This window comes from Mesorhizobium sp. P2_A12 (genome assembly GCF_056405075.1).
In genome coordinates, this window is the sequence record NZ_JBFUCU010000011.1 from 114,404 (window position 1) to 163,563 (window position 49,160).

44 protein-coding genes and 1 pseudogene (1 of these 45 cut by a window edge) are annotated in these 49,160 nt (G+C 60.7%); 16 read left to right on the forward strand and 29 right to left on the reverse strand.

Annotation, left to right across the window (positions count from 1 at the left end; genetic code table 11):
* The 7 genes from AC1DZU_RS22285 to ccoN all read right to left on the reverse strand — a co-directional run.
* Positions 1-702: the 5' end (the start) of a cation-translocating P-type ATPase gene (locus AC1DZU_RS22285; protein ID WP_477288382.1), read on the reverse strand. The gene continues 1,587 nt to the left of window position 1, outside the view; 702 of the gene's 2,289 nt are visible here — the first part of the coding sequence; it begins with the start codon at positions 700-702; its stop codon lies off the left edge, out of view.
* On the reverse strand, positions 699-1,196 hold the full coding sequence (locus tag AC1DZU_RS22290) for a FixH family protein (RefSeq protein ID WP_477288384.1): 498 nt from the start codon (positions 1,194-1,196) through the stop codon (positions 699-701). The genes AC1DZU_RS22285 and AC1DZU_RS22290 overlap by 4 nt, the downstream gene beginning before the upstream one ends.
* Positions 1,193-2,788 carry a cytochrome c oxidase accessory protein CcoG gene (gene ccoG / locus AC1DZU_RS22295; protein ID WP_477288386.1) on the reverse strand — a complete coding sequence of 532 codons (1,596 nt, stop codon included), beginning with the start codon at positions 2,786-2,788 and terminating at the stop codon, positions 1,193-1,195. The genes AC1DZU_RS22290 and ccoG overlap by 4 nt, the downstream gene beginning before the upstream one ends.
* 149 nt (positions 2,789-2,937) lie before the next feature.
* Positions 2,938-3,801: a cytochrome-c oxidase, cbb3-type subunit III gene (gene ccoP / locus AC1DZU_RS22300; RefSeq protein WP_477288388.1), complete on the reverse strand. Its 864-nt coding sequence runs from the start codon at positions 3,799-3,801 to the stop codon at positions 2,938-2,940.
* Between the two features lie 2 nt (positions 3,802-3,803).
* A complete protein-coding gene (locus AC1DZU_RS22305) occupies positions 3,804-3,953 on the reverse strand; it encodes a CcoQ/FixQ family Cbb3-type cytochrome c oxidase assembly chaperone (protein WP_023759205.1) in 150 nt (49 codons plus the stop codon).
* Between the two features lie 12 nt (positions 3,954-3,965).
* A complete protein-coding gene (ccoO, locus tag AC1DZU_RS22310; RefSeq protein WP_477288390.1) occupies positions 3,966-4,697 on the reverse strand; it encodes a cytochrome-c oxidase, cbb3-type subunit II in 732 nt (243 codons plus the stop codon).
* An 11-nt stretch (positions 4,698-4,708) separates the two neighbouring features.
* Entirely contained in the window at positions 4,709-6,319 is a 1,611-nt protein-coding gene (ccoN, locus tag AC1DZU_RS22315) for a cytochrome-c oxidase, cbb3-type subunit I (protein ID WP_477225703.1), read from the reverse strand.
* 254 nt (positions 6,320-6,573) lie between these two features.
* On the opposite strand from ccoN, the gene AC1DZU_RS22320 reads away from it, so the two are divergent.
* Positions 6,574-6,990 carry a hemerythrin domain-containing protein gene (locus AC1DZU_RS22320; RefSeq protein WP_477288469.1) on the forward strand — a complete coding sequence of 139 codons (417 nt, stop codon included), beginning with the start codon at positions 6,574-6,576 and terminating at the stop codon, positions 6,988-6,990.
* Between the two features lie 110 nt (positions 6,991-7,100).
* On the opposite strand, the gene AC1DZU_RS22325 is transcribed toward AC1DZU_RS22320, so the two are convergent.
* Positions 7,101-7,829, reverse strand: coding sequence for a Crp/Fnr family transcriptional regulator (locus tag AC1DZU_RS22325; RefSeq protein ID WP_477288392.1), 729 nt, complete (start codon positions 7,827-7,829; stop codon positions 7,101-7,103).
* Between the two features lie 158 nt (positions 7,830-7,987).
* On the opposite strand from AC1DZU_RS22325, the gene hemN reads away from it, so the two are divergent.
* The gene (gene hemN / locus AC1DZU_RS22330) at positions 7,988-9,337 is read left to right on the forward strand and encodes an oxygen-independent coproporphyrinogen III oxidase (protein ID WP_477288394.1); all 1,350 of its coding nucleotides are present in this window, start codon (positions 7,988-7,990) and stop codon (positions 9,335-9,337) included.
* 12 nt (positions 9,338-9,349) lie between these two features.
* Here hemN and AC1DZU_RS22335 read toward each other — a convergent pair whose 3' ends face one another.
* From AC1DZU_RS22335 to AC1DZU_RS22355, 5 genes are all read right to left on the reverse strand, one after another.
* Complete coding sequence (locus AC1DZU_RS22335) at positions 9,350-9,781, reverse strand: potassium channel family protein (RefSeq protein WP_477288396.1); 432 nt, start codon at positions 9,779-9,781, stop codon at positions 9,350-9,352.
* A 95-nt stretch (positions 9,782-9,876) separates the two neighbouring features.
* A complete protein-coding gene (locus AC1DZU_RS22340; RefSeq protein ID WP_477288398.1) occupies positions 9,877-10,326 on the reverse strand; it encodes a group III truncated hemoglobin in 450 nt (149 codons plus the stop codon).
* A 25-nt stretch (positions 10,327-10,351) separates the two neighbouring features.
* Positions 10,352-11,224, reverse strand: a complete 873-nt coding sequence (locus tag AC1DZU_RS22345; protein WP_477288400.1) for an SUMF1/EgtB/PvdO family nonheme iron enzyme — start codon at positions 11,222-11,224, stop codon at positions 10,352-10,354.
* A gap of 72 nt (positions 11,225-11,296) precedes the next feature.
* Entirely contained in the window at positions 11,297-12,400 is a 1,104-nt protein-coding gene (nirK, locus tag AC1DZU_RS22350) for a copper-containing nitrite reductase (RefSeq protein ID WP_477288402.1), read from the reverse strand.
* Between the two features lie 321 nt (positions 12,401-12,721).
* Positions 12,722-13,168: a pseudoazurin gene (locus AC1DZU_RS22355; RefSeq protein ID WP_477288404.1), complete on the reverse strand. Its 447-nt coding sequence runs from the start codon at positions 13,166-13,168 to the stop codon at positions 12,722-12,724.
* A gap of 246 nt (positions 13,169-13,414) precedes the next feature.
* Here AC1DZU_RS22355 and AC1DZU_RS22360 point away from each other — a divergent pair, with 246 nt between their 5' ends.
* A complete protein-coding gene (locus AC1DZU_RS22360; protein WP_477288406.1) occupies positions 13,415-14,119 on the forward strand; it encodes a Crp/Fnr family transcriptional regulator in 705 nt (234 codons plus the stop codon).
* On the opposite strand, the gene AC1DZU_RS22365 is transcribed toward AC1DZU_RS22360, so the two are convergent.
* From AC1DZU_RS22365 to AC1DZU_RS22385, 5 genes are all read right to left on the reverse strand, one after another.
* Positions 14,116-14,367 (reverse strand): DUF1858 domain-containing protein, encoded by a 252-nt coding sequence (locus tag AC1DZU_RS22365; protein WP_477288408.1) that lies wholly within the window; start codon positions 14,365-14,367, stop codon positions 14,116-14,118. The genes AC1DZU_RS22360 and AC1DZU_RS22365 overlap by 4 nt on opposite strands.
* A gap of 59 nt (positions 14,368-14,426) precedes the next feature.
* Positions 14,427-14,765, reverse strand: coding sequence for a DUF779 domain-containing protein (locus tag AC1DZU_RS22370; RefSeq protein WP_477288410.1), 339 nt, complete (start codon positions 14,763-14,765; stop codon positions 14,427-14,429).
* 68 nt (positions 14,766-14,833) lie between these two features.
* Positions 14,834-16,351, reverse strand: coding sequence for an aldehyde dehydrogenase (gene adh / locus AC1DZU_RS22375; RefSeq protein WP_477288412.1), 1,518 nt, complete (start codon positions 16,349-16,351; stop codon positions 14,834-14,836).
* 146 nt (positions 16,352-16,497) lie between these two features.
* On the reverse strand, positions 16,498-17,466 hold the full coding sequence (locus AC1DZU_RS22380) for a helix-turn-helix domain-containing protein (protein ID WP_477288414.1): 969 nt from the start codon (positions 17,464-17,466) through the stop codon (positions 16,498-16,500).
* 435 nt (positions 17,467-17,901) lie between these two features.
* Entirely contained in the window at positions 17,902-18,870 is a 969-nt protein-coding gene (locus AC1DZU_RS22385) for an alpha/beta fold hydrolase (protein ID WP_477288416.1), read from the reverse strand.
* A gap of 175 nt (positions 18,871-19,045) precedes the next feature.
* On the opposite strand from AC1DZU_RS22385, the gene AC1DZU_RS22390 reads away from it, so the two are divergent.
* The gene (locus tag AC1DZU_RS22390; protein ID WP_477288418.1) at positions 19,046-20,104 is read left to right on the forward strand and encodes a PdxA family dehydrogenase; all 1,059 of its coding nucleotides are present in this window, start codon (positions 19,046-19,048) and stop codon (positions 20,102-20,104) included.
* A 30-nt stretch (positions 20,105-20,134) separates the two neighbouring features.
* The gene (locus AC1DZU_RS22395) at positions 20,135-21,208 is read left to right on the forward strand and encodes a tartrate dehydrogenase (protein ID WP_477288420.1); all 1,074 of its coding nucleotides are present in this window, start codon (positions 20,135-20,137) and stop codon (positions 21,206-21,208) included.
* Positions 21,209-21,272: 64 nt separating this feature from the next.
* On the opposite strand, the gene AC1DZU_RS22400 is transcribed toward AC1DZU_RS22395, so the two are convergent.
* The 3 genes from AC1DZU_RS22400 to AC1DZU_RS22410 form a co-directional block, all read right to left on the reverse strand.
* The gene (locus tag AC1DZU_RS22400) at positions 21,273-22,616 is read right to left on the reverse strand and encodes an MmgE/PrpD family protein (RefSeq protein WP_477288422.1); all 1,344 of its coding nucleotides are present in this window, start codon (positions 22,614-22,616) and stop codon (positions 21,273-21,275) included.
* Between the two features lie 65 nt (positions 22,617-22,681).
* Positions 22,682-23,431 carry an SDR family NAD(P)-dependent oxidoreductase gene (locus AC1DZU_RS22405; RefSeq protein WP_477288424.1) on the reverse strand — a complete coding sequence of 250 codons (750 nt, stop codon included), beginning with the start codon at positions 23,429-23,431 and terminating at the stop codon, positions 22,682-22,684.
* Positions 23,428-24,138 (reverse strand): FCD domain-containing protein, encoded by a 711-nt coding sequence (locus tag AC1DZU_RS22410; RefSeq protein ID WP_457154483.1) that lies wholly within the window; start codon positions 24,136-24,138, stop codon positions 23,428-23,430. The genes AC1DZU_RS22405 and AC1DZU_RS22410 overlap by 4 nt, the downstream gene beginning before the upstream one ends.
* A 106-nt stretch (positions 24,139-24,244) precedes the next feature.
* On the opposite strand from AC1DZU_RS22410, the gene AC1DZU_RS22415 reads away from it, so the two are divergent.
* The 9 genes from AC1DZU_RS22415 to AC1DZU_RS22455 all read left to right on the forward strand — a co-directional run bounded on the left by AC1DZU_RS22415 (position 24,245) and on the right by AC1DZU_RS22455 (position 34,287).
* A complete protein-coding gene (locus tag AC1DZU_RS22415) occupies positions 24,245-24,829 on the forward strand; it encodes a chromate transporter (RefSeq protein ID WP_477288426.1) in 585 nt (194 codons plus the stop codon).
* Positions 24,801-25,355, forward strand: a complete 555-nt coding sequence (locus AC1DZU_RS22420) for a chromate transporter (RefSeq protein ID WP_477288428.1) — start codon at positions 24,801-24,803, stop codon at positions 25,353-25,355. The genes AC1DZU_RS22415 and AC1DZU_RS22420 overlap by 29 nt, the downstream gene beginning before the upstream one ends.
* A gap of 157 nt (positions 25,356-25,512) precedes the next feature.
* Positions 25,513-26,580: an ABC transporter ATP-binding protein gene (locus tag AC1DZU_RS22425; RefSeq protein WP_477288430.1), complete on the forward strand. Its 1,068-nt coding sequence runs from the start codon at positions 25,513-25,515 to the stop codon at positions 26,578-26,580.
* Between the two features lie 11 nt (positions 26,581-26,591).
* Complete coding sequence (locus AC1DZU_RS22430; protein ID WP_477288432.1) at positions 26,592-27,638, forward strand: ABC transporter substrate-binding protein; 1,047 nt, start codon at positions 26,592-26,594, stop codon at positions 27,636-27,638.
* A 128-nt stretch (positions 27,639-27,766) separates the two neighbouring features.
* On the forward strand, positions 27,767-29,497 hold the full coding sequence (locus tag AC1DZU_RS22435; RefSeq protein WP_477288434.1) for an ABC transporter permease: 1,731 nt from the start codon (positions 27,767-27,769) through the stop codon (positions 29,495-29,497).
* Between the two features lie 209 nt (positions 29,498-29,706).
* On the forward strand, positions 29,707-30,414 hold the full coding sequence (locus AC1DZU_RS22440; RefSeq protein WP_477225726.1) for an FCD domain-containing protein: 708 nt from the start codon (positions 29,707-29,709) through the stop codon (positions 30,412-30,414).
* A gap of 250 nt (positions 30,415-30,664) precedes the next feature.
* Positions 30,665-32,074, forward strand: coding sequence for an MmgE/PrpD family protein (locus AC1DZU_RS22445; RefSeq protein ID WP_477288436.1), 1,410 nt, complete (start codon positions 30,665-30,667; stop codon positions 32,072-32,074).
* A gap of 49 nt (positions 32,075-32,123) precedes the next feature.
* Positions 32,124-33,215 carry an isocitrate/isopropylmalate dehydrogenase family protein gene (locus tag AC1DZU_RS22450; protein ID WP_477288438.1) on the forward strand — a complete coding sequence of 364 codons (1,092 nt, stop codon included), beginning with the start codon at positions 32,124-32,126 and terminating at the stop codon, positions 33,213-33,215.
* Positions 33,202-34,287, forward strand: coding sequence for a tartrate dehydrogenase (locus AC1DZU_RS22455; protein ID WP_477288440.1), 1,086 nt, complete (start codon positions 33,202-33,204; stop codon positions 34,285-34,287). The genes AC1DZU_RS22450 and AC1DZU_RS22455 overlap by 14 nt, the downstream gene beginning before the upstream one ends.
* Positions 34,288-34,318: 31 nt before the next feature.
* Here the strand turns inward: AC1DZU_RS22455 and AC1DZU_RS22460 are convergent.
* The 8 genes and pseudogenes from AC1DZU_RS22460 to AC1DZU_RS22495 all read right to left on the reverse strand — a co-directional run.
* Positions 34,319-34,483: pseudogene (locus AC1DZU_RS22460) on the reverse strand (four-carbon acid sugar kinase family protein); the annotation flags it as partial.
* A 7-nt stretch (positions 34,484-34,490) separates the two neighbouring features.
* Positions 34,491-35,315, reverse strand: coding sequence for a hypothetical protein (locus AC1DZU_RS22465; protein ID WP_477288442.1), 825 nt, complete (start codon positions 35,313-35,315; stop codon positions 34,491-34,493).
* Between the two features lie 355 nt (positions 35,316-35,670).
* Positions 35,671-36,780, reverse strand: coding sequence for a hypothetical protein (locus AC1DZU_RS22470; protein WP_477288444.1), 1,110 nt, complete (start codon positions 36,778-36,780; stop codon positions 35,671-35,673).
* A gap of 11 nt (positions 36,781-36,791) precedes the next feature.
* The gene (locus AC1DZU_RS22475; RefSeq protein ID WP_477288446.1) at positions 36,792-38,417 is read right to left on the reverse strand and encodes a discoidin domain-containing protein; all 1,626 of its coding nucleotides are present in this window, start codon (positions 38,415-38,417) and stop codon (positions 36,792-36,794) included.
* A gap of 24 nt (positions 38,418-38,441) precedes the next feature.
* Positions 38,442-39,344, reverse strand: a complete 903-nt coding sequence (locus tag AC1DZU_RS22480; RefSeq protein WP_477288448.1) for a glycosyltransferase — start codon at positions 39,342-39,344, stop codon at positions 38,442-38,444.
* A gap of 140 nt (positions 39,345-39,484) precedes the next feature.
* Positions 39,485-40,573, reverse strand: coding sequence for a tetratricopeptide repeat-containing glycosyltransferase (locus AC1DZU_RS22485; RefSeq protein WP_477288450.1), 1,089 nt, complete (start codon positions 40,571-40,573; stop codon positions 39,485-39,487).
* Positions 40,574-40,592: 19 nt separating this feature from the next.
* Positions 40,593-41,369 carry a DUF707 domain-containing protein gene (locus AC1DZU_RS22490; protein WP_477288452.1) on the reverse strand — a complete coding sequence of 259 codons (777 nt, stop codon included), beginning with the start codon at positions 41,367-41,369 and terminating at the stop codon, positions 40,593-40,595.
* 40 nt (positions 41,370-41,409) lie between these two features.
* Positions 41,410-45,186: a glycosyltransferase gene (locus AC1DZU_RS22495; protein ID WP_477288454.1), complete on the reverse strand. Its 3,777-nt coding sequence runs from the start codon at positions 45,184-45,186 to the stop codon at positions 41,410-41,412.
* A gap of 1,117 nt (positions 45,187-46,303) precedes the next feature.
* Here AC1DZU_RS22495 and AC1DZU_RS22500 point away from each other — a divergent pair.
* Together AC1DZU_RS22500 and AC1DZU_RS22505 are read left to right on the forward strand one after the other, a co-directional pair.
* Entirely contained in the window at positions 46,304-46,618 is a 315-nt protein-coding gene (locus AC1DZU_RS22500) for a hypothetical protein (protein ID WP_143748632.1), read from the forward strand.
* A gap of 94 nt (positions 46,619-46,712) precedes the next feature.
* Positions 46,713-49,160 (forward strand): DUF4347 domain-containing protein (locus AC1DZU_RS22505; RefSeq protein WP_477288456.1); only part of this gene is annotated, 2,448 nt, incomplete at its 3' end.

A 49,160-nucleotide genomic window follows, 5' to 3' on the forward strand; every position in this document is an offset into this window, starting at 1 on the left:
CATGACATGATCCAGCGTACGGCCGATCAACAGGAAGAACAGCAGCGACACCGCCGCATCGAAATAGGCGTGATCGCCATGGTTGATCGTCTCATAGAGGCTCATGGCGTAGGCGAGCGACACCCCGACCGCGATAGGCACGTCCATGTTCATGCGGCCGTGGCGCAACGCATTCCAGGCCGAGCGGAAGAAGATGCCGCCGGCGAAGGCGAGGGCAGGGATGGCGATAAGCGCCGAAACCCAGTGGAAAAGGTCGCGGGTTGCACCTTCAGCACCTGACCAGACAGAGACCGAAAGCAGCATGATGTTGCCCGCCGCGAACCCGGCAACCGCGACGGCGCGGATCAACTCCGAAAGCGTCCTGTCCTTGGCGTCGGCCTCGGGAGCGAAGAGATGCGCCTGGTAGCCGAGCCGTCCAATCGCGGCGACGAACGGTGGAACCTCGTCCCCACGCCACCGGACCGAGACCCGTTTCGTCGACAGGTTGACACGAGCGCCCTCGACGCGCTCGAGTTTTCCCAACGCCGTCTCGATCATCTGGATGCAGGCTGCGCAATGAACCGTCGGCACGGAAAGATCGGTCTGGCGAAGGTCATCGCCAAGCGATCGGCTCGCCAGCCTGATCTCCTCGCTAGATGGTAGGACCGATGTGGTGATCGAGACATCCAGCGCCATTTCAGCGCCCGCCGCACAACAGCTCATTGCAGCGCTCCATGGGAAATCATGATCCTGCGGACGTCGCGATAGGGTTTCGCCAGTCCGGCATCGGCGTCGATCTCGACGATCCAGACGCCGTCCTTCGGCATGTGCTGCGCGGCAAACTCCTGGCCGGAGGCGAGCGTGAGCGTGACGGCCTTGTCCTCTTTCTCGTAGGCGGGATGGCGAAACAGCACCTTGACGCCATGCAAGGGAACAGGCTTGCCGGCGGAGTCGGTGAGCCCGTAGCGAACTTCGCCCCATGCGATGGTCAGCTTGCCGGTCCAGCCGAGCGCTGCCTGCGCGCGACCCTCCTCGGCCTGCTTGTTGAATTGCTGGCTCGCCACATAAGTGTTTTCGACGACAAGGCCGGTCCAGCTCGTGTTGGCGAGCGTCGCCATGGTCAGATTGACCGCGATCACCACTCCGAAAAAGGCAAGGATGATGGCCAACATGTGCCTGCCGGTGAATTCGCGGGATTTCTGCGTATTCGCGCTCATCTGGCGGTCTCCGGCGCGTTGAAAGTGGCGGTGTATTCGTCCGCCTCGAAACTCGCCTTGTCCTCGACACGGAACTTGAAGGTCTGCGCTATGCCGCGGATCTGATCGACCGGCTGGCGCACGAAGACTTTCAGCATCTTCAGGCGGTCGGGTTCGACCGGAATGGCGAAGGAACGGCCTGCCGGGATGTCGTCGCCGACCACGCTCATTTCAGCCCCTGGCAAGCCTTGCATGGTGACGACGATCGTCCGTGGCTCGGGGATCATGTTGAGCAGCTTGACCGTGTAGCCGTTGCGGATCGAACCGTCGGACAGCGTGACGAATTGCGGATTGCGGTCATGCAGCACGTTGACTTCGAGCCTGTCGCGCGTCAGCAGCGAATAGAGCAGGCCCAGGCCGATCAGCGACCACAAACCCATGTAGACATAGGTGCGTGGGCGAAAGATCTTGCGAATATGGAAATGGGCCACCTTGTCGGAGAACAGGCCATCAGCGGTCCTGACCAGCGACGGATTGACTGAACCGGAGCCGCCCGCGGTCGCCAGCATCATGTTGGCGTTGTAGTCGGAGAGCGTTGCGTAAGAGATCAGCCCGCGCTCCTTGCCGAGCTTGTCCATGACGCCGTCGCAGGCGTCGATGCAAAGCGCGCAGGTGATGCATTCGAGCTGCTGGCCGTCGCGAATGTCGATCCCCATCGGGCAGACCGCGACGCACGCATTGCAGTCGACGCAGTCGCCAACGGGCTGCCCTGCTGCTTGCACCTTCTTGGCGTGACGCGAGCGCGGTTCGCCGCGCCAGTCATTGTAGGTGACGGTGAGCGAACTTTCGTCCAGCATGGCTGCCTGGATGCGCGGCCATGGGCACATATAGGTGCAAACCTGCTCGCGCATCAGCCCGCCGAACGTATAGGTCGTCGCCGTCAGCACGGCGACGGTGATGTAGGCGACGGGTGCCGCAGTGCCGGTGAAAAGCTCGCCGACCAGCGTCGGCGCATCGGCGAAATAGAAGATCCAGGCGCCGCCGGTCGCCGCACCGATGACCAGCCAGATGGCGTGCTTCGATACCCGCAGCACGAGCTTGCGGGCGGTCCACGGCCCGGCATCGAGCTTCATGCGCGCGTTGCGGTCGCCCTCGATGGCCCGCTCGACGACCAGAAACAGATCGACCCATACGGTCTGCGGGCATGTATATCCGCACCAGGCACGGCCAACCGTGGATGTGACCAGGAAAAGACCGACGCCGGCCATGACCAGCAGGCCGGCCACATAGTAGAATTCCTGCGGCCAGATCTCGATGAAGAAGAAGTAGAAGCGGCGGTTGGCGAGATCGAGCAGCACGGCCTGGTCCGGAGCAAACGGACCACGATCCCATCGCAACCACGGTGTCAAATAGTAGATGCCGAGCGTGATCGCCATCACCAGCCATTTGAACTGGCGAAAGCTGCCCGAGGCCCGCTTGGGGAAGATCTTCTTGCGCGCGGCATACATCGGCTGGCGCACTTTGGCGGAGTTGACCGCCTCGGCTTCGAGCCGTTCTACCTGCGTATTGTCCAGCACCGGTATCTCCAGTCGCGCGGGCGGCAATCTGCCCATGCCTGGGCGCCTGCGTAGGGAAGTCTTGCCGCAGGGCAGCGCCACGCGCGTTGATGCAAGTCAAACCGGGTTGCCGAAACAAACCGAGGCCCGGACATGCCGGGCCTCGTCGCTCGGGCGGTGAAGGGATGAGAATAGGCCCCCGCTTCCTATTCTCCGCCGCCAAGCGAGTGAACGTAGACCGCCAGTTCCTTGACCTTGGTTTCGCCCAGGCGTGCGCCCCAGGCTGGCATTACCCCCTGCTTCGGCGCGCGAACCTGAGCGGCGATGGCTGTTTCGCCGGAGCCATAGAGCCATATTGCGTCGGTCAGATCTGGAGCCCCGAGTTCCTTGTTGCCTTTTGCGTTGTCGCCGTGACAGGACACGCAATTTTCGGCAAAGACCTTGGCGCCGGGCGCGATCAGGCTTGCGTCCTGGACTTTGCCGGAAAGGCTGGCCACGTAGGCGCTCACCTGAGCGATCTGGTCGGGCGTGACGATGTCGCCAAAGGCAGGCATTTCCGACAGGCGCGTATCCGGATCGGACGCGAAGCGGATGCCGTGCGTGATCGTCTGCTGGATCTGCTCGGCCTTGCCGCCCCAGAGCCAATCGTCGTCGTTGAGATTGGGAAAGCCTCTGGAGCCCTGGGCGCCGGAGCCATGACACTGCACGCAATTGACCTTGAATGCGGCGCCACCGGCAGCGACCGCGAACTCGCGCAAGGTGTCGTCCGCGGCAATCTCAGAAACGCTCTTGGACTCCACCGCCGCAACATACTTGCCCTTGGCGGCTTCAGCAGCGGTCAGTTCGTTCTTGACCTCGTTGCGGCTGGAATAGCCAAGCACGCCCTTGGTTGCCGAGTGCAGCAGAGGCCATGCCGGATAGGCGATGGTGTAGCCGATCGCCCAGACGATGGTGACGTAAAACGTGACTACCCACCAGCGCGGAAGCGGGTTGTTCAGTTCCCGGATGCCATCCCACTCGTGGCCGGTGGTCGAGACGCCAGAGATTTCGTCGATGTGCTCGTCGCTCATGATCACTCGTCCTCAAGGGGAATCCGGGCGGCTTCGTCGGCCAGCTTGCGGCTGCCGGGGCGGAGCGCGAAGGCGATTGCGCCGACAAAGAACAGCGCCATGGCGACCAGACCCCAGCTGTCGGCAAACTCTCGCATCAAATTGTAATCCATGGATAAGACTCCTCAGCGGTAGCCGGCGGCTTCGTCATAGTTCTTGAAATCGACCAGCGTGCCGAGCATCTGCAGATAGGCAACGAGAGCATCCATTTCGGTCACCTGTTGCGGGTTGCCGTCGAAGTCGCCGATCTTGGCTTTGGGATAGCGGGCTTCGAGTCCGGATGTGTCGGCGTTGGGATCGGCCTGCGCCATCAGATCGGCATTGGCGTGAGCGATCATGTCATCGCTGTACGGGACGCCGACCCGCCTGTTGGCGACCAGATGCGTCGAGAAGTCCTTCACGTTTATCGGCGCGTCTTTGAGGAACGCGTAGCTCGGCATGATCGATTCCGGGACGACCGAACGTGGATCGGCAAGGTGCTCGACGTGCCATAAATTCGAGTAACGGTCGCCAACCCGGGCGAGGTCCGGTCCGGTGCGCTTCGATCCCCATTGGAAAGGATGATCGTACATCGACTCTGCCGCCAGGCTGTAATGGCCGTAGCGCTCGACCTCGTCACGGAAAGGTCTGATCATCTGGCTATGGCAGAGGTAGCAGCCCTCGCGCACATAGATGTTGCGTCCCGCAAGTTCGAGCGGCGAGTAAGGCCTCATGCCCTCCACCTTCTCGATCGTGTTGTCGAGATAGAAGAGCGGCGCGATCTCGACGATGCCGCCTACGGTCACCACAAGAAGGGAGCCAACGAGAAGAAGCGTGGCGTTCTTCTCGATGACTGCATGTCTGTCCATCAGGCTCATTCGCTGGCTCCTTATTCGGCAGGCTGCAGGGAGGGTGCGGAGCCCGGCATCGGCTCTTCCGCGCGCTGGTATCCGAGGATGGTCATGGTGATGTTCCAGGCCATGATCAGGGCACCGGAGAGGTACATGGCCCCGCCGATGGCGCGCATGACGTAATAGGGGTGCATGGCTGCGACGGTTTCGGCGAAGGAGTAGACCAGGAAGCCTTGCTCGTCGTATTCGCGCCACATCAGGCCCTGCATGATGCCGGACACCCACATCACCGCCGCGTAGACGACGATGCCGAGCGTCGCCAGCCAGAAGTGCCAGGTGACCAGCCGCAGCGAATAGAGACGTTCACGGTTCCAGAGCTTCGGCACCATGTAGTAGATCGCGCCGAACGAGATCATGCCGACCCAGCCGAGCGCACCGGAATGGACGTGGCCGATGGTCCAGTCGGTATAGTGCGACAGCGAGTTGACCGTCTTGATCGACATCATCGGCCCCTCGAAGGTCGACATGCCGTAGAAGGCGATGGCCATCACCATCATGCGGATGATCGGATCGGTGCGGAGCTTGTCCCAGGCGCCCGACAGCGTCATCAGCCCGTTGATCATGCCGCCCCATGACGGCATCCACAGCATGATCGAGAACACCATGCCGAGCGTCTGCGCCCAGTCGGGCAGGGCGGTATAGTGCAGATGATGCGGACCGGCCCAGATGTAGAGGAAGATGATCGCCCAGAAATGGATGATCGACAGCCGGTAGGAGTAGACCGGCCGGTTCGCCTGCTTGGGCACGAAGTAATACATCATGCCGAGGAACCCGGCGGTCAGGAAGAAGCCAACGGCGTTGTGGCCGTACCACCACTGCGTCAGCGCGTCCTGCACCCCGGAAAAGGCGGAATAGCTCTTGGAGCCCAGGAAGGAGGCCGGCATCGACAGGTTGTTGACCACATGCAGCATCGCGATGGTCACGATGAAGGACAGGTAAAACCAGTTGGCGACGTAGATATGCGGTTCCTTGCGCTTCAGGATCGTGCCGAGGAACAGGACGAGATAGGCGACCCAGACGATGGTCAGCCAGATGTCCACATACCATTCGGGTTCGGCGTATTCGCGGCTCTCGGTGATGCCGAGCAGATAGCCGGTCGCGGCCATGACGATGAAGAGTTGGTAGCCCCAGAACACGAACCAGGCGAGATCGCCGCCGAATAGCCTCGCGCGGCAGGTGCGCTGTACGACATACAGAGACGTGCAAAGCAGCGCGTTGCCGCCGAAAGCGAAGACCACGCCCGACGTATGCAGCGGCCGCAAACGGCCGAAATTGAACCAGGGCTGGATGTTGAGATCGGGGTACGCGAGCTGCAGCGCGATGACCACGCCGACCAGCATGCCGACGACGCCCCAGAACATAGTGGCGATGGCGCCGTAACGGACTGGCCCATCCATGTAAGCGGATGCGTCGATGGGAGCGGCAGCTTCAAAGCTCGTGTTGCGGATGAGGACGGCGACAAAACCGAGCAGCACAAAAAACAGCACCCACATGTGCTGCCGGAAGGGCTCGTCCACACCGAAGCCAGCGGCCACCAGAGCCGCAAATGTAAAAAGGGCCAAAGCGAAGATTTGTGTGCCGAATTTCATGACATGTCCCCGACCTCGGATTCCGATGCGCGGACGCCAATCCGCCTGGACACCAATTCCTCAGCCGCGTTGTCACCGCCTTGATCCATGTCAAAGCTCAGCGCTTTCGGATTGGGCAGCGTGGTCTTGCAAACCAACCCGGGGGGCTGCCGTTGAGCCAGACGAAAGGATCGGGAACGTCGCTGTTCGGAGCAGGCGATGAAAATCCCGCACCAGCCGATCGATCCTGCAGAGAAGCGGTCCCGGCCGCGGTGATGAAGCGCGCGCACAGGGAAAAGCTGCAGCTCTGCGATGCCCTGGAGAGAATTGCAGACGCCTTGCCCAGCGTCGATCGTCTGAAATGTCTCGGCACGGCCAACGCGATCGTTCCGTTGCTGCGCAACATTCATCGATACGAAGAGACGGTCATCTTTCCCGCCTACGATGCCGCTTTGACCGGCGGCGGTGCGAACCTTGCATCAACGCGGCGATTGCGGGCCGAACATGTGGAAGACGAATGCTTTGCCGGTGAGGTGACCGAAATATTATTGGCCATCGGTCATGGTGAGACAGTCGAGAACCCCGAAACCATCGGCTTCATGTTGCGCGGCCTGTTCGAGAACTTGCGCCGGCACATCGCGTTTGAACGTGAGCACGTCCTGCCGATGATCGGGATCGTCGACCGGGACTAGAGCATGATGCCGAAAAGTGTGAGGCGGATTTCGGTCGAAACCATGCTCTATCGCTTTGATTTAGGAGCGGATTCAGATTTCAGGTCGATTCGACCTGAAATCATCCGGCTCTAGGCGCCAGAGCGGCTCGCCAACCGTGTGAGGCTGTCCACCGTCACATGCCGGTTGTTGTCGATCCGGATCACGCCGTCTGTCCGCAGCCGGGTCAATTGGCGGCTCACCGTTTCGATTGTCAGGCCGAGGAAGTCGGCGATGTCGGCGCGCGTGAGCGGCAGGTCGAAGCTCGTCGCGTTGGTGGCTGGATCGAGCGTGGGATCGATGTTTCTGGCAATCATCAGCAGAAAGCTCGCCACTTTTTCCGCAGCGGTCTTGCGTCCCAGCGTCACCATCCAGTCGCGCGCCTCGTCGAGTTCGTTCAGTGTTTGCTTGAGCAGGCGACGCTCGAGCTCCGGCGACTCCTTCATCATCCGTTCGATCGCCGTCTTCGGAAACGAGCAAAGGGAGACAGCGGTCGCCGCTTCCGCGTTGATCTCGCTTTCCACCTTGAAAGGTCGTCCCAGAAAGTCCGGCGCGAACTGGAGGCCGACGATCTGCTGGCGTCCGTCCGAAAGGCTCTTCGTCAGCTTCACCACCCCGGAAAGCACGTTCGAATAGCTGTTGACGGTTTCGGCGTCGCCGATCAGTTCGCTGTCCGGCTCGACACTGTGCCTTGACGAGGTCTTGGCGAGCCCAACCAATTGGTCGGGGTCGAGGGCACCGCAAACGCCGCGATGCCTTGCCTCGCATGATTGGCAAAGCACAGGAATGCCGGCGCTATGAATATCCTCACGCACTGTCATCACGATCGTCCGAGGATCCAGAGTATCGGCAAAATAGCATCGGCCCATCGAAAAGGCCTTGTGGCAGTTTGTCCGGTGCAAGGGCTTTGACCGAAATCAAGGCATTGGCGTCCCGTCGCGGCCATTTTCCTAGCCATGCAAACACAAGGGATGGCGACGTGCGACCGGAACTAGCTGCCAGGCTTGGCGAGAACGTGCCGCGCTACACGAGCTACCCGACCGCGCCGCATTTCCATCCGGGGGTCGATGCCACTGTCTGTCGAGGCTGGCTGGAGGCGCTCGGGAATGGCGATGAGATTTCGCTCTATCTGCATATTCCCTACTGCGACAGGCTCTGCTGGTTCTGCGCCTGCCACACCAAGCAGACACGTCACTATGACCCCGTAGCGGCCTATCTCCGCTCTTTGCATGCCGAGATCGCCACTATCGCCCGCATTGTCGGTGGCAAGGCCGGCGTGCGCGCCGTCCACTTCGGTGGCGGCTCTCCGACGATGCTGAAGCCCGAGGACATGGTGGAACTGGGGAAAGCATTGCGGGCCGGCTTCGATTTTCTTCCGGACGCCAAGATCAGCGTCGAAATCGATCCCAATGATATGGATGACGCCCGCCTCGATGCGCTTGCCGAGATCGGCATGACCCGGGCGAGCCTCGGCGTCCAGGATTTTGACCCGAAGGTGCAAAAGGCAATTAACCGCGAGCAGAGCTTTTTGCAGACCAAAGCGGTCGTCGACGGCGTTCGCACACGCGGTGTCGAATCGGTCAATCTGGACCTGCTCTACGGCCTGCCGCACCAGACCAGAGAGAGCGTGTCCTCCACCGTCGCGCAGGCGTTGACCCTGGAACCGGACCGGATGGCATTGTTCGGCTACGCGCATGTGCCCTGGTTCAAGAAGCATCAGACGATGATCGACGAGGCATGGTTGCCGGGTCCGGCGGAGCGGTTTGCTCAATCACAACTGGCCGCTTGTCTTATACTGAACGCGGGATATGAAGCCGTCGGCTTCGACCATTTCGCCAAGCCCAACGATGCGTTGGCCGTAGCGGCCCGAACCGGCTGCTTGCGCCGCAATTTCCAAGGCTACACGGAGGATCGCTGCGAAACACTGATCGGCCTCGGCCCATCATCCATCAGTCAATTTCGCCAAGGCTATGCGCAGAACATGCCGTCGACCGCCGAGTATGGGCGCTTGGTCTCAGACGGTGGGCTGGCGGCTGTCCGCGGTATCGCACTTTCCGACGACGACCGCGTTCGCGGCTGGATCATCGAGAGGCTGATGTGCGACTTCGCCTTCTCGGCGATCGAGCTGGTGGAGCGCTTTGGCGATGCTGGCCAAAGGCTTCTGCTCAAGGCAAGTTCCACTGCTCTTGATGGTCCTGCGCGGTTGCTTGAACTCGATGGCGACAGCTTCGTCGTGCCGGCGGAAAGTCGCCCCTTTGTGAGAAGCATTGCGGCGAAGTTCGACAAATATCTTGAAGCCGGCAAGGCCAGGCATTCGGTAGCGGTCTGAGCGTCCACCCGGTCAAAAGTGCTCGCCAGCCCTGAACGGGCCGATGCGCGTTCCGGCCGCGATCAGGTAGGCGGTCGACCAGCCGAGCAGAAGAAAGCCGTTCACGCCTTCCAGCGCCGCCAGCACGCGCCAGTCATGGGCCGGCACCACGTCGCCATAGCCGACGGTCGAAAAGGTAATGGTTGAAAAGTACAGCGCGGTCTCGAAGTCGGGCAGGACGCCGAGCAGGCGGTACACGCCTGCCCACAACCAGACCTCGGCCGTCATGACGGCAAAAAGGCCCATCACCACGCTGATCATTGCAACGACCCGGCTTCGACGACCATGCATGCGAAATCGCGCCACCAGATGTCCCATCGTACGGGTGACGGCAATGAGGCCAAAGGTGTGAATGGCGACCGTCAGGCTTATGACGATCGTGCCGACGAAGAGGTTGAGAGCCATTCGAGGAAACTAGGAGCCCCGAGGGACGCTTTCCTTGCGTAAAATCAAACCTGGCGCTGGCCTTGAAGCAATCGGTCGGGTTTCGCCAAGTTCGCCTATTGGCGTGCGCCTGGCGCGGCGGGACCAAGGCGAAAGAACATCGCCAGTTTCAGGCTTGCCGCGATCCGCTCGGCTCTGTCGACAAACACCGCCGCCGTTTCCGGGGCGAAGAGTTCGGCCGACGTCTGGCCGAAGAGGGCCTGCCAGATATCGAAATCGGCCTCGGTGACATCCTTGAGTTTGAGGTGCGCCGGCACCGGGCGTCCGTGATAGTCGCCGCTCTTGAGGATGACAGAACACCAGAAGTCCGTCATTTTCTCGAGATGGGGCTCCCAATCCTCGGTGATTTCGCGCGCGAAAATCGGACCGAGACGCTCGTCCTGTCTGACCTTTGCATAGAATTCGCGGACCAGTTTCCCGATCGAAGTTCGATCAACGCCGCTATGGTTCAGAGCCTGTTCCGCGACAGGACGTGCCCGGTCAACCGGAGCGGGTTTTGAAGTCATTCGTGCACTCTTGATTCTGCTGCAGTCAGGTCAATCCCAAGCTGCGAATGGTGGTTTGAAAGAAACCTGTCCGGTCGCGCACAAGCCGGAAACCCAGATTGTCGGGCGGCGTTCCTACGGCGCAGCCGCCGCTCTTACCGTCCCGAATGAAGTTCGACATATAGGTGCGGTGGAAGCCCTCCACGGCGTGCACTCCACAATTGTCGATCGAACTCGCGGTGCGCTTTCCGTCGCTGCCTATCGTGGCGTGCGAATAACATGTCGCGGTCCATTCCCAGACGTTGCCTGCAAGGTCTGACAATCCCTTTGAATTGGTGCCGAAGGCCCCTTGAACCCTCGGTTCGGGATCAGGTTTGCGTCCGAGCGCAACCTCCTGGCGATACTGTGTCAGCCACCGTCGCGCCGGGTTGTTCGGGTCGCTTTCGCCACCCTCGATGTCACCTTTGAATCGCTCGCCGGCGGCGTAAGCCCACTCCACATCCGTGGGCAGCCGCCATGCCTCACCTGTGCGGGCTGACAGCCAGGTCGCATAGGCTTCAGCATCGATGTAGCTAACGCCGGTGACCGGCACGTTGCCGATCTTGCGCGAGTCGGCGGGCTTGCAGGCACCGTCCGCCACGCAAAGTCCATAGTCCGACACGCTTACCTGGTATTTCATGATTTCCAGCGGCGCATCGATGGTTTCCTGCACTACAGGCGCTGCGACGGGATGGTTCTGCTTGAGGAATTCCCCGGGCTGTGGGTGATCGAACGAGCCGGGTCCCAGGACCACAAGTTCGCTCACGGCGACCGGTGTCGGCAAATCCAAAGGAGCCCTGTCGAGCACATGGGTTATGCCCAAGCCGATCAGGGCGGCAGCCGCAGTTGTTCCGAATGCGAAGAGAGGATCGAAGGGCATGGCACCAAGTCCGGCCGCACGTGCAACCTTTTGGCTCAGCCGCAAGGTTGCACTGAAGATCGGATCTCCCGTTTACGAGGCGATCGGCTTGGGTGCTTCGACCTGCATCATCAGATCGTCGTCCCAGGTTCCGTCGACGACAAAGTGCGCGGTTGCACCAAGTTCCACGGCCTCGATCAAATTGTGGTTCACATACGCGTAGATGCCTGGCTGCCGGAACGTGTAGAGCGCCGACCCAGCCGACCCGCCGCGGATGAACCAGGTCTCCAGGTCCTTGGCCGGAGGGTTGGCGAACTTGCCCTGTTCCCAGACAAAGTCGCCATGGCCGCCGATCAGGTGCGGGCGTGTGTCACGATTGGCCTGCGAATGAACGATCAATATCGTTTCGCCGACCTTCGCCTTCATCGCGTTGTCGCCAGTCAGCGATCCCGCCTTGCCGTTGAACACGACATGGGTGGGGATCAACCCGCGCATGACCTTGACCGTATCATCGTAATTGTCGCCGGCTGTTTCGTATTTCTTAAATTTCCCCTGCTCGTCGCGGGGGACGTAGAAATCGTTCTCGCCGATGTAGAAAATGCGGTCATAGCGAACGGGCTTGCCCTTGTCGTCCTTGAGGCCGTCGCGCGGCAGTATCATCACTGCTCCGCTCATCCCCGACACGACATGCCACGGGATCATCGCGCCGCCAGGCGCACAGTGGTAGACGAAGGTCCCCGTGCGCGTGGCCTTGAAGCGCAGCGTGACCTGCTCGCCGGGATTGACCAGGGTCAGGCCGCCGCCGCCAAGCGCGCCGGTGGCGGCGTGGAAATCGATATTATGGGCAAGCGTATTGGTCTCGGGATTGATCAGCGTCAGTTCGATATAGTCGTCTTGATGCACGACCATCAGAGGGCCCGGAATCGAGCCGTTGTAGGTCATTGCATTGAGCTGCGTGCCGTCGGCATCGATGATCATCGGCTTCTCCTCGATCGTCATGGTGAATTCGACGACCTTTGGACCGCCCTTGGCCACTTGGTCATGGGCGTGGACGAACGGCGGCGCGACGAGGGTGATCTTTTCGCGCGGTAGACTTGCAACTTCCGTTGCGCTTGCCGCAGCCGGCATTGCAACAACGGCCGCGGCTGCGGCCGCGGTAAGGACAGAACCTAACAAAGCTTCTCGTCTCGTAAGCATTTCCATCTCCTTTGTTCACCGATCTGATGCGCTAAGAATAGTCTGCTCGCGGGCCACGTCTTTGCGCTGGCGCAAATCCAATTTCATTTGTTGCGTTGCTCGATTGACGGGGCGAGTAGCCGAGCCCGGCCGGCCGAGGTTCACTGACTGCCAGCTCCAGATCAGCAACCTTGGATAAGGCAAGCGCCGGGGATGAGAAAGATCGTGTCGCGGACTGCCAATCGAGACCCATACGAAATAGGCCGGACCAGACCGCTCCCCTCGGTCTGTCCGGCCTCTGCCTCCGGAAGATCCCCAACCGGAGGGCATCCTGGAAAAGGCTCAGTTGGAAGCAGTCTTGGTCGCTTCGGCAAACAGTTCGGCAAATACGGTTTTGGCTTTGCCGACCTGCTTGACGGCCTGCGCCGCTTCCAGGTTGGCGGGCTTGCCGACCACGATCAGCGCAACCATGCCCATGCCGTAATGTGGAGCACACTTGACGCCATAGAGGCCCTCCTTGGTGAGTGTCACGATTACTTCTTCGCTGGGCTTCCCTCTGAAAGCTTCAGCACCGTCCGGGATCATTCCTTTGATGCTCTCGGCATTGTGGGATTTGTCGGTCGGCACAAATTTGATCGTGTCTCCGGGCACTGCCCGAACAAAGGCGGGCTGGAAGACCATCGAACCTTTCTCGCCCTTGTTCAGCATCTGCACGACGTGGTCTTCGGCATTCGCGGCACCGGCGACGGAGAGCAGGGCGATGGCCGCGGCGATCAGTGGCAGTTTCATTTGGAAATCCTTTTCTTGAGTTCGTCACGGCTTCAACCGTCGCCTTCTTCTACGCCGCCAGGCGGCTTGGCGATTTGCGCTGGCGCAAACTCGTGAGCAAAAACATCCTTGGAGCTTCTCGTTTGGCGTGACGCGTGGACGAGAGCCAAAGCATGCGCCCCTTGCCCCGCATCAGTCGCCGTGAGAACACTCTTCGGCAGACCGGCTTGGATGTATTGGCCGCGGTCAAATTCGGGAGGGACAGAGTTGGCTAGCCTCGATCGCTCGCTGATTGCAGGGCTTTCTGTCTTTGAGGGCGTCGCCGCCACGGATCTCGACCGCATCGTCGGCCAGGCCAGGTCGCTCCGGATCGCCAAGGACCAGCCGGTGTTCGAGCAGGAGCAGGATGCACATTCCTTTTTCCTGCTGCTCGACGGACACGTGCGCGTCGTGAAATCAACTCCGGACGGTCACGAGGTGACTGTGCGGTACATAAGTCCAGGCGAGTTGATGGGCATCGCCCACGCGCTTGGCCGCACCACCTATCCGGCAAATGCGATCGCAGCCGTCGATTGCGTGGTTCTTGCCTGGGCAAGCCATCTATGGCCGACCTTCGCAGCAAATTTCCCGAGCTTCAGTGCCAACACCTACAAGGCCGTGGGCACCAGGCTGCAGGACGCTCATACGCGCGTCATCGAGATGGCCACAGAACAGGTGGAACAGCGCGTCGCCCATGCGATGCTCAAGCTGGTCAAGCAGGCTGGCAGGAAGACAGAGGAAGGAATCCTGATCGACTTCCCGATCTCTCGTCAGGACATTGCCGAGATGACGGGAACAACGCTCCATACGGTGAGCCGGTTGCTCTCGGCCTGGGAAGACCAGGGATTGGTCAAAAGTGGACGCCAGAGGGTGACCGTGGTCGAACCTCACCGGCTCCTTCTGATCGCGGAAGGCCGCGCCGAGAAAAGTTAGTCAGGGTTGGTGCTTTCGATCGCGGCCCGCAAATCGGAGCCGAGTTGTTCCTCGTTCAGATCGTGCTCGCGTGCCGCGTCGGAAACGGTATGGAACGAAGCAATCGGGCAGCCGACACAAAGCATGCCGTGCTGGAGCACCACCCGGATGGCCGCCGGCGACCGGTGCATGATTTCGTCCATCGTCGCATCGTCGCTGAATTTGTGTTTCATGCCGCTTGCCCACGCTTGGAAGCGGACATGCTGCATCTGATTTCCGGGATGCTCGTTGCGCTGGGACAAAGAGGAACCAGCCGATTGCACCCTCATCACCTACGAACGGCGCAGATCGTCGACCGCGTCAGGAACCGCTTCTCCCGTCCGTTGTCCAGCGAGAACATGCCGCCGCGACCAGGCACTACGTCGATAATGAGATCGGTATGCTTCCAGGCCTCGAATTGCGAAGCCCCGATGTAGAAGGGCGCGTCTTCGATGTGGCCGAGCAGCACATCACGGTCGCCGACGATGAAACCGGCACGCGGATAACACATAGGCGAAGAACCGTCGCAGCAGCCGCCGGATTGGTGGAACAGCACCGGTCCATGCTCGGCAACGATCTCCGCGATCAGTTCAAGGGCTGCCGGCGTCGCCGTGACCTTCGCATGCATGGTCTTTTTCCGGATTCAGAATGGGGGCGCGGCCCCTCGCGGAGCCGCGCTGTGAGCCAAACAGAGGATCAGAAGAAGCCGAGCTTCTTTGGGCTATAGCTGACCAGCATGTTCTTGGTCTGCTGGTAGTGGTCGAGCATCATCTTATGGGTCTCGCGGCCGATGCCGGACTGCTTGTAGCCGCCGAAGGCGGCATGCGCGGGATAGGCGTGGTAACAGTTGGTCCAGACGCGGCCGGCCTGGATCGCACGGCCGAAGCGATAGGCGCGGTTGCCGTCACGCGTCCAGACGCCGGCGCCGAGGCCATAGAGCGTATCGTTGGCTATCGCCAGCGCTTCATCGTCGTCCTTGAAGGTCGTGACCGAAACCACCGGTCCGAAAATCTCCTCCTGGAAGATGCGCATCTTGTTATGGCCCTTGAACACCGTCGGTTTGACGTAATAGCCACCCGCCAGATCGCCGGGCAGGACGTTACGCGACCCGCCGGTCAGCACGTCGGCGCCTTCCTGGCGGCCTATGTCGATATAGGACAGGATTTTTTCCAGCTGCTCGGACGAGGCTTGGGCACCGATCATCGTCGCCGGATCAAGTGGATCGCCCTGCACGATCGCCTCGACGCGCTTGAGGGCGCGTTCCATGAAGGTGTCGTAGATCGATTCATGGATGAGCGCACGGCTTGGGCAGGTGCAGACCTCGCCCTGGTTCAGCGCGAACATGACGAAGCCTTCGATCGCCTTGTCGAAGAAGTCATCGTCCTCGGCGACAACATCCTTGAAGAAGATGTTGGGCGACTTGCCGCCCAGTTCCAGCGTGACGGGGATCAGGTTCTGGCTGGCATATTGCATGATCAGCCGGCCCGTCGTGGTCTCGCCGGTAAAGGCTATCTTGGCAATGCGCGGCGAGGATGCGAGCGGCTTGCCGGCCTCGAGGCCGAAACCGTTGACGATGTTGAGCACGCCTGGCGGCAGCAGATCGCCGACAAGATCGGCCCAGAGCAGGATGGCAGCCGGTGTCTGCTCGGCAGGCTTCAGCACGACGCAGTTTCCAGCTGCAAGCGCGGGAGCAAGTTTCCAGCACGCCATCAGCAGCGGGAAGTTCCACGGGATGATCTGGCCGACCACGCCGAGCGGCTCGTGGAAATGATAGGCGACGGTATCGTCGTCGATCTGGGAAAGGCTGCCTTCCTGGCCGCGCACGGCGCCCGCGAAATAGCGGAAATGGTCGATGGCGAGCGGCAGGTCGGCGGCGGTCGTTTCACGGATCGGCTTGCCGTTGTCCCAGGTTTCGGCGCATGCGAGGAGATCGAGGTTTTCCTCCATGCGATCAGCGATGCGGTTGAGGATAAGCGAGCGCTCGGCGACGCTGGTGCGCCCCCAGGCGTCCTTGGCGGCGTGCGCGGCGTCCAGCGCGGCCTCGATGTCCTGCGCATCCGAGCGCGCCACCTCGCACAGCAGCTGGCCGTTCACGGGCGAGTGGTTTTCGAAGTAGCGGCCGGAGCGCGGCTCGGCCCATTTGCCGCCGATGAAATTGCCGTAACGCTTGTCGAAGGGCGCCTTGACCGTGCGTGAGAATTCTACCTTGTTCATGTGTCTTCCTCCCAGAGCTGACGCCGCGGAATGCGACGCTTGGGAACGGAGACTTGCGATTTCCGCCGCTATTGTCACCGTGCCGAGGACAGCGGGCGGGCGGCATGTGTCGCAGAATTGCGACAGTCATTTGAGGATTCGGAAGGTCAGTGAGGCCTATGGACATCCAGGCGGTTGAGCTTGCGGTGCAGCGTCGCCCGGCTGATACCCAGCGCCTGGGCCGCAGCCGTGATATTTCCGTCTGCTCGCGCCAGCGCCCGCTGCAGCACGCCGCGCTCAGCCTCGGCGAGGACTTCGGGCCCGCTCTCGCCCCAACCAAGCAGATCTGCGGCGGGCATCGGCCTGTCGAGACACTGTTGCGTAATTCCAAGCGCCAGGCGAGCCGAACGGGTCGCGCCGACCACAAGGTCGTCCGCATCAACCGCGATCAGCGCGCCCGAACCTCTGTCGGTCACCGGCGCCAGCAGAATTCGGGCCTTTGGGAATGCCATCCTGAAGTTCTCCGCCTCGATCCGACGCACCGCGTCGACCACGGCCACCGAGATAAGGTTGGCGAAGGCTTCGGTCAGATCGGCCCGGCAGGAAGACACGTCGAGCGCAGCCACAAGATCCCCCTGGTGATCGTAGATGGGAGCGGTGGTACAACTGAGCCCCGTGTTGCGCGTATGAAAATGCTGGTCGCGATGGATTGTTAGTGCGCGCTGTTCTACCAGGCAGGTGCCGATCCCATTGGTACCCTGGCACTGTTCGTTCCAGACGGAGCCAGTCCACAAGCCCCAGGAATGAAACGTGTCGTCATCCACTGGGGCGCCGCGCCGTTCGACCGGCACGCCGTCGCGGTCGGCGAGAAGGACGCAACACCCGACGCCACCCACGGCAAGATAGAGCCGGTCCAGACTCGATTGGGCAGCACGGACGAGCGGCTCGCTGCGTTGCCGGGCCTCTCCGAATTCCGCCTCTGTAAGATACCGTGGGGGACTGCAATCGGTCGGATCGAGCCGATGCAAATTGGAAGACCGTCGCCAGGAGGCAACCAGAGCGGACCTCGCTGCGGCGTCCGAAGCGATCGCGGCCTGAATGCGGTCGGCATGATGACTGGATAGATCCTCGCCCATGCTTATCCTCCCAAACCTCAACTCTCCCTTTCAGGCCCTGGATCAGGTCAACTGCAAGACAGGGTTAAGCTGTCATTGCGCCCGCTTTTCCGCTTTCAATCGTCACACTGTCAATTCGTCGGAAGAACTAGAAGGGCTCCCCACTTCGCTTGGCCGAACCGATGGTCATTCTCGCCCCGAACGTTCGAACATTCTTGTCGAAGCGAACCGTTCAATTGACGTCCTGACAGCATAACCAAACCAGATTGGGCATTCATTGATCGAGAGCAAAGTCTCACACAGCACGCCGCCTGGCGACATGGGATGGATTTTCTTGATGCTCCGGATCACAAGCCGGACTTGCGAAGATTGGGACGTGGAATCGCGTGGAGGAGAAACGCCCTTCAGAAGGGCGTCAGAGCAGAAGCTCTGACGCAAGAAGGCCAAGGTGCCGTATCAGGAGCGATATGGGGTCGGCTCAACGCCGTTGAAGAAGGTCCAGAAACTCTCATAGACCAGATCAGGCCGGTGCTCGGCTGGATAGTGACCTGTCGGAATGGCCCAGCCCCTGAGGTCCGGCGCCCAGGGCGTCCAAGCTTCAATAGGCGTCAGGTGACGGCCAACATGGCTGTTGCTGCCCCAGATCACCATGACCGGGCACTGGATCGTCTTCTTGCCGAAATCGGCTGTGTCCATGGCGAGGTCGAGCGTCACGGTCGCGCGGTAGTCCTCGCACACGGCGTGGATCTGCTCAGGCGTGGTGCAGCGGGCATACTCCTTGAAGGCTTCCGGCGTGAATATCTCCAGGCCCACGCCTTTCTTGTTGAGCTTGTAGTTGATGTAGTAGTCGAGGTCGGCACAGATCAGCTTCTCCGGGAAGGGCGCCTTCTGCGCCATGAAGAACCAATGATAGCTCTCCAGCCCCCATCCAAGGGTGACGTTGGTCAGGAGATGGTAGGTCGGGATGATATCCAGTGCGCAGAAACGGGTGATCCTGTCGGGCTGATCAAGCACCATCCGAAACCCGACGCGGGCACCGCGGTCATGGCCAGCAAGCGCGAACTTTTCAAAGCCAAGCGCGCTCATCACATCAAAGGCGTCTTCGCCCATGGCGCGGAAGCTGTAGGCGGCATGGTCCGCACCGCCGTCGGGTTTCGAACTGTCTCCATAGCCGCGCAGGTCGATGGCGACCACCGTGAAGGATTTTGACAGGGAAGGTGCGATGCGATGCCAGCTGACATGCGTCAACGGGTTGCCGTGAACAAGCAGCAATGGTGGGCCTGATCCCGCGACGGCGACATTGATCTCGGCGCCCCTGGTCTTGATCCTCCTGTAGGAGAACCCCTCCATCAGGCTTCCATGCTTGCTTTCCAAGGGCGGCATAGAGGATGCGGCGGCGGCTTCCGAGGCGTGTTGGCTGTCCATGGTGCTCTCCAGATAAGGTCATCCTTAGCCTCGCCCTCAAATTGAATACTGTCAACAATTTTCAGTTGACTTTTCTTGGATGCGGCGCAACATGGCTTGAAAGCGGTCACGAAGCCAGCCTTGCGCGGCCGATATCGGGTGGCCTCACCACCGTCGAGCCGAAGGGGGCATGTCCATGGAAAATCCAGATAAATCCTCGCGCAGGACCGCTTCACCCCTGCCTCGCCTGGCCTTGCTGCTTGGTGATATGACCGGTATCGGCCCTGAGCTCGTTGCTCGCGTGCTGTCGGACGGTAGGCTCTCCGACGTGGCGCGCATTGTCGTTCTTGGCGACCGGCGTGTCCTGGAGATGGGCGCCGGCGACGCCGGCGTAGCGCTTTCGCTCAAGACCGTCCCGGATGTTGCATCCATCGACTGGAATGCAGCCGAAATACCTCTTATCGACCTCGGCAACATCGACCCCGCGGCCTTGCCGCGCGGCGTGGTCTCACCGGAGTCGGGCAAGCTGACGGGGGACACCTTGGCCGAGGCGGTGCGGCTGGCGATGAAAGGCGATGTCGATGGCATCACCTTCGCGCCGCTGAACAAGGCAGCGCTCCATGCCGGCGGATGGAAATTTCCCGACGAGCACAAGATGTTTGCTCATCTGTTGGGACACAAAGGCTATTTCTCCGAGATGAACGTGCTCGACGGCCAATGGATGTCGCGCGTCACCTCGCATGTGTCGCTTCGCACGGCTCTCGATCAGATCACCCATGACAGCATCATCGAGGCGATCGAACTGGTTAACCGCACCATGCAGCGTGCCGGTATGGACAAACCGCGCATCGCCGTTGCGGCCCTTAACCCTCATGCCGGCGAAAACGGGCTGTTTGGCCGTGAGGAAATCGACCTGATCGGACCGGCGGTCAAGGCCGCGGCGGCAACCGGCATCGATTGCAAGGGGCCTTTCCCCGCCGACACCATCTACATCAAGGCCTTCGCGGGCGAGTATGACAGCGTCGTCGCCATGTACCACGACCAGGGGCAGATCGCGACCAAGCTGCGCGGGTTCAACCGCGGCGTGACCGTCACGGCCGGGCTGGAGACCGTGTTCACCACGCCGGCGCACGGAACCGCCTTCGACATCGTTGGCAAGGGAAGTGCATCGACAGGTGCACTGGAAAACGCAGTCCGCCTCGCGGCTCAGCTTGCGCGCCGCAAGGACGCGCAGCGCGAAGAGGCCGCGGCCTGAGCAATTCCCGTCGATCAGCTGGAAAGCAAAATGATACAATCCAACAGTTTTCGCATCGCGGTCATCCCAGGCGACGGGATCGGCAAGGAGGTCGTACCCGAAGGCGTGCGCGTTCTGGAAAAGGTCGCGTCGCGCTTCGGCATCGGGCTGTCGTTCGACTGGTTCGATTTCGCCTCTTACGACTACTATGCCCGTCACGGCCGGATGCTGCCGGAAGACTGGAAGGACAAGATCGGATCGCATGACGCGATCTTCTTTGGCGCCGTCGGTTGGCCGGCCGGCGTGCCCGATCACGTGTCGCTGTGGGGGTCGCTTCTCCAGTTCAGGCGCGAGTTCGATCAGTACGTCAATCTGCGGCCGGTGCGCCTGATGCCCGGAGTGCCGAGCCCGCTCGTTGGCCGTGGTCCCGGCGATATCGATTTCTGGGTCGTGCGCGAGAACACCGAAGGCGAGTATTCATCGATCGGCGGCCGTATCTTCCCGGGCACCGAGCGCGAAGTGGTTATGCAGGAAACGGTCATGACGCGCATCGGCGTCGATCGCGTGCTGAAATTCGCATTCGAGCTTGCCGCCAAGGGCAAGCGCAAACACCTCACCTCGGCGACCAAGTCGAACGGCATCTCGATCAGCATGCCCTATTGGGACGAGCGCGTTGAGGAAATGGCGAAAGCCTTCCCCGACGTACGCTGGGACAAGTATCACATCGACATCCTGACGGCTCAGTTCGTGCTTCACCCCGATTGGTTCGATGTGGTCGTCGCATCGAACCTTTTCGGCGACATTCTTTCCGATCTCGGTCCGGCCTGCACAGGAACGATCGGCATCGCGCCGAGCGCCAACATCAATCCGGATCGCAATTTTCCATCTCTGTTCGAACCGGTCCATGGCTCGGCACCGGATATTGCCGGGCAGGGGGTCGCAAATCCGGTCGGGCAGATCTGGTCGGCGGCGATGATGCTCGATCATCTCGGGCATGCGGAAGCGGCTGCCGGGATTGTATCGGCCATCGAGACCGTTTTGGCCGAGCCCTCGCTGCGCACGCGCGATCTTGGCGGCGCGGCCAATACCGTCGAATGCGGCAAGGCGATCGCCGCAGCGCTCTGACCTGCAAGAAATCAATTGCCTCAGGGCCGGCTCACGGCCGGCCGTTGCACTCGCCGAAATACGACTAGGCTTGTGGGGTTGCGGCCTGCGCGATCGCCGCGGTGTCTTCGAGGCTCTCGATATCCCAGCACAGGTCGCGCAGACGCGCCGTTGCCTTTGCACCCAGAACCGGTTCGGCCAGTCCGCCGAACTTTGCGTTGAGGTCGTCGTCGGTCATCGGCCGCGCCAGGCTGCCGATCGCATGCTCGACATGCCTCTTGAGCACGCGACCATCCCTGAGCTTGATCGTGACGTGACATTCGTCTTCAGCGACGCTTTGCGACGCCACCGCGCTGACGCGATCGCGCAGCGCAATGACCTGCTTATCGCGCACGTTTGCATCGCTATATTCTGCCTCGCCGGCGCGGCCTTCGATGATGGCGACCGCCGCCGAATGGTAGACACTGAATTTGCCTTCGAGGCCGACCTGTGGGGTCTTCTTGCCGGTCAATTCCAACACCAACGGGTCGACTTCCAACTCAATGCTTTCGATCTCGTCGGCCTTCAGGCCGAATTCATTGCGCAATTGCACACAGCCGTCGATGATCGGATGGATGACGATGCCGCAAGCGAACGGCTTGTAGGTGTTCAGCGCGATCTCGAAACTCTCGCCCAGGCCTTTGGTGATCTCATCGAAATTCCGCTCGGTGGACATGACATGGGCAAAACCGCGCGGCGCCTCGAGCACGCGGTTTGACGAGGTGAAGTCGCGTTGCGCCAGTACGGCAGAGAGCAGTCCGTTTTGCGCGGCGCGGCCGGGATGGAAGCTTTTGCACATGGTTCCGAACATCTCACGAAAACCCGAAGACTGTGTGCCGGCGATGCCGAGCGCCCAGATCATCTGCAGTTCGCTGAGGCCGAGCAGGCGGCCTGCCGCGGCGGCGGCTCCGAAAACGCCGGCGGTTCCGGTGATGTGCCAGCCGATGTCGTAGTGCGCGGGATAGACGGCGTTGCCGATGCGGCATTCGACCTCGACGCCGAGGATGAAGGCATGCAGGAGATCACGCCCGCTCACCGTCTGCATCTGAGCCAGGCTGAGGATTGCGGAGGCGACCGGCCCGGCCGGATGGATGATGGTCCTCAGATGCGTGTCGTCGAAATCGAAGACGTGGCTGGCGATGCCGTTGATGAGCGCGGCGTTCAGGGCGTCCAGCCGTTCGCTGCGGCCGAGGATCGCAGCCTGATCCTTGCCGGCGAACGGTGACACCGCGGACAAGGCAATGTCCACGCTTGGATGTTGCGAGCCGCCTACCGCGCAGCCGGTCCAGTTGAGGAAGGAGCGCACCGCTTCGCGCCGGACGTTTGCCGGTACGCTGTCCGCGGATGCCGACACGACATAGCGCGCCAGAATGGCTGTAACGTCCATCATTTGATCTCCCTGGATCGCCGTCGGGCACCGCCCGGTGCATCGGCGTGCTTGCTGATTGGCGTGCATCACGCCATGAAGGCACCGCCATTGACGTGGACGGTCTGGCCGGTGATGTAGCGAGCCGCCGGTCCGCAGAGATAGCGCACGAGCAGTGCAACTTCCTCTGGTGTTCCACGCCGCCCGACAGGCGGCAGTTTCCCGGCATGATGAGAAGGCTCTTCGCCGGCACGCCGAGTGTCGATCATGCCAGGCGAAACGCAATTGACCGTGATGCCTTCACCGGCAAGGTCATGGGCGAGCGCCCGGGTGAATCCGGCCAGGCCCGCCTTGGCCGCGATGACATGGGCGCGACCGCTGGCGCCGGTATGAGCCGACAGACCGCCGATGTTGATCAGCACGCCTTGTCCTGATTTCTTGAGATGCGGGAGCGCCGCATGGGCGGTGAGGAATGCACCATCGAGGATGATCGAAAGCACTTCGCGCCATTCGGTGAAACTCAGATCCGCGAACGCGGTTTCGCGTCGCACGGCGGCGCTGTTGACGAGAATGTCTATGCCGCCGAACTGCCGGACAGCCGCGCCAACCAGCGCGTCGACGGCATTCGGATCGACGACGTCTGCCAGGACGGCCGTGGCCCTGCCGCCGGCAGCCATGATCTCGTTGACGACAGCTTCGGCTTCGGCGCGAGATGTGCGTGCGTTCACCACCACCGCGGCCCCGGCTCGAGCCAGTTCCAGCGCCATCACGCGGCCGATGTTGCGCCCTGCACCGGTCACGATGGCGACGCGCCCCTCAAGTTCCCGAGCGCCGTTCATGCGATGTCCGTGGTTTTGGCAGCACCGCCGATCGAATGTTCCGTGTCGGCTGCCGCCGGCAGGGTCATGCGGCTCTTGCCGCTCAGCACATGCGCAAACGCTGCATCCATGGCTGCCGTGGCGTCGCCCGCTCCCAGCGCTGCCACGATGCGGCGATGCTCGATATTGGATACGGTCAGGCCGCCGCCTTGCAGCAGCGCGCGCTCCCGAAACAGATGCAGTTCCTTGACGAGCTCGGAATAGGCTTTGTGCAGCCGGCTGTTCCCGGCAAAGCGCAGGATGGAATCGTGGAATTCCAGATTGAGCGGATAGTAGTTGTCGAGCGAATTCGCGAGAACCGCTTCTTCCATGCGATCAAGTAAACTCTGGAGTTCTGAAATCTGCTCCGGCGTCACCTTGGTCGCCAGCAGCCGCGCCGCCGATGCAAACAGGCCTGCTCGCACGTCGTAGAGTTCGGCCGCCTGTTCCTCGCCAATCCTGCGCATGAACACGCCTCGATTGGGCACGAGCTCGAGCAAGCCTTTTTCGGCGAGCGCGCGGCAGACTTCGCGGATCGGGCCGCGGCTCACCGAGAAGCGGATTGCCAGCGAATTCTCGTTCAATCGCTCACCAGGGGCAAATTCTCCCGACAGGATGAGGGTTTCCAACTCACGTCGAAGGACGCTCGTCAGGGAATGGTTCTGGAGAAATTCAAGCTCGGCCCTCATGGGGTAGTGATCGACTATTTACTGCAAACTGTCAACAGAATACAGTGCCGCCGACGCAGCGATCGAGCACATCCCTGGTTTGAAAGCAGGAAAAATCGGAGGTTTCATGGATCAAATGGATGTCCCGCTGGCGCCTGACACGTCGCCCCCACCAAGCCTCCTTGAGCTCTTCCTGGCGTTCACCAAGCTCGGCATCACCAGCATTGGCGGTGGTGTGAACGGCATGATGCACACGGAATTCGTGGTGAATCGGCGCTGGTTCAGCGACAAACAGTTTCTGTCAGGGCTGGCGCTTAGCCAGTCCCTTCCTGGTGTCAATGTTGCAAACCTGGCGCTCTGGCTCGGGTTTCAATGTCGCGGTGTCGTCGGAGCCGTGGTGGCGCTGGCGGCGGTGGTGCTGCCCCCCGCGGTCGCAATAGTCCTGATAGGAAATATCGTGCTGAGGCTGAGCGCCGATCCCGCAATCGGCGCTATGCTCGTGGGTCTGGCGGTTGCGGCCGCCGGCTTGTCACTGTCAGTCGGCTACCTTGCCATGCGCTATGCGTGTGTCGACGCGGTTTCAATTGCCCTCTTCACGTGCACGCTGATCGGCGCGACGGTCTTTCATTTCTCGGCTCTCGTCGTTGTGGCGGTGCTTGCACCCATCGGCATCGGCGTCGGCTTTGCAAGAAGCCGCCATGAAAGACGATAATCTGCTTGTCAGCCTGTTTCTGGTGTTCGCGCCTCTGTCCTTGATGGCCATCGGCGGGGGAGCCTCCATTCTGGGCGAACTGCAGCACAGCGTTGTCGACAACCAGCATTGGTTGACCAACAAGACCTTTCTCGACATGTTTGCCATCTCACGCGTTGCGCCCGGACCGGGAACCCTGATCGTCACGCTGATGGGTTGGCATCTTGCCGGATGGGCGGGCGCGATCGTTGCGACGATTGCGATTTTTGCGCCGTCGTCGCTGCTGGTGATCGTGATCGCGCATTTCTGGCACAGCCGCCCCAATGCGGCATGGCAAGGGGCTTTGGTTTATGGCCTGGCTCCGCTCGCCGCCGGGCTGGTGCTGTCAAGCGTGTTCACTCTCTTGAGCAACGCGAAAGGCGGATGGATTGCCTGGTGCGTGGCAATCGTGGTCGCCGTTGCCGCGCGGACAATTCGTTTGGGTCCACTGACGCTGATGGCCGCTGGATCGTTGGTTTTCTGCGGGCTGTTGTGGGCCGCCGGATAGCGCGCCGCAAAGCCATTTCGATTCAACGCAGATGGCAACGCTTTGTGATTCGTGCAGATAGTCGTCAGTTAATTGTTGACAATTGACAAAATTAGATCGACCTTTAGTAGAAGGCACAAGCGCATCGCGTTTGTGAGGAAATGTTTCGGGAGGACCGATGGCCTTTGTGGAACTCGATAAGCTGACCAAGCGCTACGGCAAGTTGACGGTGGTCAACGCGGTCGATCTCTCTATCGAGAAGGGAAAGCTGGTGTGCCTGCTCGGACCTTCGGGCTGCGGCAAGACCACGACCCTGCGCCTGGTTGCCGGCTTCGTTCAGCCGTCGGATGGTCAGATCCGTGTCGGCGGCCGTGTCGTGTCGTCGCCGCACGCCAGCGAACCGCCGGAAGCGCGCAACATGTCGATGATCTTCCAGAGCTATGCGCTCTGGCCGCATATGACGGTGTTCGAGAACATCGCCTACGGCTTGCGGCTTCGTCGCATGGGCAAGGCCGATATTCAGGCAAAGACAGGCCGCATCCTCCAGGCGACCAAGCTCGAAAGTCTGGCCGAGCGCTATCCGGGCGAGTTGTCGGGCGGTCAGCAGCAGCGTGTTTCCCTGGCGAGGGCCCTTGTCATCGAGCCGGAGACGCTGCTGCTCGACGAGCCGCTTTCCAACCTCGACGCCAATCTTCGCGAGGAGATGCGGTTTGAAATCCGCCGCCTTCACGACGAGTTCCGGTACACGACCGTTTACGTCACGCACGATCAGACGGAGGCCATGACCGCTGCCGATGTCATCGTGGTGATGAACCAGGGCAATGTCGAGCAGGCCGGCTCTCCCGAAGACATTTACGAGCGGCCGCGTTCTGAGTTCGTTGCACAGTTCATCGGCGGCACCAACATCTTCAAGGGCAAGCGGGTCGGAACGGACACCGTCGATTGCGGCAACGGTCTGCTGCTGCGCTGTGGCAGCGGCGACTATGCCGCCAACGGCCAGACCGCCGTATCCGTGCGGCATCACGATCTGCATCTCACCAACGAGAAGCCGAACGGCGATCCGAGCAACTGGGCCACCGGAAAGGTCGTGCGCCAAGTCTATCTCGGGTCGCATCGCGATTATCTTGTCAATCTATCAGGTGGCGAAACCGTGCGGGCGATCGCGCCTGTCGATGTCGCGGTCCCGGAAAACCAGCAAATTTGGCTTCATTGCCCACCTGATCGTTGCCGGGCGCTCGCACACTAGGGAGAGAGAGAATGTCCAATAAGAAAGTCGCAGCAGGCGCGTTTTTAGCAGCCTTGGCATGGGGTCAAATGGCCTGGGCGGGTCCGCCCGAACCCTACAAGGTTACGGACGACCTGGTTGCCGCGGCAACCAAGGAAGCGTCGGTGGTCTACTACACCTCCACCGATGTCCAGGTCGCCGAGAAACTGGGCGCCGCATTCGAGGCGCACTATCCAGGCATCAAGGTCCAGGTGGAAAGGGCCGGCTCCGAGCGCGTCTTTCAGCGCATAGGTCAGGAATATTCGAGCGGCATCCACAACGCCGACATCATCGAAACCTCCGACGCATCCCATTTCCTGACGTTCAAGGAGCAGAACTGGCTGACGCCGGCCGTTCCGGAGGATGTCGCCAAGATGTGGCCGGAAAAGGATCGTGATCCCGATGGCTTTTATGCGGCGTTCCGAGCCACGCTGACGGTGATTGCCTACAGGACAGACCTGGTCAAGGAAGGTGACGCGCCGAAGACCTGGACCGACCTGCTCGATCCCAAATACAAAGGCAAGCTGGTGAAGTCGCATCCAGGCTACAGTGGCAACGTGATGACCGCCACCTACGCACTCAGCCAGCTTCTCGGATGGGACTATTTCGAGAAACTGGGCAAGCAGGGTGTCATGCAGGTTCAGTCCTCGACGGAGCCGCCGAAGGTCCTCGCCCAGGGCGAACGCCCGATCCAGGCCGACGGCAACGAATACAACGTCTTCATCCTCCAGGACAAAGGCGTGCCGATCAAGGCGGTCTATCCGGCGGAGGGAACCTCGATCGCCTACGGCAACGCCGCGATCCTGGCTTATGCTCCTCATCCGAACGCAGCCAAGCTGTTCTATTCCTTCATGTTCTCGCAGGAAGCGCAGCAGCTGAATGACGATTTCGGCGGTTTGCGTTCGGTTCGCCCGGACGTGAAGGAGAAATCCAACCGCACGCCGCTCTCACAGATCAAGCTTCTCGACTCCGATCCGTCGAACGTCCGGGATGCCGTCGAAGAGATCAAGCAGAAGTACGAAGAGTATTTCGGCACGTAAGCAATGGCTCGGTACCGGCCACGGTGCCAGAATGAGGATCTTGCGATGTCGTCACCGGCGACATCGCCACATCCCTGGGCTATCGGCGGTCGATCCGCCGACGTCGGATCAACCTCAGAGGTGACCAGGTGACCATCGCTGCATTGTCTCCCGATACCGCCAACAGGCGACACCTCGGCAGGTTCGATTTGTCGACGCCGCTCTTCGTGCTGCTTGCAGTGGTTCTGTGTGTGCTGGTCCTGCTGCCTTTGTTCTGGCTGGGATACTACGCCCTCACCAACAAGGCTGGTTCACCGACCCTGGCGAACCTGGCCCGTCTCTTTACCGATGCTACAATTCGCCGAGCTTTCCTTATTTCGGTGGGCATGGCTGGTTGCGTCGGCGTGTTCTCTTGCCTGGTCGCCACACCACTCGCCTGGCTCGTCGCGCGCACCGACATGCCGGGGCAGCGCCTGGTCCGCAGCCTGGTGACGGCATCCTTCGTGACGCCGCCATTCCTGGGTGCCATTGCCTGGGCGATGCTGGCCGCGCCCAACAGCGGCATCCTCAACAACATCTACCGCTGGGCATTTGGCCTCGATCAATCGCAGGCGCTGTTCAACATCTACACCTTCACCGGACTGGTGTTCGCGGTCACCTGCTACTCGTTCCCCTTCGTCTTCACGCTCGTCGCCAACGCCTTCGACAAGGTGCCATCCGATCTTGAGGAAGCGTCGGCGATCCTCGGCGGCAAGCCAGGCACCACATTGCGGCGGGTGACCCTGCCGATGGTGCTGCCGGCGATGCTCGCCGGGTCTCTGGTCGCCATCGTCCAGGCCTTCACCATGTTCGGTTCGCCGGCGATCCTGGCGCTGCCGGCCGGGTTCCATGTTCTCACCACCAAGATCTGGAGCTTCTTCCAGTTTCCTCCACGGCTTGATCTCGCGGCAGCAAGCGCCGTGCCTTTGCTTGTGGTCACAATGCTCTTGTTGTGGGGGCAGAGATGGCTGCTTGGGCGCCGTGGCTATACCGTGCTCGGCGGCAAGAGCGGCACCCCCCGGCGTGTAAAGCTGGGCAACTGGAAATGGCTGGCGGGCGCATACGTTCTGTTCATCCTGTGCGTGACGATCCTGTTCCCCTACCTGGCCTTGCTCAAGGTAGCGCTGACCCACAACATTTCCGAACCGCTCAGCTGGAGTTCCTTGACGCTCCATAACTTCAATTTCGTGCTTTTCGAATTCTCCAGCACGCGGCTCGCCATCTGGAACACCCTGATCCTCGGCCTCGCGACGGCAACGATCGCGACCGGCATAGCTCTTGTCGTGTCCTATCTGGTTGCGCGCCGCGCGGTGCCGGGCGCCTCGCTGCTCGGCATGCTGGCGACCGCGCCAATTGCGATTCCAGGCATTGTGCTGGGCGTCGGCCTTTTCCTGGCCTATGCCAATCCGACTTTCGGCCTCTACGGCACGCTGTGGATCCTGCTGATCGCGTTCCTGACGATTGAGCTTCCGGCCGGTTACCAGCAACTGTCATCGGCCTTCCATGGCGTCCATCCGGAACTGGAGGAAGCCAGCCGGATTCTCGGCGCCACGCGCCTGAAGACCCTTTGGCAGATCACCGCGCCATTGTTGCGCACCAGCCTGATCGCGGCCTGGTGTTTCGTCTTCATCGGCACCATCCGGGAACTGTCGGCGACGGTCCTGCTGACGACGGCGCAGACCAAGCTGGTCTCGGTCATCATCTACGACCTCAACGAAAGCGGCGACTACGGTGCGATTTCAGTGCTTGGTATTCTGCTGCTGGTGGTTTCGTTCACTGTCGTCTTCATAGCCAACAAGGTTCCGGTTCTCGGCGGCGCGGCTCCGAGGAGTGGCAGTTGATAGGATACAGCTTGGTTCCACAGCAATTATCGGCGTTTCGCTTGACAAGAGGAAGTATCGTCTCAGTCATGGGCCCGATTGGACGCGTCGGCATCAATTCGATGAGGGAGACCAAACCATGGATGATGCGCAGGCAACGCGTTGGCGCCCATCAGGGCCGGACCAGGCAAGCGGTATCTTCCGTGACGCATTGAACGGAATTCAGGCCCATGGCTAACGAAACCGAGAACATGCAGGGATTTTCGCCCATCGACTTTTTGCGCACGCGCTCGCTTGCCAATGTCGTGCAGCACGAAATAGAGCGAATGATTGTCGAGGGGGAGTTCACACCCAACGAGAGGATCAACGAAAACGCCCTGGCCCAGCAACTCAAGGTCAGCCGGGGACCGATCCGCGAAGCGTGCAGCGCGCTGGCCGCTCTTGGGCTGATCCAGGTGATTCCCAATCGCGGGTTTTTCGTGCGCGAACTCAGCGAAGACGAAGCCCGTGATGTCTCGGAAGCCCGTGCCTACATCTTCGCCTGCATGACCATGAGCGTTGCCGAGAGGATCACCGACCCCGAGGTCGCCAGGCTGCGCGCGCTCGTCGACCGCATGGACGCGCTGGCCAAGACCGGTGAGGTGAGCCAGTACTACCCGGTCAATCTGGAGTTCCATTCCGAACTGGCCAGGATGTGCGGCAACGCACGCCTGGCGCAGATCTATCTTGGCCTCGCTCGTGAGCTTCATATCCAGCGCTATCGAGCATTGGCGAGTGGCGACGTGCTCGACATATCCAACCGCGAGCACAGGGCAATAGTTGAGGCTGTTGCCGCCCGCGACCCGCAACGGGCTTTCACGGCCGGGCGGGAGCATATCGTCAATGGCACCTCGCGCACGCGCAGGGCCAGCGTCGCTTTGCGCCACGGCTCCGACTGACCCCCACAGGGGCTACTCTCCACCCATACCTGTAGTCGAGGTCGAGGACAGATACCGCGACAGCATTTTGTATGCCGGCGGTGGCGACTGTCCGACGAACTGAAAACTTGGTTGCCCTGTCGACAAAAAATTGTTGACAGTTTACCAAAACTGCCTTCCTACTCTTCTGCATCAGGCGGCCATGACGTGGAGTCGAGCTTGAACTCGATGCCTGGCTGGGCTGCTACACGTTCGATGGAGAGGACTATCAATGCACGACACCGCACCTGCAGGTCTCACGAATTATGTGGCGGAATTCGTCGCGTCGGCCACTCCGGAAGATCTGCCGGACGACGTCGTGGCCCTTGGCAAGAAGTCGATACTGGACGGCATTGGGCTGGCTCTTTCAGGCTCGGTCGCGCAAAGCGGCGACCTCGTCCGCCGCCATCTCGATGAGCTTGGACTGATGCCGGGCGCTGCCACCGTAATCGGGGCGGGCCGCAAGGTTGCACCGCGCTTTGCGGCATTCGCGAATGGTGTCGGTGTCCATGCCGATGATTATGACGACACCCAGCTGGCCGTCGCCACGGATCGCGTCTACGGCTTGCTGACCCATCCCACGGCGCCGGCATTGCCCGCTGCTCTGGCCATTGGCGAACAGGTGGGCGCCTCGGGCAAGCAGGTCATGCTGGCTTACCATCTCGGCGTCGAGGTCGAGTGCAAGATCGCCGAGGCCATCGCGCCCCGCCACTATCAGACGGGATTTCACGCGACGGCCACTTGCGGAACCTTTGCCGCGGCCGCGGCTGCTGCGTGGCTACTGCGTTTCGACGCGAAAACCACGGCTCGCGCGCTTTCGATCGCAGGCAGCCAGTCGGCTGGTTTGCGTGAGAATTTCGGCACGATGACCAAGCCGTTCCATGCCGGGCGTGCGTCGGAAAGCGGTGTCGCCGCCGCACAGTTCGCCGCCCATGGATGGACTGCCACCGACAAGATATTGGAGGCCCCGCGCGGGTTCTTCCAGGCGGCCGGCGGCGGTTACGATGAGAACGCCATCCGCGGACGCCTCGGCGCTCCCTGGACGTTCGCCAACCCAGGCATCTCGATCAAGCCGCATCCCTCGGGATCGTTGACCCATCCCGGCATGACGGAGATGGCGCGCCTCATCCGCGAGAATGGCATCAAGGCCGGGGATGTGAAGCACGTGCGCATCGGCACCAATTCCAACATGCCGAACGCCTTGATCCATCACCATCCGCATGATGAGTTGCAGGCCAAGTTCTCCATGGAATTCTGCATGGCCATCCTGCTGCTCGACGGCAAGGCCGGGCTTGGCGAGTTTACGGATGCGGCAACGCAACGCGACGACGTCAAGGCCATGATCGACAAGGTGGATTTCGTCATCGACGAAAAGGCCGAGAAGGCAGGCTATCACAAGATGACGACGATCATCGACGTCACGCTCAATGATGGCCGCGTCATCCATGGCGAAGCCGATTTCGGCAAAGGCAGCCCCGCCAATCCGATGAGCTACGAAGAGGTTGCCGACAAGTTCCGGGACAACGCGGCTCATGCCCGCCTTGCCCGTTCGGCGGCTGACGAGGTCGTCGCGCTAGTGCGCGACCTCGAAGAACAGCCCTCGCTCGAGCGGTTGATGGCCCTGGTCGCCAAGGCCGGCTGACGGTCTTCGTGGCGCTGCGCCGCAGCCGGCATTCAGAAAGGTTGGTTCGATGGCCCATCTCACGATCGGCATCCTCAACGGCGATGATATCGGACACGAAATCGTGCCTGCTGCCGTGCGCATCGCCCAGGCCGCCGCGGCGCGAACGGGTCTCGACATCGACTGGCGACCGATGCCGATTGGCCGCTCGGCACTCGACACACACGGCTCGACGATGCCCGAAGGCACGCTCGAGACGCTTTCGACACTCGATGGCTTCATACTCGGTCCGATCGGACATCGCGCCTATCCAAAGGTGATTGGCGCGATCAACCCGCATCCGATCTTGCGCAAGCACTTCGGCCTTTTCGCCAACGTCCGTCCGACGCGCTCGTTTCCCGGACTTGGCGCGCTGTTCGACGATGTCGATCTCGTCATCGTTCGGGAAAACAATGAGGGCTTCCAGCCGGATCGCAATGTGGTTGCCGGTTCGGGAGAATTTCGTCCAACGCACGATACGACCATTTCGGTCCGCGTCATCACCCGTGCTGGCAGCTATCGCGTGGCCAAGGCCGCACTCGAACTTGCCAGAACCCGGCGCAGGAAGCTGACGATCGTTCACAAGGACACCGTGTTCAAGCTCGGCTGCGGTATGTTCGTGGAGGAGTGCTACCGGGCCGCCGAGCAGTTCCCTGACGTCGCTGTCGACGAGGTGATCGTCGACACCTTCGCCATGCGGTTGCTGCGCGATCCCCAGACATTCGATGTCGTCGTCACCACAAACATGTTCGGTGACATACTGAGCGACGAGGCAGCAGGCCTCGTCGGCGGGCTCGGCATGGCGCCCGGCCTGTGTATCGGTGAAGGCAACATAGCCATGGCACAGGCGGCGCACGGGTCTGCTCCCGATATTGCCGGAAAGGGCATCGTCAATCCCTATGCGATGGTCGAATCCACCCGCATGCTGCTGGAATGGCTTGGCCACAACCGCGGCATTGCCGAGGCACTCGCCGCGGCGTCCATGATGGCGCAATCAACCATTGCCGCGCTCTCGCGACCCGAAACGCGCACGGGCGACATACGTGGGATCACCAACACCGAAGGAATGACCAGCGCCATCGTCGCTGCCATCGAGAAGGAATCTGAAAATGTCCTCGCATAAGATCGCGGTCATCGGCGGCGATGGTATCGGCCCGGAGGTGGTTGAGGCCGGCGTCAAGGTGCTGGAAACGCTGGCAGACGTCGAGCCAGGCCTTGCCTTCGATTTCAAGCGCTTTGACTGGGGCTCGGACTATTATCGCCGCAACGGCCGCATGATGCCGCAAGATGGTCTGGCTCAGATCGAGGGCTTCGATGCCATCTATTTCGGTTCGGTCGGTGATCCGAACCTTCCCGACGATATCACGCTCTGGGGTCTGCGTCTGGCCATCTGCCAGGGGTTCGACCAATATGCCAATGTGCGGCCGACGCGTCTGCTGCCCGGACTGACCGGTCCGCTGCGGCCAGAGCTCGGCAAGCAGATAGACTGGGTGATCGTCCGCGAGAACAGCGAGGGCGAATATGCCGGCGTCGGCGGTCGCGCCCATCGCGGCCTGCCGATCGAGGTCGGCATGGATGTCGCCGTCTTTACCCGCACCGGCATTGAACGGATCGCCCGCTTCGCCTGCGATCTTGCCATGTCGCGCCCCCGCAAGCTGCTGACCGTGGTGACAAAGTCGAATGCACAGCGCCATGGCATGGTGCTCTGGGACGAAGTCGTGCGCGAAGTGGTGCGCGACCGCCCTGGTCTGACTGTCGACTGGATGCTGGTCGACGCGATGACCCAGCGCATGGTCAACAAGCCTGGCAGCATCGACACGGTTCTGGCGACCAACCTCCACGCCGACATCCTTTCCGACCTGGCCGCAGCACTTGGCGGGTCGCTCGGCATCGGCTCGACATCGAACATCGATCCGTCGCGCAATCGTCCGTCGATGTTCGAACCCATCCATGGTTCGGCCTTCGACATTACCGGCAAGGGCGTCGCCAATCCGCTTGGATCGTTCTGGACGGCGAGCTTGATGCTGGACCATCTAGGTGAGCAGGCTGCATCGCGACGTCTCATGGTTGCGATCGAAACCGTCACCGGTCGAGGAGAATATCTTAGCCCGGATCTTGGTGGCGCAGCCAACACCGCCGAAGTAACGGCCGCTGTGATTGCCGCGCTTGCAGGCGTGAACAGTCCAGGATCGTGAGGCTTACCCGGACAGCGCGGGGACTGTCCTGTCAACCACCGAGGCCGTCGCGGATCGCGCTGAAATAGCCGTCGGCTCCGACCTGTCCGCTCTTCAGCGCAACCACCAGTCCGTCGATCGCCGCAATGCGCGAATGGGCGACGCATAGCGGGGACCCTGGCGAGGCAGGCAGCGGCATCCGCACAGTCAGGGCGTCGTGCTCTTCACTTGGCCCATTGCGCAACGTGCAGCAGATCACGCAGGCGGATCGGCAATCCGGGCGAAGCGCGCAATTCAGCACAGCTGGCCTCCCATCGCCCGAGATATTCGGCGATCGGTAGACCGGTGCGGCCGGGCCAGCGGTTGAGTGCGCCCAGCGCCTCGAGGCAGTCCGGCGCGCGGTCGTATTCGGCGAGGATGGTCACGGACATCGCTTGGGCGAATAGATTGAGGCCGGGTATTTCGATCTCGCTGCGATGGTCGGCGAACCACGCCGCGGCGTCGCTGGTGAGCCCCTGGCTGTCGGCAAGCGCGGTATAGCCTCGGATGATGTTTTCGCGATACTTGGCAATGGCATCGCCGAAGGCGTTGTCACCGGCGAAGGGCGGGGCCTCCTTCCAGCTTTTCGCCAGACGCCCGAGCCCGCGCAGCGAATGGGCCTCCACCATCGCTTCTTCGAGCCACTGGCAGGGCGGCGCCGGCTTGGCGTCCGCCTGCCAGCTGTTGCAGAGTACATGGCCGAGCTCATGGCCGAACTGGTAGGCGAGCTTCGACCAGTCACGCTCGCCGATATCGACGATGATCCAGGCCATGCTGCTGCCGTCCGGATGCAGCCAGATCGCCGGCGTGCCGGAAGTGTGCTCGTCGACACGCAGCCGCGTCGGCTGGCGGTCGGAGACGAGGCGGACGTCATCCAGGCAGGCATGCCGCATGCGCTCGACGACCTGATCTGCCGCACGTGGCAGCATGTGGCCCCAATCGCCGGCGAGCTCGATGGGAGCGGTGAGAAGACTCTTAGATGAGGCAGTCGATGACGCACGCTTGAGCATGGCGGCGTGGCTCCTATCCGATCCAACCCAACGCGCCGGCGCTGCAAAGGTTGTGCCTGCGGCCGTGAAACCCGCGAATAGTGTAATGAAATCTCGCCGCTTCACTCGGATTCCCAATGTCCGATCGATCAACGATCAGGGTATCATGTTGCTCCACATCGGCAAAGATTCGAGAAACAGGCGCATTTTCCAGAGTTATCCGAACCTCTGAAACGGAACGTACTTGACCGCCGATGGTTTCCGGACACCGGTAAGGTGGGCCGCGGTGTGTCGAGCCTCGCGATGACTACGCTACGTCAGTCCGGCTTTCTCGAATGCTCGCGAATACCTCTCGGCTAGATCTTATTCCCGTCGGTCATACCCTCTCGTTGTTTCGTAGCGTGTTACTTCCCTCATTATTGCTTCCCTTCACGATCACTATGAGATTGTGATAAAAATGTATAGATACGATGTGCTTGTCAAAGTACGTTGGTTGATAGCTAGGCTTGATGAGTTCCTCATAGTTCAATGAATCGACAAGGCTCTTGAAGAACCCCAAGATGGTGTCATCGTTTTTTAAGTCGTCACTGTTTCCACCAAACTCCGGCCAATACGAGGTTTGCACATCCTCTATCGCGTATACGCCATTCTTGCTAAGTAGCGGAAATAGCACCTCAAACGATTTTAAAACGTGCGCGTTAATATGACTTCCATCATCAATGATGATGTCAAAGCCCCCTGCGTCTCTGAATACACTTCTTAGGAAGTCTTCCTCGAATTGACTGCCTTGATGGATCTTAACGCGCCCCTGTTCGTGCGGCCGTTTGTCAAAGATATCGATTCCGTGAATGATCGCACTGGGAAAATATTCTTCCCACATGCGTAGTGACCCACCGCCGGCTCTCGGATTGTCATAGCCGCCCACCCCAATCTCCAGAAGAGAAATCTTCTGATCTCGAAAGGGGCTGAAATGATTGTGATAGTGCTGGGCATACCAGTGAGATCCCCATTTATCCACGCCGTGCTTTAGCGCGAGACGAACAAGGTCGTTCGAATGGCGCAAAACGTTGAACTGAAGAACCGCCGGAGGCTCGGCGAGAAGAAAGCCTTCCCACGCACCGCATGCCTTCCGGGACAGTGTGACCCGTCCGTCAGGTTCGGCGCAGAGGAACAGACCTTCGGCCCTGAGTGCAACCCTTCCATTGCTCAGATCCATGATTACAAACACGGTCGCGTCTTCCGGGCTGCCCTCTTCGCCATCCATACTTAGTATTTCGGAGCGGTTAGTCCGACAGACGATAGGCCGCAAGGATCCAGCGACCTCGTACATGATTTGACCATGTGATCCATCCGACACCAAGCGCGCATTGGCCGGGCTGTCCCCCACCGGCCCATGCGCCAATTCGCCCGATTTGGGCGCGACGAAAAGCGTCGTGCCGTGGGCTGTGAGCAGTCGCGGCGGTAACCCTGCAGATCTCCGAATCATCTTTTGGCTCCCTATCGAGTTACAGAACTTGAATTCCGCCCAGATTGGGGTTGTGGGAGACCGTATATCTCCACCTCGGAGAGATGGAGATACTCCTTGCGAGGAATCGAAATTCGAACGTAGCGTGCTTCCACAGGTAAGTCAGAGGACCACACCAGCGGCATTCCGGCGCTATATCCGCCAAAGATCTGACCGGGCTCAGTACTGAATATCAGCTTCCAGAGCTCGCCATCATTCGAGGCTTCGACTACAATGGGCGAAGTTCTGCGCTGCGTCCATTCAGGGATACGGTCGCGGTTAAATATCCGAATGGCGAACACTTGAGATGGTTGTCCAAGGTCAACCCTCCACCACGGATTCTCGGTATTTTCAGTATGAAATCCAAGTGCTTTTGCTGGATCACCATTCACTGCATTCCCGGCGTCTTCCTCCAAGGTTGATCCAACAGACCACCGGCTCAAAGAACTTTGCGTCGCTCGCTTTTTGAGCGCGAGGTTGGGTAACGAAAGATCTATGGGAGGGTGTCCATCGAATTGGCGAACCGGCTGATAGCCCCGCAGTCTACCAACTTCGAGATAGTGATGCAGCGGATCTTCAAACCACCCTTCGCTTATCTCCATTGCGGCGTCGATGTATCGGTGCGCGTACCAGACGGAATCGAAGGTGACGGCAGACCCCTGCGCGGTCCTCGACGGCAAGCCGTTGTCGTAATTTTCTCTCGGCACACGCAGGAATGGGGCGGCAGTCTTCAGCAGCGCAACCTGATTGCGCGATATCTCTTTCCATCTTCCTGATATCCGGTGGTGGTACTCCAGGCTCTGTGCCTCCGGCATTCCATAGTTCAACGGAAACAGAAAGTATCTATAACGAAGATCATCAATCGGCAGCAGATCAACCTCGCGATGGTGCGCCGGATTGTAGAACCCACTGAGCGGAAGGAAGATCGTCTGCGCTTGGGAAAGCCACGCCGCTAACCAGGAGAACGTGCTGACCGCAACGACGATGTTCTTCGCAGAGCGAATCAAATCAAAGTCGGCCCTGGCCCCTTGGCTGTCGTAGAAGACAGCCTTTGGGAAGCGAGATCTAAGTTGTCGCACATACTCTGATTCGCCGAGCTGTCCGACAAACACCGGATTTAGCCCCGTCGAGGCGACTACATCCTCATAAAAATCTATTGGAAGAAGCGGATAGTGGGGTACGCCTTGAAGAATTTCTGCAGTACGAATATTAATCAGCAAGTCATTTTCGCCGATTTGTCGTCCGGGCGAACTGTATGGAAAAAGTGAGTGATAAGCTTGAGGTGAGTCAAGGAACTCCATCCTCTGCAAATGGTCAGCCATCATTATCCGCACTGATTCGCTTCGGTTCGCCAGAAAGCAAATTTCGCCAATGTGAGGCCGAAAAGCGTCCCAAGTCCATAGGTCAATGTTATCAAAAAAACGTTCATTCTGCGTATTGTCAGGGATTTCAAGACCCCATTCCGGAATTGAAACATTAACAATGCTACAGTCCGTGATCCGCTTAGCCATTGCTAGAGCGCCCATATATTGAATCATTTTATTCGCTAAGTTACCTCGATGTCGTACAACAATTACACGCCTACGCGTAAAGTACTCATCCTGCATCGGCTGCGTCATTGCACCGTACCTTCCGTAGAAGTCCTACGCTCGCTTTGCAAACAACTTCACCCAGTCATCAATTGCAAATTCCCAATCAAGAGTCTTCGCAACTTCTTGAATTTCGTGGCAGTACTCTTTATATGCGCCAGGATGTTCTTTGTAATAAATCAATCTCTCAATCGCAAAGGCCTTGAAGGCCTCGCCTTCCAAAGGCGCTGTAAGTCCCGCCCCAAGTGCGGCTTGACGTGGAAATTCGCCGACAGGCGTGCTGATAACCAGCCGACCCGCCGCAGCAGCTTCCAGCGCGGGCAGGCCGAAACCTTCTTTTAGCGACGTCACGAGCACCGCTTGCACGCTTCCGTAGTAGTGCGGCATCGCCAAGTAATGAAATTGACCCGCTGGGGAGAAGACGAGGCCTGCAGCTTCCGCGGCCTCTTTGGCTAGGTGCCCGCGTTTCAAATCAATGCCCTGGTGGTCCGGGCGATGCATGCTGCCACCATAACCGACTACTCTGAGCTCGTCGGCTATGGGTTGAGCGAATCTTCGATGGTTAACTCCCAATTTGACAACTTTCGGAATTCGTTTGATACCCATCGCGATCGAAAGATCGCGGAGAAATTCGCTGACTACGCCGTACTCGGCAAATCTGTCCATTTCTTCGGGCGGACGCGAGGATACGGCGTGATGCAGGTCGTAGTCGCCGTGCGCTACGACAACTATTTTGTCATGCGGAATGCCGTAATTGTCTGTGAGCGGCCACGTCTCGCCTGGAACACTATAGAAATAATCATAATATTTCTCCATCATATCCATATCAGAACGGGAATAGCCCTTACCCCAGTCGAGCATATCACTAACGATACCTCTCTGGTGTAGGTATCTTGTAAGCTCTGCATGCACAGAGCCAAATGCCCAGCCGGTTCCGATAAATTGCAAGACTCTCATTGGATGGTCACCGTGTCCTAAATGTGTGGAATCCAGCGCGACATCGAAAAAATGAACAATCCTTTAGCCAAGGTTCTGCTGCGAATTCTCCGATTCGGCGACTCTTACTGACCAAATATTCTTGACATCTTTTCGTGCCGCTACTCGATTGCGCCACCATGCGCGACATTCGTCAAATGATTAAAGTGTTGTAGGTTATTTTTCAGCCTTAGATTCTCTGGGTCCAACTCCAGTGCCTTTTGCCCCCATTCCACGGCGCGGTTCATGACATTGAGGCGCCACGACGCGATCGCGCCGAGATCGAAAAGCCGAAACCCCCAGCAATGCGCGTCGTCCAGATAACTGCCGGTGTGGTGCGTCTTCTCGATCCCATTGGTGCAGGCCCAGAACAGGTTCAGCCAGTCGGCGTTGCCATGGAACTCTTCGGCCAGGTCGAGCCAGATTTCGCGCCGATGGGGCGCCTCCATCCGGGCCTTGTCCAGCCAGGACAGCCTCTGCTCCGGCCGCATGCGCGCGATGTAACGCATCGCCTCGGATCGTTCTTCGCCCCATGTGCTTGTCGGCAATGCAAGGTAGCGCTCAAGCAGTTGGACGGCCCGCTCTGGCTGGTTGGCCCACATCAAGTCCCGTCCGAGCCAGAAGCATATTTGAGCGTCGCCGGGGTCTTCCTTATGGGCCACTTCCATCAGCGGCAGGTAGCTGCTCCTTGTTGGCTTGGCGAGGTCCTGCACCTCGAACATGACGATATCACTGCTATTCGCGGTGACTTCCCTGTCTCCGGTGAAGACCAGAGCCTCGTGGACAGGCCGCTTGAAGCGATATCCCCAGCGATGGTGAAAGTTCTTCGCCGGCCAGCTTCGCAGTGGTGTCGGGTCCTCGACACTCGATCTGTAGACCGTCTGACAATAAAGGGCTGTCGTCTCAGGGGTCCATGCCGCCTCGAGCTTCGCCCGCCAGCCAGGCTCGAGAAACCGGTCCATGTCCATCGTACAGCATACATCAACGTCAGGCGGGATCAGGGCCATTGCGGCGTTGCGGGCGTCATCGAAGCGCCACGGGCGGACCGCTATCCGGTGCACGGTAATGCCGGCCGCGGTCAATCGTTCTACCGTGTCATCTGTGCTGCCGGTATCGACCACGATACGATAGTCGGCGTCGACGGCCGAATTGGCCCAGCGCTCTGCGTTTGCGGCCTCGTTCAACGCAATTGTGTAGACGGCTACTTTCACTCGTTACCTTCCATAGGATCTATGCTCGAAAGGAGTAAGTGCGGTAGATAAAACGTATTGGCTTAGCGATATATGGATTGGTATCAATCATGGTAAGAATTGACTTCATCTCTTCGTAGGGATCAATACCGATCGAGCGAAGATACGCGTAAAATGCACCTGTCTCGTGATTGCTTACTTGGGTATGCCGCATCAGAAATTCGTCGACAATGCCGGCAGTCCAGCGGTCCGCGAGATGATGGCCCCAATAAAGGTCGAGTCCCCATCCCGAGATTGATAGGTCAAAGGAGTGGAGCATCTCCTTCAGGAAAGCCCGCCTGAAGAAAGGGGCCATGATCTCGACCCAATTCGTGGTCCGCAATTTGAGGCCAGGATGCTGGCGCGTTAGGCCCATCGCGTCGATGCAATCCGGGGTCAAGGCGGGCTGAGCGAGATCAAGCGAATACTCATTGCAAATGGCAAAAAACGCATCTGGATTGAAAAGAATTTCTATGTCGTCATCAAGAAATAGCACTCCTTCATAGACGCTATGAAGGCCTGTAACCTCGAATAGCTGCTTAGCTCCATGCATTTTCGAGCGACCACCAGCAAAAACAAGTTCAGCTCTATTTCGAAGTACATCATCCTGATGTGGCGTGGCGTAGTAATTGATGCCGAGGTCGTAGCCGCGCTCCTCTAGAGGAACCTCAGAAAAAAAGGAAGGGCGGCGCTTCGATCCGGCGCGTATCAGAACCAGATATCGCCTCGGGTCGCGTGGAACCGACAACAGCTGAATATCGTTCGAATTCTCAAACATTGAGGTTGGCCCGGTCCAGCACCGACGGTTCTCGCTCCGATTATTGTTTAATATCCCCAGTTCCCGCGCACTTGCGTATGGCTACGAGACCGCCCATCAGTTTGGCCCGATTCAACTCATAGTGGCTGTCAAAAAACAGGATCTGGGCAAACTGACTGGCAAGTGCGCTCACTCCCAACGGATCGACCGAGCGCGCGCTGCCGTACTCCTTGATCTCGCGCAACAGGGTCTTGGTCGGCGCGATCCTGCTCGCGTCCTCACCGGGCGGCTGCCAGTCGAGGTCTTCGATGAAGTACCAGCTGCCCGGAGCGAGCAGGGAAAAGAATTCGCGCAAAGTAAGCTGCTCGTCAAAGGAGGCGTGGCTGCCGTCGTCGATGATAACGTCGAACGACTCCGACTTGAGTTTCCCGGCGATTGTGCGCAGATCACCCGGCCTGGATTGATCACCGACGAACGACCTGAACTGACCATTGTTCAGGCGGGAAAAATCGGCGAGGTCGACGCCGACCACCTGGCAGAACGGAAAGTACATTTGCCAAAGACCCACTGACGCCGGTGCTGCCCGATTGTCGATCTCAGCATCGCGGTGCTGTCCGATCTCCATAATATGTCGCACCGCGAGCCGGCGACTCGACAGCAACCGATCATATACACGAGCATAACTGTGCCGGTTGCCTGTGTGTCGATTCTTGTCGGTTGGGAATTGGTCGGCAAGTTTCGTTAGTGAGGGAAATCCGACGAGGGGGTCAATCAGCGACGAAATCAACGATGCCCGTTTGTCACCCGGCTGCGCGTCGTTTCGCGCCGTCCAAAGATGGATGCCGACTACGCGATCATCGTTCAGATAGTCAGCCAATTCCGCTATCGGCTTCTCGAACCGGTCGATCTCGTTCCAATCGATCGTGTTGAAGAACATCGGGCTGAACACCCATTCTTGCAGTTCGGCTCCCGCATCGGAGGCAATATAGTCGGACAGCAGCTTGGGGCCGATATCTCCAAACTCCTTGCCGCCGGCATCATGGAAACGTGCGATCGAAATCTCATAGAGCGCCCTCAGGTGGCGGCTGTAGGGCTGGGCATGCATGACGTTGCCGCAGATGAAGTGGCCCTTGTGCGCTCCCCGCCATTGCAGATTGAAGAAATGATCGCCGCGGAACGGGAAGGGCCGCAGCATCACGACGTCGCAATCCATCCAAAGTCCGCCATGCTCGTACAGCACGGCGTAGCGGAAGACGTCGCTGAAATACCTGATCTCGGAGCCGGCGACGATCCGCTCGAACAAGGCGCGCGGCATTACGTCGTCGGCATTGCGGATTTCGATCCCATGGGGGATGAGGAATTCGAGCTTCTCCGGTGCATAGCTCCACACCCGCACCGGATGGCCCGCCGCTCGCATCGACGTTGTGGCGGCAATCAGGGTACGATGCTCGGCCTTGTCGGACATCACCTGATAGAAGCAGTTGATCTGGGGAAGTGCGGTGTCGTCGCTGCCAAGGAAGGGATTGATCCGCGCGTCGAACTGGCGCGATCGTTCCCGCCGTTCCAGGGGAGAATCGACGTCGCGCAGAAACGGCGCAAGCTCATAGAAGAACTCCTCGGTTGATTTCACGCGGTCGGAGGCGATGGCTTCGACTAGCGCCTCGCCTCTGTCCCCCGCCGCGCCATCACCAGCACGGTCAGGCTTCATCCCCATTTCCGTTGGAGGAGCGGTATGCGCTGAATGATCTGGCTGGAGGCGCGAGGCCGGCGACGACGGCGTCAGACTGGATGCTGTGTCAGCCACACCCGATGGCAGGCTATCCACATCCTCCAGCAAGGCCTGGACCTCACCCACATCGACGGTCGCGATCCAGGACTCGCTGTCGGCCACACTGTAAGAAATCAGCAAACGCGCGTCATCCGGATGCCAGGCTAGACCCGCAGCGAATTCGACGCCCTTTTTGTCGAAGAAGAACGGACGACTTACTTTTCGCAAGGTGTTGGCTTCGTCGAACCAGACGAACCGATGCAGGTAGTAGCGCCGCTTCTCGGCAGTCCTCCATTGGACTTCATGTATCAAAGCGAGCCAACCACCGGCGAAAGCGATCAGCTGTGTCCCCCCCCTGAACCGTTGGGCAGCAATGGCCGGGGGAGTCTCGCTGATGATGGCGGCATGCTCATCTACGATCCGCGTGGGATCGCAGAGGGAAATGAATTGCAGCTTCTCTCCGCCTGCCTCCGCCGCGGGAGGGTTGACTTGTGGCATCCAGTTTTTCTCGTGCACCCGCGGCCCTTCCGGATGGAGCACGCGCCAGTCGGTCAGCCGGCAGGCGCCACCCTCGTCGATGCGCGCAATGACCTGTTCGCACCAACCCTCCGGTGTCAGTTCGCGCACGCACGAGACACCCCACAGCGCATCGCGCCAGGCGAACAGGCGCATATCCTCAAATCCGAGAACCCGGTCGCACGCGGGTTCCGGCATGTCGGCCGGCGGCAAAATCTCGCTTGCGGACTGGATGGCGAGTTCGTCGCTCAATCGGAGCAGGAAATTGCGCGTGTGAACCGGCACTCCGTCCGGCGTGTCGTATTTAAGGTTGTCTTCGGCCAGGGTGTAATTCACCGTACGCTGCAACAGCACGATCTGGCCGCCCCATAGGGCCACCGACGGGTTTGACGGCCGATAGCCTTCGGGCGCCGTGAAACCAACCGGACGCGCGCTGAAGGACGGCATCACCGTCTTGGCGGGCTGCACATAGAAGAACAGGTTCGACCACGCCAGTTCCCTGGGGCCATCGCCGATGGTCCGGTTCAGCGCCAGCCAGTTGCACGCCGCGAAGCCACGGTCCTTGCGCAGGGGATCGCGCGCGTAGTTTGCCGCGATCGCGTACTCCTCCAGCAGGCCTGTCGTGTAGGCGTAGTCCTCGATAAACAGGATGTCCTGCTCGGGTCGCTTGATCGCCAGCCCCGCTTCCGAAAACAACACGCTGGCGTCATTCATCCCCTTCTCGCGGTAGAACCGCGCCAGGTCATAGAGCGGCTCGGCACGTTGCGGCCGCTGATTGAAGGCGGCAAGCGCCTGGCCGATGAAGCCAGCCTCGTCGCCGAGCGTGCGCAGACAGCGTGCCTCTTGCAGCCGGGCGTTCCACGCCTCCTCGTCCCAGCCGCCCATCGCGGCGCGCTTGGCGTAAGCCACCGCGGCCTCCGCCGTCCGCCCGGCGTCGCGGTAGGATTGCGCCAGGTAGAACCAGTAGCGCTGATTGTCCGGATCCCTCTCAAGCGCCTCCAGCAAAAGCCTGGCATCGCGCTCGAACTTGTCCACCCGGTTCGAGCCGCTGGCGTGGTCCTTGTACCAGGCGCTGCGTAGTTCTTGCACGCCACCGGGAACGTCGAGATATTCGTGGGTTACACCATGGTAGCGTGCGCCCACGTCGCGCCTGGCAAGACGCGTGTTCCAATAGGCGAGGCCGGAATCCGAGCGTTGCAGCAGCCGGTAGCCTGGCCCGTCGAGCCCCTCGCGGAAGCCAGTATCCTCGACCATCAGCTCCATGTCGGCGTCGTCGAACAGCAGATAGTCATAAGCGAGCGGCGAGGCATAGGCGAAATCGAGCGCGGCGTTGCGCGCCTGCTCGAAATTGTGGAATGGAAATTCGTGGAGCTCGCCTGGCAGGTTGCGGGCGGCGAAGAACGATTTGACGAAATCCTGTGTCCCGTCGGTCGAGCCGGTATCGCCGATGACCCAGCAGTCGATGTGGCTTGCAACCGCGCCGAGACAGCGCTCGAGATTTGCCATCTCGTTCTTGACGATCATGTTGAGGCAGAGGCGCTTGCCGCTTGTCATATGCCGACTGTCTGCTCCCCGGATGACTGCGGGCTGAGGCGGTCACTTTCATGCCGTAGTGCCGTCTGGGGCAGCGATCCGCTCCGATGCGGATTTGTCCGACCTTCATGCCCCATGCGCAATACCCCCCTGCCTCGGCCATTCGCATGACCCGTGTGCAAAGGATAGCTCGTCCCTTCCTTTGCAAGCGCGACCCCCGCGCTATCCATTGTTAGCTAGCGCTGTCCGCCGCCGCAAGGGTCTCGCCGTCCCGCTGAACCAGCCTTCGGCAAACAAGCGCTCCCTTCGGCTCGATCGCTCACACTCCAACTCCGTCACGATATCGGGAGGGCACGACGCGAACCAGGAGGGCACCACCCTTAAGCCTCGGATTTTTCGACGCGTTTGGCCCACGAGCGCCATGTAGATGTCGACCGAAAAGTAGTTACCCGTGGTCAACAATTAACAAATTACTAACAGGGTTATTTACAACTTGCTAATTTTAGATATTACTAATGTCTTGTGCATGGGAGGGTAGCCGTGGACCGGGCAGGAGGCCTGTCGGTCTGCGCAGTCTGTCAGCCTGGAGAGTGTCTGGAGCAAGTCATTTCGTGCGTGAGGGCGCACAGAGTGTGCGGTGGCGTGCAAGTGGAAGACGTCGTGACGCCTTGAACTCGAGGCCAGCGTTTTCCCAACCTGATGTTCCCTCGCAAGCAGTCGGTTCCCTCCCAAGTCGTCGTCGAGAAATCGAGACACGCGTTACGGGAGTGGGCTGTGGTAGGTGTGATATCGCGTATGAAACGATGCGGCCGCGACGCGGGCGCCCGCTTCGATCACCCCCTCAATCGTCCGCAGCCGGCCGCCGGCAGGGAACGCCCGGGTGCCTGCGGGCTCCTCAATCACCTCAGCGAAGACAAGTGGCGCACCGTTCGATCGAGCGTGACGAAGAGGCAGTCAAGCCTTGCCCGCCCGTCTCGTAGACCTGCCCGTCATACGCGGACGCGCACCGGACCGATAGCAGCCGCGAACGGCTTCGGCGAGCGCGTGCGCTCGGAGGCATTTGAATCCAGCGATTGAACCTAAGGGTACGAACAAGAGAAGCAGGTGGCCCAGCCGCCGCCGACCGAGGAGAACAATGATGAGCTACATAGCAGGGTTTGCGGTCATGGAAGTCGCCGTCAGAGGCGTCTTGCCTATCGGCGATACGACCGAAAATGTGCCTTATTTTATTCTGGACACGGCCAAGAACGCCATCGTCGGTCAGGTCGTTCTTCCCAAAGCCGTCAAGCGAAGCCTCGCCGTCGCTCTCACTGTCAAGGTTCCGGCCGCAGCCGGCTCATTTGCGATTGGCACATTTGAAGATGGCGGGAATTTCCAGGCCTGCAGCTTCCTCCGCGTAGAGAGCCCCGCTGTCAAACATCCCGACGGCGCCGTCGGCCCGTCCGGAAGATGACCGCGCCCAAGCTCCTTCTCCCTACGACCGCTCGCCGGCCAAGCCGGTGGGCGGTTTCCCCTTGAATCGAATTCGAAGCCAACAGGAGCCAGTCATGGCCCGTGCCTCTGAAATTCTCTTCGTGGATCCTTCAGTCTCCGACCTCGAGACGGTTCTCGGCAAATTGCGACCGCAAGTCCAGGCTGTCGTGCTCGATGGGCGCCGGCCGGCGGCGCAGCAGATCGCTGCCGCGCTCGCAGGGCACGAAAGCCTCGATGCAATCCATATCATGGCACATGGCGCACCTGGCCGAGTTGGCTTCACCTCAGGAGAGTGGTCGACCGGGACGTTGAAGGAAGCGGCTGACGATTTTGCCGCGATCGGCAGGGCGCTTGCCGCGGACGGCGAGCTGCGGCTGTGGAGCTGCGAGACGGCGTTAGGGGATGCGGGCGAGACCTTCGTGGCGGCGCTGGAAGAGGCCGTCGGCGCGGACGTCCGTGCATCGAGATCGCTGGTTGGCGCAGCCGCCCTGGGCGGCTCCTGGGAACTGCCCGCACGCGCGAGCGCGCCCACGCCGCCGCTGACCCCGGATGGGGTGGCAAGCTACACCGGCGTGCTTGCGGTTGATCTGACACTCACGGGCAACTTAACCGCTCAGAATGGCAGCGCGAGTATCAACACATATTACTTAATAGACATAACAGCCAATCCTGATCTATTGGTTGGCAGCTTTCCACTGCCGCAATCAGGTAACGGCGTTGTCAGCGAATTTGCTGTAACAATAACAATTCCGGACCCTACCCATACTTATCGGATTTACGACAGCGGCTTCAATTTATACGGTACACTCACTCCAGGCGCCGGTAATACTTACAATTTCGCGGCGGGTCCCTCCAATGGGGCCGGGGGCAATCAATTCGATATTGGTAGTTTCAGCACCAGTACAGTTGGCGCGACGGGCCCGGCGGGCCCGACCGGCGCTACGGGAGCGACCGGAGCGACCGGCGCGGGTGCGACCGGAGCCACGGGCGCGACAGGTGCTACTGGCGCAAGTGGCTCATCGGGTGCGACTGGCCCGACAGGCGCCACGGGCGCGACAGGAGCTACTGGCGCAAGTGGTTCATCGGGTGCGACTGGCGCGACAGGCGCCACGGGTGCTACCGGCACGGGTGTGACCGGAGCCACGGGTGCGACGGGCGCGAGCGGCCCGACGGGTGCGACTGGCGCAGGCGGAGCTACAGGTGATACCGGCGCCACGGGTTCCACGGGTGCAACGGGAGCCACAGGTTCGACTGGCGCTGGCGGCTCGACCGGAGCCACAGGCTCTACGGGTGCGAGCGGCTCGACGGGAGCGACTGGCGCAAGCGGAGCCACAGGTGATACCGGCGCCGCGGGTTCCACTGGCGCCACCGGTTCTACAGGCGCGACGGGCGACACCGGAGCGACTGGCTCGACCGGCGCCGCCGGTTCGACCGGCGCTACTGGTTCGACAGGTGCGACCGGCTCGACTGGCGCCACGGGCGATACCGGTGCCGCGGGCTCAACTGGCGCAACTGGAGCCACAGGTGCGACCGGCGCCACGGGCGACACCGGAGCGACTGGCTCGACCGGCGCCGCCGGTTCGACCGGAGCGACTGGTTCGACAGGTGCGACCGGCTCGACTGGCGCCACGGGTGATACCGGCGCCGCGGGCTCCACTGGCGCAACCGGAGCCACAGGTGCGACCGGCGCCACGGGCGATACCGGGGCGACTGGCTCGACCGGCGCCACTGGTTCGACCGGCGCCTCCGGTTCGACCGGAGCGACTGGTTCGACAGGTGCGACTGGCGACACTGGTGCAACAGGAACCACGGGTGCAACGGGCTCTACCGGAGCAACCGGCTCGACTGGTGCCACCGGTTCGACGGGAGCGATAGGCTCAACCGGCTCGACTGGCGCAACCGGCTCGACCGGAGCGACGGGCTCGACAGGTGCGACTGGCGACACTGGTGCAACGGGTTCGACCGGCTCGACCGGCTCGACCGGGGCCACCGGTTCGACCGGAGCAACTGGCTCGACAGGTGCAACGGGTGATACCGGCTCGACCGGAGCGACGGGCTCGACTGGTGCGACTGGTTCGACCGGCGCAACTGGCTCGACAGGTGCGACTGGCTCGACAGGTGCGACTGGCTCGACTGGCTCGACCGGAGCAACTGGCTCGACAGGTGCGACTGGTGATACTGGCTCGACCGGAGCGACGGGCTCGACTGGTGCGACTGGGGACACTGGCGCAACGGGTTCGACTGGCTCGACCGGAGCCACCGGCTCGACCGGAGCGACCGGCTCGACCGGAGCAACCGGCTCGACTGGAGCAACCGGCTCGACTGGTTCGACCGGCGCAACTGGCTCGACCGGTGCGACTGGCGACACTGGTGCAACGGGTTCGACCGGCTCGACTGGCGCCACCGGTTCGACGGGAGCGACAGGCTCGACCGGCTCGACTGGAGCAACCGGCTCGACAGGTGCGACTGGCGATACTGGTGCGACTGGTGCGACCGGCTCGACTGGCGCCACCGGTTCGACG

Excerpts from the sequence above, each read along its gene's own strand:
- AC1DZU_RS22290 (WP_477288384.1), bottom strand. The coding sequence starts at position 1,196 with ATGAGCGCGAATACGCAGAAATCCCGCGAATTCACCGGCAGGCACATG.
- ccoG (WP_477288386.1), bottom strand. The coding sequence starts at position 2,788 with ATGGGCAGATTGCCGCCCGCGCGACTGGAGATACCGGTGCTGGACAAT.
- ccoP (WP_477288388.1), bottom strand. The coding sequence starts at position 3,801 with ATGAGCGACGAGCACATCGACGAAATCTCTGGCGTCTCGACCACCGGC.
- AC1DZU_RS22305 (WP_023759205.1), bottom strand. The coding sequence starts at position 3,953 with ATGGATTACAATTTGATGCGAGAGTTTGCCGACAGCTGGGGTCTGGTC.
- ccoO (WP_477288390.1), bottom strand. The coding sequence starts at position 4,697 with ATGAGCCTGATGGACAGACATGCAGTCATCGAGAAGAACGCCACGCTT.
- ccoN (WP_477225703.1), bottom strand. The coding sequence starts at position 6,319 with ATGAAATTCGGCACACAAATCTTCGCTTTGGCCCTTTTTACATTTGCG.
- AC1DZU_RS22320 (WP_477288469.1), top strand. The coding sequence starts at position 6,574 with ATGAAGCGCGCGCACAGGGAAAAGCTGCAGCTCTGCGATGCCCTGGAG.
- AC1DZU_RS22325 (WP_477288392.1), bottom strand. The coding sequence starts at position 7,829 with ATGACAGTGCGTGAGGATATTCATAGCGCCGGCATTCCTGTGCTTTGC.
- AC1DZU_RS22335 (WP_477288396.1), bottom strand. The coding sequence starts at position 9,781 with ATGGCTCTCAACCTCTTCGTCGGCACGATCGTCATAAGCCTGACGGTC.
- AC1DZU_RS22340 (WP_477288398.1), bottom strand. The coding sequence starts at position 10,326 with ATGACTTCAAAACCCGCTCCGGTTGACCGGGCACGTCCTGTCGCGGAA.
- AC1DZU_RS22345 (WP_477288400.1), bottom strand. The coding sequence starts at position 11,224 with ATGCCCTTCGATCCTCTCTTCGCATTCGGAACAACTGCGGCTGCCGCC.
- nirK (WP_477288402.1), bottom strand. The coding sequence starts at position 12,400 with ATGCTTACGAGACGAGAAGCTTTGTTAGGTTCTGTCCTTACCGCGGCC.
- AC1DZU_RS22355 (WP_477288404.1), bottom strand. The coding sequence starts at position 13,168 with ATGAAACTGCCACTGATCGCCGCGGCCATCGCCCTGCTCTCCGTCGCC.
- AC1DZU_RS22365 (WP_477288408.1), bottom strand. The coding sequence starts at position 14,367 with ATGCAGCATGTCCGCTTCCAAGCGTGGGCAAGCGGCATGAAACACAAA.
- AC1DZU_RS22370 (WP_477288410.1), bottom strand. The coding sequence starts at position 14,765 with ATGCATGCGAAGGTCACGGCGACGCCGGCAGCCCTTGAACTGATCGCG.
- adh (WP_477288412.1), bottom strand. The coding sequence starts at position 16,351 with ATGAACAAGGTAGAATTCTCACGCACGGTCAAGGCGCCCTTCGACAAG.
- AC1DZU_RS22380 (WP_477288414.1), bottom strand. The coding sequence starts at position 17,466 with ATGGGCGAGGATCTATCCAGTCATCATGCCGACCGCATTCAGGCCGCG.
- AC1DZU_RS22385 (WP_477288416.1), bottom strand. The coding sequence starts at position 18,870 with ATGGACAGCCAACACGCCTCGGAAGCCGCCGCCGCATCCTCTATGCCG.
- AC1DZU_RS22390 (WP_477288418.1), top strand. The coding sequence starts at position 19,046 with ATGGAAAATCCAGATAAATCCTCGCGCAGGACCGCTTCACCCCTGCCT.
- AC1DZU_RS22395 (WP_477288420.1), top strand. The coding sequence starts at position 20,135 with ATGATACAATCCAACAGTTTTCGCATCGCGGTCATCCCAGGCGACGGG.
- AC1DZU_RS22400 (WP_477288422.1), bottom strand. The coding sequence starts at position 22,616 with ATGATGGACGTTACAGCCATTCTGGCGCGCTATGTCGTGTCGGCATCC.
- AC1DZU_RS22405 (WP_477288424.1), bottom strand. The coding sequence starts at position 23,431 with ATGAACGGCGCTCGGGAACTTGAGGGGCGCGTCGCCATCGTGACCGGT.
- AC1DZU_RS22410 (WP_457154483.1), bottom strand. The coding sequence starts at position 24,138 with ATGAGGGCCGAGCTTGAATTTCTCCAGAACCATTCCCTGACGAGCGTC.
- AC1DZU_RS22415 (WP_477288426.1), top strand. The coding sequence starts at position 24,245 with ATGGATCAAATGGATGTCCCGCTGGCGCCTGACACGTCGCCCCCACCA.
- AC1DZU_RS22425 (WP_477288430.1), top strand. The coding sequence starts at position 25,513 with ATGGCCTTTGTGGAACTCGATAAGCTGACCAAGCGCTACGGCAAGTTG.
- AC1DZU_RS22430 (WP_477288432.1), top strand. The coding sequence starts at position 26,592 with ATGTCCAATAAGAAAGTCGCAGCAGGCGCGTTTTTAGCAGCCTTGGCA.
- AC1DZU_RS22440 (WP_477225726.1), top strand. The coding sequence starts at position 29,707 with ATGGCTAACGAAACCGAGAACATGCAGGGATTTTCGCCCATCGACTTT.
- AC1DZU_RS22445 (WP_477288436.1), top strand. The coding sequence starts at position 30,665 with ATGCACGACACCGCACCTGCAGGTCTCACGAATTATGTGGCGGAATTC.
- AC1DZU_RS22450 (WP_477288438.1), top strand. The coding sequence starts at position 32,124 with ATGGCCCATCTCACGATCGGCATCCTCAACGGCGATGATATCGGACAC.
- AC1DZU_RS22455 (WP_477288440.1), top strand. The coding sequence starts at position 33,202 with ATGTCCTCGCATAAGATCGCGGTCATCGGCGGCGATGGTATCGGCCCG.
- AC1DZU_RS22465 (WP_477288442.1), bottom strand. The coding sequence starts at position 35,315 with ATGCTCAAGCGTGCGTCATCGACTGCCTCATCTAAGAGTCTTCTCACC.
- AC1DZU_RS22470 (WP_477288444.1), bottom strand. The coding sequence starts at position 36,780 with ATGATTCGGAGATCTGCAGGGTTACCGCCGCGACTGCTCACAGCCCAC.
- AC1DZU_RS22475 (WP_477288446.1), bottom strand. The coding sequence starts at position 38,417 with ATGACGCAGCCGATGCAGGATGAGTACTTTACGCGTAGGCGTGTAATT.
- AC1DZU_RS22480 (WP_477288448.1), bottom strand. The coding sequence starts at position 39,344 with ATGAGAGTCTTGCAATTTATCGGAACCGGCTGGGCATTTGGCTCTGTG.
- AC1DZU_RS22490 (WP_477288452.1), bottom strand. The coding sequence starts at position 41,369 with ATGTTTGAGAATTCGAACGATATTCAGCTGTTGTCGGTTCCACGCGAC.
- AC1DZU_RS22495 (WP_477288454.1), bottom strand. The coding sequence starts at position 45,186 with ATGACAAGCGGCAAGCGCCTCTGCCTCAACATGATCGTCAAGAACGAG.
- AC1DZU_RS22500 (WP_143748632.1), top strand. The coding sequence starts at position 46,304 with ATGAGCTACATAGCAGGGTTTGCGGTCATGGAAGTCGCCGTCAGAGGC.